The organism is Exiguobacterium sp. UBA7533, assembly GCF_002479335.1.
In the GTDB taxonomy this organism is placed as follows: domain Bacteria; phylum Bacillota; class Bacilli; order Exiguobacteriales; family Exiguobacteriaceae; genus Exiguobacterium_A.
The window spans coordinates 1-57,671 of the sequence record NZ_DLMP01000003.1; the positions used below are offsets into that span (position 1 = coordinate 1).

A 57,671-nucleotide genomic window follows, 5' to 3' on the forward strand; every position below is an offset into this window, starting at 1 on the left:
TTGACAGCAAGCGGTTATGACGTTACAAATACGATCACGTACAATGGTATGCGTATCGTAGCAGCTTCTTCGCAATATCCAATCGGTACACGTATGCACATCGAAGGCATTGGTGAAGCAATCGTACTCGACCGTGGTGGCGCAATCCAAGGTAACCGTCTTGATCTTCTCGTTGGTTCACAACAAGAAGCACTCAACTGGGGTCGCCAAAACGTCACAGTTACAGTCTACTAATCAAAATAAACAACCTGCCGGGCGAGGTCGCCTGGCAGGCTTTTTTTATAGCTATTTTTTTAAGAGACCGTGACATGACCAGATTGCAGTTGATACATCTTCTTATACAGTCCATCTTGCGCGATCAATTCTTGATGGTTACCTTGCTCGATCACTTCCCCTTGATGCAATACAAGAATCAAATCAGCATCTTGAATCGTTGATAATCGGTGGGCAATGGCAATCGTCGTCCGACCCTCGCGCATCCGTTCGAGCGCCACTTGGACTTTTTCTTCCGTTTCCGTATCAATCGAACTTGTCGCTTCATCGAGAATCAGGATTTTCGGATCCCGTGCCATTGTGCGTGCGAAGGAAATCAACTGACGTTCTCCAGCGGAGAATGTCGCACCCCGCTCGGCGACGGGACTGTCATATTGCTGATCGAGTTGATTGATGAATCCGTCGGCTTGAACGAACTGCGCGGCCGCTTCAACACGATCAAAGGAAATCGAACTGTCGAACAATCGAATGTTATCCGCGACCGTACCCGTAAACAAAAATGAATCCTGCAGGACGAGTCCGACATGCTTCCGAAGTTCTTCCTCCGATAACTGCTCGAGCGGTTGACCATCGATCAAAATCCGACCCGATTGGTAAGCGTAAAATCGCATCAGGATGTTGATGATCGAACTTTTTCCGCTTCCCGTATGACCAACGAGGGCAATCGTCTGTCCTTTTTTCGCCTCGAATGAAATTCCTTTCAAAACATTTTTCTCTCCATCATAACTAAAGCGAACATCTTCAAAGACGATATGTCCTTCCGACACACGTGCATCCCCTTCGAGCTGTTTCGTTGGTTCCGGTTCATCCGTATCGAGCACCTTGAATACACGGTCTGCCGAGACGACAGCTTGTTGGAACTCAGACAATTGTTGCATGATTTGCTGAACCGGTTGGAAAATTCGCTCCATGTAACTGATGAAAGCGTAAACGACACCGACTTGGACTGTTTGCGAGAATGATAAGACACCAAAGTACGTCACAAGTGTCGCAATCGAAATCGCCAGTAACAATTCGATGATGGGTCGTAGTAACCAGCTATCAAGCTTTAAGTTCTTGTAACGACCGTTTTGATGAGCGACGTTCGTCTCTTCGAATTCTGCCATTAGACGCTTTTCTTGGCGGAACTGCTGGATGATCGCCATCCCGTTGATCGATTCATTCAGTTGGGCATTGATTTTCGACAGTAAATCGCGGACTTCCGCGTAATACTTCGTCGAATACTTCCGGTAAATCCAAATGATGAAATAAAACAGTGGTAACAACAATAACGCAATCGTCGCGAGTCGCGGTTCTAACAGATAGAGGAAGATATATGTCCCAATCAACTGGACACCGCTTTGCACGAATGTCGATAAGACACCGATGTAAAGTTCTTTAATCGCTTCCGTATCGTTCGTGATCCGGGAGACGAGTACCCCAGCAGGCGTTCGATCAAAATAAGCGAGTCGTAAGTGCATGACGTGTCGGAAGACATCGATACGCAAGCGTTGAATGACTTGTAAGGCAATCTTTTGGAACTCAAATGCTTGCAAGTAATCGACGATGATCCCTGTTGTATGCAATAACAAGTACGCCGTAAACAAAAGTGCAACTTCCTTTACCGGATACGTACCCGGTGCGACATATTCATCGATAAAAATCTTGACGAGATACGGTCCCCCGAGTTTTGCCGCTGTCGTAATGAACAGCAGGATGAAAGCGATGCTGACTTGCTTTTTGAACGGTTTGACGAAATCAAGCAATCGTTTCAGGACGGCTTTTTCATTGATATCATGATTCATTCAGAACGCCCTCCTTGTTCAACAAGTGATTCTAGTTGCTGGCGATCGTACGTCTCTTTATACCAACCGTCATGAGCGAGTAATTGCTCATGTGTTCCTCGCTCGATGATCCGACCGTCTTCAAGGACGATGATCTCATCGGTATGCGACACAGCCGATAATCGGTGGGCAACGATGATTTGCGCTTGATCGTGATCCGCCGTACGGAAGTGGTGGATGATCGCTTCTTCGGTTTTCGCATCGACCGCAGACAAGGCATCATCGAGTACTAAAATCGGACAGTCTGCTAGTAACGCCCGGGCAATCGAGATCCGTTGTTTTTGACCACCAGATAACGTGACACCTCGTTCCCCAACCATCGTCGCGTATCCTTCCTTAAAGCCGAGAATGTCCTCATGGACTGCTGCGATACGCGCCGCTTCCATGATGTCTTCCATTGATGCATCTGGTTTTGCAAAGGCGATATTATCCGCAATCGAAGCAGAGAACAGGAAATGATCCTGCGGAACGATCGCTACTTGACGACGGACGGTGTCTCGTGTCAATTGTTTGATATCTCGTCCGCCGATCGTGATGGCGCCTTGTTTAACGTCATATTCACGCGATAACAAACGAACGAATGTCGATTTCCCAGCACCCGTCTTTCCGACGATCCCAAGCGATTTCCCAGGCTTCAACGTCACATCGATCTCTTGAAGGACCGGTTGCGTGTCATAGATGAATCGTTTAATCCCGACATGAAGTTCTGGTGACGAGACACTCGTTGCTGCTTCCTTCGCATCTTTAATTTCTGGTTCGATCGCAAGCATCCGTTCGATCCGGTCATAGGAAGCACGACCCCGTTCAACGATGTTGAACAACCAACCGAAGGCGAGCATTGGCCACGTCAATAAACCAAGATATGTAGTGAAGGAAACGATATCACCAATCCGGATTTCGCCTTGTCGTAACAAGTAGGCGCCATAGCCGACCGCGATGATATACGATAGACCGACTAATCCAAAAATCGTCGGATCAAACAGTGCATCAATTTTCGCCACACGACGATTCTTTTGAACAACGTCATCAGACAGATCGGTAAACGTCTGCACGTCGGATTCGACTTCCCCTGTTGCTTTTAAGACACGGACACCACTGATGCTCTCCGCGACCTTATCGTTCAAATCAGAGAACGCTTCTTGCGCGTCATGAAAACGGGAATGTAACATCTTACCGTAGCGTGACGTCAAATAGACCATCAGTGGCATTGGCAAAAGTGACACGAGCGTTAATTTCCAGCTGATCGTCGTGACCATTGTGATGATGACAAAGCTCCCCATTGTCACCGAGTCGACGAGCGTTAGAATGCCGGCCCCCGCTGTCATCGAAACAGCTTGTACGTCGTTTGTCGCATGTGCCATCAAATCTCCGCTGCGATATTTCTTATAGAACGATTGATCCAAATCTGAAAAATGACCATACAGTTGACTGCGTAACAATCGCCCGAGGCGAATCGATGCACCGAAAATGTGAAAACGCCAAAAATAACGAATGAAATACGTCGCGACCCCGATGAGTAACAATGTACCAGCTAGACGAATCAAATCATTCTTCGTCAAGCTTCCTTCACTCAGACCATTGACTGTCGTTCCGATGACCTTCGGTGGAATAAGTTCTAACCCTGCCACAAAAATCAAACAGATGACCCCAAGACTATACGCTTTCCATTCTCGTCGGAAAAACCAACCGAGTTTCCTGAAGACTCCCATTCAAGTCTCCCCCCTTTTTTTAATCCTATGATTATTTGAAATAGTCTCACATTTTAGATTAGTTCTCTTTCTAAAAAATAGCAAATAAAAAGGAGACCATTTGGTCCCCTTTCGTACAGCTTATTTTTTAGGTGATTTCATTGAACCACTCATTGAACGCATCACTTGGTTGACTTTCTTTTGTGATGGCTTTTGACCCATTTGCATCATCAATGTCTTAATCATATCTTCGTTGATTGGTGGGTTTTGCTCCAAGTAGTTCATCATGTATCGACGAGCGATATAGAAACCAAGGGCGACACCTGCTACCAAGCAAAGAAGGGCAATTAAAATCCAAATCCATGTAGCCAAGTTGCTTCCTCCTCTAACTTAAAACGTCGCTTTTTACTATACTATAATTCCAATTGTTTGCATAGATGATAATAGATGAAAAACGAGTCCGACGTAAGATCGGACCCGTTTTTCCGGAAATGATTATCCGAGTTGCTTGACAGTCGCTAAAACGTTCTCAACAGACATGCCGTATTCTTTCAAGAGGAAGTCTCCAGGAGCAGATGCGCCGAAACGATCGATTCCGATGACTTGTCCTTCTGTTCCTACATATTTGTACCAACCGAGTGAAGCCCCTGCTTCGATTGCTACACGTTTCGTGATGTGTTTTGGAAGAACCGATTCTTTATACTCTGCTGATTGTGCTTCGAATACTTCCCATGATGGAAGTGAAACGACAGCTGCTGATTCACCAAGTTCTTTTTGTGCTTCGACAAGAAGGTGAACTTCTGAACCAGTACCGAGCAAGAGTGTATCAGCTTTCGTAACGTCACCAGCGATGACATAACCACCTTTTTCAGCACCCTCTGTCGTCGTACCTTCAAGTTCAGGAAGACCTTGACGTGTCAAGACGAGGAGTGTCGGTTTATCTTTTGCTTGAACTGCTGTTTTCCATGCTGCGATCGTCTCTTTTCCGTCTGCTGGACGGTAGATCGTGACGTTCGGCATTGCACGGAAGCTCATCAAGTGTTCGACTGGCTCGTGTGTTGGACCATCTTCACCGACAGCGATCGAGTCGTGCGTCAAGACGAAGATTGATGGAAGTCCCATTAATGCAGCAAGACGAACCGCCGGACGGAGGTAATCCGAGAAGACAAAGAATGTCGCGCCGTAAGGAATGACGCCGCCGTGAAGTGCCATACCGTTGACAGCTGCTGCCATTGCGAATTCACGTACCCCGAACCAGATGTTGCGACCGCTTGGATCGATATCGAAGTCTGCTTCGCCTTTAAGCATCGTGTTGTTTGATCCTGCAAGGTCAGCTGAACCACCGAACAATGTCGGAACGTTCTTCGCGAGACCATTCAAGACTTCACCGCTTGTTTGACGCGTTGCTTTTTTCGACGACAAGTCGTATGTCGGAAGGTCTGCTTCCCAGTTGCTTGGCAATTCGTTTGCGATTGCGCGAACGAGTTCAGCATGCAATTCTGGGTGCGCTGCTTCGTATTGTTTCATTGTCTCGTTCCATGCGTCTTCTGCAGAAGCACCACGTTGGACGACCCGCTCGTCAAACAATGATTTGACTTCTTCAGGAACGTAGAACTCTTCGTGATCCCAAATGTAGCTTGCTTTCGTCAATTTGATTTCTGCTTCACCAAGTGGTGCACCGTGAGAAGCCGACTTCCCTGATTTGTTCGGTGAACCGAAACCGATGACTGTTTTGACTTCAATCAATGTCGGTTTTGTCGTCTCTGCTTGTGCCGCCGCGATTGCTTTCGAAATCGAATCGATATCCGTTCCGTCTTCTACGCGAATGACTTGCCAGTTGTACGCTTCGAAGCGTTTCTGGACGTTTTCAGAGAATGATTTATCGAGATCGCCATCAAGTGAGATATCGTTTGAATCGTACAATACGACCAATTTACCAAGACCAAGGTGACCTGCGAGTGAAGCCGCTTCAGCTGAGACACCTTCCATCAAGTCTCCATCTCCACAAATTCCGTATGTGAAGTGATCGACGACGTTGAGATCGTCACGGTTGTATTTTGCTTCAAGATGACGTTCTGCCATCGCCATACCAACTGCCATCGCGATCCCTTGACCAAGTGGACCCGTTGTTGCATCTACACCAGCCGTGTGACGGTATTCCGGATGACCCGGTGTTTTTGATCCCCATTGACGGAATGATTTAAGATCATCCATCGATAGATCGTATCCCGATAGGTGGAGGAGTGAGTAGAGAAGCATCGAACCGTGTCCGGCTGAAAGTACAAAACGGTCGCGGTTGAACCATTCTGGATTTTTAGGGTTGTGGTTCATATGATCCGCCCAAAGCGAGAATGCCATCGGCGCTGCTCCCATTGGCATACCTGGGTGACCCGAGTTCGCCTTTTGTACGGCATCAATCGATAAGGTACGAATCGTATTAATTGCTAATTGTTCTACTGTCGTCATGTTCGTCAAAACAATCATCCTCTCTCTTTTTCACAAATTCCTACTCATTTTAGCATACTCTTAAATGTGATACAACTTTTCTAAATAGTATGTCACATTAAAATGAATGCGCTATCTATAGCCGTTCTATCGACTCATACAGGATGCATGAATCCATGAAAGATCGCTATTAAGATGTATTGCTATCGTACAATGTTTCCTCATCTACTCACTCTAAACAAAAAAGATACTCGCTTTAAACAAAAAAGAGGTCCGCTTGACGCGAGACCTCTTTTTTCTATAAAAGAAACGAACGATTATTGTTTATTCCGTTCTTCTTCTTGTGCTTGTTTCAATTTCTCAGGTGTTACGTCCGTTCCCTCTTCATCGACGATTTTCATACCCATGAGTTGGTTTTTGAACGATCCACGGAATGCTGCGAGATACGCTGCACGTAATTCTTTTTGCTCTGCCGTTTCCGCTTCCGATAACGGCTCAACTTTTGATTTATTCGCTAATGCATTAATCCGATCTAATTGTTCTTGTGATAACATGGAATCCCTCTTTCTTTATGACTCAAACTTGAGTAGTTCAATTGTATTCTTACTGTAAAAGAGCTTATAAAAAAAAGCAAGTTAACCGCGTCAGTCGACGGGTTACTTGCTTCTCATTCCGGGCTAGGTGTCAGTTCGCGGTATTCAAGATATCGACGATTGACCGTTGCTTTTGAAATATCATGCCCCATCCCCCGCAAGGTGATGGCGATATCAGAAAACGTCAATCCGAGTTCTCGAAGACGTACAATTTCTTCGATCGGTACGTCTTTTCGACTACGTCCTGCGTTCTCTCCTTGGCGATTGAGATTTCGTTCCGGGCGAAAACCTTGTTCGACTGCTCGTCGCATGCCACGGGCGATTTTTGCATTATGCAGTTTCCGTTGGTATTCTTCCACGAGTGAGACGATCTCAAGGACCATCGCTTCTGCATCCGCAAGTTGATATTCTCCATCTGAATCAAGCGTCATCAAGCGGACCCCATGTTTTTTGAATGTATGCAAAATAGCGATTTTTGCATTCCCTCGACCAATCCGTGTATCATCCGTCACGAGGACCGCATCTACCGTATCGCGTGTCACATAATCAAGAACTGTTAGCATCCCTTCCCGATCAACATCATATCCACTCTCTTTTTCAGAGACGATATCTACGACATCAAACCCCTTTTGAGACGCAACCTTCGAAAGCTCCATCCGTTGGCGTTCAATCGAACTATCTTGTGCTTCTTTTTCGGTCGATACTCGACAATAAATCACGACCTTCATCGTACCTCACATCCCTGTTCGTTCTTTCACAACTTTTCCATTTTGTCATTGTTGTGCGATTGGTACAACGATTTTGCTTTTTGAGATGACATGTTTTGTCTCAACATCATTATTTTTGATCAACCAGTTGACGTATTCCTCATCTGACATCGAACCGTCATTGTAGACTTCAGCAATTTGTTCGACTGTAGCGTTCTCATCGACCGTAACGGAAGCCGTCATCAATTGTGCTACCTTTTCATCTGGGCGTGGTGTGAGTAAAAAGATCACGAAGGCAATACTTAATGCATAGAAGAGAATAGAAAAAGCATGAGTACGAATCGTATGAATCATCATGAATCCCTCCAAATATGAAATGAATGAGTTAGAATAAACGTTCGCGGAACAATTGTTCGCATAATTCATAATAAACACAGAACCCGTGTTCGGTCAACACAAAATGTCGAACAATTGTTTGTACGCTCATTTGTTCTATGTTATAGTGAATTTAGAAACATATATTCTTACATTTCAAACTTCAATCCAGAAAGAGGTGGCAATTCGTATGCGGAAAATGTCTAAGCGCCAACAAGAGATTCTCGACTACATCGTCTCTGAAGTGAAACTGAAGGGGTATCCACCATCAGTTCGTGAAATCGGAGAAGCAGTCGGACTCGCGTCTAGCTCGACGGTACACGGTCATTTGGATCGACTCGAGAAACGGGGAATGATTCGCCGTGACCCGACGAAACCACGTGCGATTGAGATATTGCTTGATAAGCCTGAAGAAATCACGGAAGCCATCGTTCATGTTCCCGTCATCGGGAAAGTCACAGCTGGTCTTCCGATTACAGCGATTGAAAACATCGAAGAACAGTTCCCGCTCCCTGCACATTATGTAGGAAACGAAACGGTCTTCATGTTGACGATCGATGGTGAATCAATGATTAACGCAGGTATTCTTGACGGCGATCGCGTCATCGTACGCCAACAAAACACAGCAGAAAACGGAGAAATCGTCGTAGCTATGACCGAAGATAGCGAAGCGACGGTGAAACGGTTCTTCTTAGAAGATCAACAGGTACGTCTACAACCAGAAAATGACTCGATGGATCCGATGTATTTCGATAATGTCTCCATTCTTGGTAAGGTAATCGGCGTGTATCGGACGATTCATTGACGGAGGGACCAGTTACGACTGGTCTTTTTTCATGCCTTCAGGAAATGTACATGATACCGTCAATACCGTCGCACTGACGGGTTACGTTGCGTATTCGGTCGCAACGCAACAAACGGATTGGTTACCAACTGCCATCGGTATCGCTGTCGGTACGCTTTGGTTGTCACCTGACCTCGATTTAAAGTCAGAACCGTATTATCGCTTTGGACCATTTCGAGTCCTGTGGATGCCTTATGTGAAGATCATGCCCCACCGCTCGATCTGGTCACACGGATTGATCATTGGGGATGTCATCCGACTCCTTTATAGTGCTGCACTTGTGATTCCCTTATTATTTCTCAGCTTGTATTTTCAAGTCATCGCGTCAGAGACCATCGATTCCTGGTTCGCTTCCCTACCCGCTTTTGTCATTGGTATCATGGTGGCGAGTACAATTCATATCCTACTAGATTATTCCAGTAGTTGGTTTCGACCTAAAAAAAGAAAAAAGCGTCGTCGTTAACACCTCTTTTGCTTGCTTGCAGGCAAGACGAGGTGTTTTCTTATCCAATTTTTCGTATCTTTAAACATTAAAATAAAAAATTTCCATTCCTATATTTCAATTATATGTATTGAAAACGTTATCAAATCGGAGTAATTTAAAGTAGAAAGACCATTATTTGCTTTAATCCAAAGGGAGGGTTTTTGCATGAATAACTTTGTATTGGAAATGATCGGTACGATGATCCTCATTCTGCTCGGGGATGGTGTCGTCGCCGGTGTCGTCTTGAGAAAGACGAAGTCCGAAAACAGCGGATGGATTGTCATCACGTTCGCTTGGGGTCTTGCCGTCATGACAGGAGCATTCGTCGCTGCTGAGAGTGGAGCGCACTTGAACCCTGCTTTAACAATTGCACTTGCTTTAAACTCTGATTTACCGTGGGCAGACGTTCCTGTCTATATTGCCGGACAACTTGTCGGAGCTTTCATCGGCGCCATTCTCGTTTGGCTTCATTACATGAAACATTTTGAAGCGACTGATGATCAAGCTGCAAAACTCGGTGTGTTCGCAACAGGTCCAGCGATTCGCCATACGCCGTCGAACTTGATTTCTGAAATCATCGGGACATTCGTTCTCGTCTTCGGTATCTTGGCGCTCGGTTTAACGACATTCGGTGACGGCTTAAAACCACTTATCGTCGGTTTACTCGTCGTCGTCATCGGTCTATCACTTGGTGGTACAACAGGATATGCCATCAACCCGGCCCGTGACCTTGGACCGCGTATCGCACATGCTATCTTACCGATTCCGAATAAAGGGTCATCTGACTGGGGCTACTCATGGATTCCAGTTGTTGGTCCAATCATCGGCGGAGCGCTTGCCGTGTTCATCTATCAATTGATCTACTAAGATCACGTTTCACAAACACATACCGCTCAAGGGGGATTTCGAAATGGAAAACAAGTATATCCTAGCACTCGACCAAGGTACGACAAGCTCACGTGCGATCATCTTCGATCACGACGGGAAAATCGTCAACTCGGCACAACGGGAATTCAAGCAATACTTCCCGCAACCAGGCTGGGTCGAGCACGATGCAAACGAAATCTGGGGTTCGATTCTTGCTGTTATGGCTGAAGCACTCGGAACAGCAGATATCAAACCTGAGCAAATCGCCGGAATCGGAATCACGAACCAACGTGAAACGACAGTGGTCTGGAACAAAGAAACAGGTAAACCGGTTTATCACGCGCTCGTTTGGCAATCACGTCAAACGTCTGGTATCTGTGACGACTTAAAAGAACAAGGTTTGAATCAGAAGTTCCGTGATAAAACAGGACTTTTGATTGATGCCTACTTCTCTGGTACGAAAGTCAAATGGATTCTCGACAATGTCGAAGGCGCACGTGAGCAAGCAGAGAACGGTGAATTACTCTTCGGTACGATTGATACGTGGCTCGTTTGGAAACTGTCTGGTGGAAAAACGCATATCACGGATTACACGAACGCTTCACGGACATTGATGTACAACATCTATGAGCAAAAATGGGATGAAGAGTTGCTCGATATCCTCGGTGTTCCTGCATCAATGTTACCAGAAGTTCGTCAATCGAGTGAAGTCTACGACAAGACGGTACCATATCACTTCTTCGGTTACGAAGTGCCAATCGCTGGGATCGCTGGTGACCAACAAGCTGCACTCTTTGGTCAAACGTGTTTTGAAGAAGGTGAAGGAAAGAACACATACGGAACAGGTTGTTTCATGCTCATGAACACAGGTGAGAAAGCTGTTTCTTCTGACCACGGACTCTTGACGACAATTGCTTGGGGCGTTGATGGAAAAGTCGAATATGCGCTCGAAGGCTCTATCTTCGTCGCCGGTTCTGCAATCCAGTGGCTCCGCGATGGACTCCGTATGTTGAAACACGCGAAAGATTCAGAAGGCTATGCAACGAAAGTCGATTCAACAGACGGTGTTTACGTCGTTCCTGCTTTTGTCGGTCTTGGTGCACCGTATTGGGATTCAGATGTTCGTGGGGCGATCTTCGGATTAACACGCGGAACAGATAAGGAGCACTTCGTTCGGGCAACGCTTGAATCACTCGCTTATCAAACACGCGACGTGTTGACAGCGATGGAACAAGATTCTGGAATCGAACTGAAAACACTTCGTGTCGACGGTGGTGCTGTAGCCAATAACTTCTTGATGCAGTTCCAATCGGACATCCTCGGCGTTCCTGTCGATCGTCCAGAAATCAACGAAACGACAGCACTCGGTGCAGCATATCTTGCTGGATTAGCCGTCGGTTACTGGAAAGATAAAGCGGAAATCAAACAACAATGGAAGCTCGATCATCAGTTTAAACCAGAGATGAAAGAAGACGATCGTGAACAACGCTATGCTGGATGGCAAAAAGCAGTGGAAGCGACAATGGTCTTTAAACCATCGAAATAAGTTAATTAATAACCCGATCCCTTTTACAGAGGGACCGGGTTTTTGATATCTTATAGAAAATATAGCGTGAGGTGCCTCATGAATACCATTTATTCTGATCAACAGCTAAAAGAATACATTCAGTTCGCGCTTGATGGCAACATCACGCATGAAAAACTGGCAGATTGGTGTTACCGGTATATGATCAATGTCTACCATAATGATTATTATCATCTTGCAACTGACGGACGTGGAACTTATCCATTAAGTGAACAAGCGACTGAAGTAGTAAACGATATCGATGCACAATGGGATCTCTATCTTTATAACACGTATTCTTTGGATGCATTACAAACACTTGATTTAGCTACAGTTTGCTTACCGAAAGAGTGGTTAGAAGAGTGGCTCCGGTCGTTTTGATTCATGAGACTCTCTACTAAGTTTTAATCTGAATAGAAGTAATTGAAATAAATCCCCCTCGCCTATTCGCGATGGGGGATTTATTACTCATTTGCCAAACTCATTTTTTAATCCGTCTTCAATCTCATCGACGGATTTCGACTGTCCACTTAAAACAGCTGCTAGAAAAGCACCTTCGACGAGTGGTGCGTCGATAAAACGTACCGTCCGTTCGCCACTGTATAATTCAAGTGCTAGTTCCGTGTTCATCGTCGCAGAACCAATATCCGTTAAGACGACTCCATCGTCGTCTAGTGTATTCAGTGTTTCTTCGATTCGTGTCGCGTCTGTTCCAATGCTACCATCTTCAAGACCGGCTGCTACTAAGACTGGCGTATCTGGTGCCATCTCTGCCAACAGTTCTTTCAGCCCAGCCGCGAGTTTTTCACTATGAGAAACAAGTACAAGATTAACCATGAAGCACCTCCGCGATTTCGCCGAGTAGCAAAGCACTCGATAAACTACCTGGGTCCTGTACGCCTTCCGTCGCTTCACCGAAGTAGGACGCGCGCCCTTTCGTTGCGATACGCGCTTTTGTATCAGCAAGTGCTTGATCGATTACCGCTTTCAAGTCCCCTTCTTGCGAGAGCGCTTCTTGGAACGGTGTCCAGATATCGACCATCGTCTTTTGACCGAATTCCGATTTCCCACGCGATTTGATCCCTTCCGTCGCTTCGCGGAAAGCGTCTGCAAGATCCGCACCTTCGACTTCTGTTTTCCCTTTGAATGCACCGGCGAACTTAACGAATGCTGTCCCGTATAAAGGACCGGATGCCCCACCAATCGTTTTGATCAGCGTCATCCCGACTTCTTTGGATAAAGCTCCTAAATCCTCATATTCGCCGTGTTCTTCTAGCGTCTTCTGGACTGCTTGGAAGCCACGCGACATGTTAATTCCATGATCTCCATCACCAATTTCCCGGTCAAGGTCCGTCAATTCATCCTTATGCTGTTCGATCTGTTCCGCTGCTTTGAGGAGCGCGCTTTGCAACTGTTCCGTCGTCAACTTCATGTTTTTACACCCCGTTTATTTGAATTAGAATCCAATCGCTTTCGTTTCTGCATCGAGATATCCGAGCAGTTCATCATCCACTGGTAAGAGCGTGATTGAGAACCCGTGCATCTCAAGCGATGTCATATAGTTTCCAACGAATGAGCGGGCAATCTCGTAACCATGCGCCTCAAGTTCTTCCGCGACATATTTATACGTGATGTACAGTTCGGATTCTGGTGTTCCGCCCATCCCATTCACCATGACGGCGACTTTTTTGTCTGGTACTTCTTTCGTCAAACGATCGAGCAACTCTTTGACGATCGCATCAACGGAAGCGACTGCTTTTCGTTCAAGTCCTTTTTCACCGTGGATCCCGATTCCGATCTCCATCTCGTCATCATGCAACTCAAAGCCTGGCTTGCCGCTCTCCGGCATGTAACATGGTGAGAGTGCCATTCCAATCGAACGAACGCCCTTGATGACTTTTTCCGCAACTGCTTTGACTTCACTTAGTGATTTTCCTTCTGCCGCTGCAGCACCGGCAATCTTATGGACGAAGACAGTTCCTGCGACCCCACGACGATCCTCTTCCTTTTTGATCGCGATGTCATCATTAATGACGACCGTATCAACTTCAATATCCTCGAGTTCAGCAAGTTCCTTCGCCATATCGAAGTTCATGACGTCACCTGAATAGTTCTTGACGACGAGTAGGACACCTTTTCCCCCATGAGCTGCCTTGATGCCTTCAAGCACCATGTCGGGTGTCGGTGAAGTGAACACTTCCCCACAAACAGCCGCAGCAAGCATACCGTCCCCGACGAATCCAGCGTGTGCCGGTTCGTGACCGCTTCCCCCACCAGAGACAAGACCGACTTTTCCGTCCAGTGGTACTTTCCGCGCAACGACGTTAACACCTTCGACTTTTTTATACAAATCAGGGTGAGCAAGTACGAGTCCGTCGACCATGTCTGAAACGAACCGGTTTGAATCTTTCATTAATTTGTGCATGAAAAACGCTCCTTTACCTAACTGATTTTGCCGTACCACTTACTCTTTACCACCAAATCAAGTCGAGTATGTCGAAAAAAATGATGAAAATATTGACCAGTTGGTGACGATATACCGCACGAATGCTATGCTCTTAAAAAAGAGGAGGAATTGAATGTCATCAGCCTTTCAAGCAGGTGTCCGCGCCTGTCTACCCACCGTCCTTGGCTATATCGGCATCGGCTTTTCCGCAGGGATCGTCGGTCGTGCCTCCGGCTTATCCCCTCTTGAAGTCGGATTCATGTCCGTCTTCATCTATGCCGGCGCCGCTCAATTCATCATCACGAGTCTCTTGCTGTTGAATAGTCCCGCCTCTGCCATCATTCTGACGACATTCATCGTCAATCTCAGGCACTTGTTAATGAGTCTGACGCTCGCTCCGCACGTCGAGACACGCCACCTTCGTGATCGACTCGGTACCGGGACGTTACTAACAGATGAATCGTTCGCTGTCGCAATGAATACTGCGCAAAAAGGGAAGATCTCACCGTCCTTCATGCATGGCTTAAATCTGACCGCGTATCTTAGCTGGATTATCGCAACCGTTCTCGGTGCACTTGTCGGTAGCTGGTTTCCTGATCCCGAGCGCTTCGGTCTCGACTTTGCTCTGACGGCGATGTTCATCGGTTTATTGTACTTACAATTTGAAGGAGAACGTACCCGCATTGCCGTGAATAGTTGCCTCTTATTGATCGTCTTACTTTTGCTTTACATCACCATGCGCTACTTTTCTGCGGAAGTCGCCGTTCTTTGCGCGACACTCGGTGGCGCTAGTATAGGAGTCGTGATCACACGATGGAAATCCGCCCAGAATTAATCGGTCTCTTTTTAGCTTGTGGACTCGTCACTTGGATTCCACGTATCTTACCGTTTCTCGTCCTTCATGGACTGACGTTACCGCGCCTTGTAACGGAATGGCTCTCGTTCATTCCCGTCTGCCTGCTTGGCGCCCTCTTCTTTCAAAATTTACTTATCGCGCAAGACAACGCGTTCCCGACGATTTCGACGCTTCATGTCTTCGCCGCCCTACCGACGATGGCAGTCGCGATTTTCAGTAAAAGTCTTTCTTGGACGGTCATCACCGGTGTCGTCACGATGGCGTTTCTAAGGATTTATCTGTAAGCAAGTTATTCATCTTTAACATATTCCGGTAAATATTTTGTGTTATCCTTAAAATAGAAATACATAGATAGTGAAGGAGGTGCTGATGTGCCGAACAAGTGGCTAATACCCTTTTTAATTTTATCGTGCGCTAGTTTTCTACTTGTGAATCAAATGGATCTACCTTACATGCTAAAACAAGGACTGGTCGTGTTGTACGTCATCGCCTATTTCGGTGCGATGGTTGTTTCTCGCAAAATGAAAGTCAGAGATCACAAACAATGACTCGAAAAAATCTCCTCTAGTCTTGAGAGACCGGAGGAGATTTTTGTGATCACGTATTTGCTTGTACGTCCTGATAATCCGATTGATGTTCGAACTCTTTTTTCGCAAACGGACATAACGGCAGTAGCTTGACGTTTGCTTCCCGTGCCCAGTTGACGATCTCGGCAACGAGTTGTTCCCCAATCTGTTGGTTCCTGTGCGCGGGATCAACATACGTGTGATCGATGATCCACATGCCGTTGTTCGTATCGCTGTAAGTGATTTCTCCAATCACTTCACCTTCCTGATGGGCTTCGATTTTACGTTCCGCTCGTTTCAGCTCCATTTGCTTCCCTCCGTTCGTAAGATAAGGCGCCGCTTGGACAACCATCGACGACGCGCATGACGTCTTCCACCGGCGCCCCGTCCGCTTCAATCCACGGACGCCGTTTGACATCAAAGACGGTCGGTAGACTTCGTACACAATGACCGGAATGAATGCAGACTTCCGAATCAAAATAGACCGTGATCTCTTTGCCTTCATATCCTTTTTTCATGATGTATCGTCTCCCTTTCTTCGTACTCTTGTATCTTTCCATATCCTTGACTCAATTCCTGTCGACGACATGAAAAAAAGCACTTCCAGACAAAAGTCCAGAAGTGCTTGAGTTGGATTAGAACAAGACCATGTACTGATCGCGTTCCCATTCCGTGACTTGCGTCCGGAACATATCCCATTCGATTTCTTTCAATTCAACGAAGTGCTCTGCGATGTGATCGCCGAGAGCGTGCATGACGACGTCATCCGCTTTCAAGACTTCGAGTGCGTGGCTGAGTGTTGATGGAAGATCATCGATTCCGTTCGCAACGCGTTCCGGTTTGTCCATGACGTAGATGTTACGGTCGATTGGAGCCGGTGCTTTCAAGTTGTTCTTGATTCCGTCGAGACCTGAAGCGAGCAATGTCGCAAGCGCGAGGTACGGATTCGCTGCTGGATCGACTGAACGAACTTCGATACGAGTCGAGAGTCCACGTGCTGCAGGAACACGGACGAGTGGTGAACGGTTACGGGCTGACCATGCGACGTAGCAAGGCGCTTCGTAGCCAGGAACAAGACGTTTGTATGAGTTGACTGTCGGGTTACAAACCGCTGTGAAGGCACGTGCGTGTTTGAGGATACCTGCTGTGAAGGCACGTGCATCATCCGACAATTGCATGTCTTCGTTGCCTTCATCGAAGAAGACGTTCTCGTTGCCTTTGAAAAGCGACATGTTCGCGTGCATTCCTGATCCGTTGACTCCGAAGAGTGGTTTTGGCATGAATGTCGCGTGCAAGTTGTGCTTCGCCGCGATCGTCTTGACAACAAGTTTGAACGTTTGGATGTTATCCGCTGTCGTGATCGCATCGGCATATTTGAAGTCGATTTCGTGCTGACCTGGTGCGACTTCGTGGTGTGATGCTTCGATTTCAAAGCCCATGTTCTCGAGCTCGATGACGATCTCTTTACGGCAGTTTTCGCCGAGGTCGACTGGTGCGAGGTCGAAGTATCCACCTTGGTCGTTCAATTCAAGTGTCGGACGACCTTTTTCATCTTTCTTGAAGAGGAAGAATTCTGGCTCTGGTCCCACGTTGAATGATGTGAAACCGAGTTCTTCCATCTCTTTAAGTACCCGTTTGAGCTGACCACGTGGGTCTCCTGCGAACGGCGAGCCATCCGGATTGTGGATGTCACAGATTAAACGTGCAACTTTCCCTGTTCCATCTTCTGTCCATGGGAACACGACCCATGTGTTTAAGTCTGGGAAGAGATACATATCTGATTCTTCGATCCGGACGAATCCTTCGATCGATGAACCATCGAACATCATTTTGTTATCAAGTGCTTTTTCCAATTGGCTTACTGGAATTTCAACGTTCTTGATCGTTCCGAGGATATCTGTGAACTGTAAGCGAATGAAGCGTACATCCTCAGCTTTAGCGATTTTCAAAATGTCTTCTCGTGTAATGTTGCGACGTGTCATGTGACAAATCCCCTCTCCGATTCGTTTTTATATGGTTACAGGTCCTTACTTGAAGAAACGCCCAAGCTCACCTTGGATGAGCGACGTCTTTCCATGTCGTCCTGCTTCCTTCAATTCATTTTTCAGGAGTTTATACAATTCGCCGTCAGATAGTTCCGGGCGCGTCTCGACGACGCTCTCCGCAACGCGTTCGCGTTTGACGAGATCGTTTTCAAAAATCAATTTGATCCCTGCGATATTCAGTCCCTGATCCAGGTATTCCTTAATCGACAACAGGCGATCGACATCGTTGAACGAATAGAGGCGACGCTTCGTCTCTGTCCGCTCCGGCTTAATCAGTCCCTGTTCTTCGTAATATCGGATCTGGCGGGCAGATAACGCGGTCAACTCTTGAACGACTCCGATGGGAAATAGTGGCTTGGACTGGCGTGATGAGTCTGCCATGTGGTTCCTCCTTTTTCCTTACTCCATGAGAATAAACCTCTGTCAGGCAACTTGTCAAGCGATGTAAGAAAAGTTAACACAACTTTTTTAATCACTTTACATGAAGTCGTTCAGAGGTCGTTTTCACGAGATATGCTAGTATTAAACGTTTTTTTCTGGAATTAATTGTTTTTCCATCAAGTGATTGACGGCTGAGATAATCGCGATCTTGACGTGGCTATACGTTAAACCGCCTTGGACGTATGCAGTATAGGGTGCACGGATCGGACCATCCGCTGACAACTCGATCGATGAGCCTTGTACGAACGTCCCTGCTGCCATGATGACGTCGTCCGCATATCCCGGCATATAATCCGGAATCGGTAGCGCGTGCGCATTGACAGGTGAAGCGGCTTGGATCGCCTGACAGAAAGAAATCATCGGCTCCGGTGCATGGAACGAGACCGATTGAATCAAATCCGTCCGTTCTGCCGTATGGTGCGGTGCCGTGTCGAAACCGAACTGACTGAGCATGCTTGACGTGAACATCGCGCCCATCAACGCTTGGCTGACTGTATGTGGTGCCATATAGAAGCCTTGGTACATATCCGGAAGTGCGGATAACGATGGACCGGCTTCCGCTCCGATCCCGGGCGTCGTCATCCGAAACGATGCCCGTTCGATCAAGTCGGTCCGACCGACGAGATAGCCGCCGGTCTTCGCAAGACCACCACCCGGATTCTTGATCAACGATCCTGCCATCAAGTCTGCTCCAACATGCGTCGGTTCGATCGTCTCGACGAATTCACCATAGCAGTTATCGACGAAAATCAAGACATGGGGATGAGCGTCTTTGATGGCGACGATCGCTTCACCGATTTCATTGACCGGTAGACTGCGTCGCGTCGCATACCCTTTTGAACGCTGAATCCCGACTACCTTCGTCTGCGGTGTGATCCGTTCGAGAACGGCCGGTACGTCGATCGTCTCGGCGTTTTTCATCTCGACGACATCATAGTGGACGCCCAGTTCCTTTAATGAACCGCGTCCGTCACCACGAATTCCGACGATCTCTTCGAGCGTATCGTACGGTTTTCCTGTGATATAGAGCAATTCATCGCCCGGCAACAATAGACCGAACAATGCGATACCGATTGCGTGGGTGCCGCTGATGATTTGCGGACGACAAAGACCGGCTTCCGCACCGAAGACGTCGGCATAGATGCGTTCGAGCGTATCGCGTCCTTCATCATTGTAGCCATAGCCTGTTGACGGCATGAAATGAAAATCACTGACCTTGTGACGCCGAAACGCATCGAGGACACGGAATTGATTATATTCCGCGACCTCTTGCGCCTTCTTGACGTACGGAGCGATCTGTTCCTCCGCCCGGTCAATGAGCGGACGAAGCGTTTCGTAATGGGTTAATTCTGAAAACATGTTTACACCTCGTATTGTTTCAATGTCGCATATAGACGCGTATCTTTACGCAAGTAACCTTTAAGAATGACAGAACCATCTTCTTCGAACGATTCCTTCAAGTTCATCATGACTTCCTTTGCCGGATTGTAATGAGCAAAACCATCAACCGGGATGCGGATCTCGAGATACTCGAGGATCTCACTGATTGAACGTTCGATCTCTTCAATCAAACGCTCGATGTCCTGCGGATCAAGTGCAGAGATCAACAGTTTCCCGCCTGTAAACAAACGGTTCAGCTGGTCCTTCTTGTTGTAGACTTCTAGCTGCGGGATGTCACCGGCACCGAGTTCATCGAGAACATCGTTCGTCGTCTGCATCTGGTTCAAGTAATGCTCACTCGACGCATCGACGACGTGGAGGATCAAGTCCGCTTCTAGCACTTCCTCGAGTGTCGAACGGAACGCTGCGATCAACTTTGTCGGCAGATCTTGAATGAAACCGACCGTATCCGTCAGGAGGATTTGCCCACCTTCTGGCAAATCGACTTGACGTGTCAACGGATCGAGCGTCGCGAACAACTCATCCTTTTCGTATGTGTCGGCTTGAGTCAATCGGTTAAAGATCGTTGATTTGCCGGCATTCGTATAACCAACGAGTGCGATTTGGAACGTCTGGTTCTCTTTGCGACGTTCCCGGTAACGGGCACGATGCGCGACGGATGTCTCGAGTTGTTTCGAAATCTCATCGACGCGGCGCCGGATATGACGACGATCCGTCTCGAGTTTCGACTCACCTGGTCCACGTGTTCCAATTCCGCCACCAAGACGTGACAGTTGTGTTCCCTGCCCAGCAAGACGTGGCAACAGATAACTCATCTGTGCCAGTTCGACCTGCAATTTCCCTTCGCGTGATTGGGCACGTCCAGCGAAGATATCGAGAATCAACTGCGTCCGGTCGATCAACTTGATCGCTTCCGGGTCTGATAAGGCAATCCGGATATTTTTCATTTGACCGGGCGTGACTTCAGCATTGAATATGATTAAATCAGGTTCAAGTTCGTCTGCTAACGCAACGAGTTCCTCAACCTTTCCTTTTCCGATGAACGTACGGCGGTCAATCGCTTGTCGTTTTTGATCCAAACGACCAACGACGACACCATGCGCAGTCGTTACGAGTGCTTCGAGCTCCGCGACCGATTCTTCATAGACATGGTCCGGGACACCGGGGAGCTGGCAACCAACGACGATGACGCGTTCTGACATAATATCATTCCTTTCACGAGTAAAGACGTACTGCGCCCCTTATCATACCACAGCCACCGGTTCGTCTGAACTTTTTTGGACAGGAAACATCCGTTCGGTTTATGATGGAAGAAACACCATTACGAAAGGGAGGAAAACGATGGCACGCGAACAGTCGTATACGCTTCCAGAGTTCATTGAACGCTACCTATTTTATTTAACGACAAGCGGACGACAACTTTCGACCGTCCGGCGCTATCGGTACGATTTAATCGAAGTCCACCGCTACATGACGGATGTCGATCAACCACTTGAGACGATCGATGATTTCAAGGCGATTTCGATCGAGACGTGGAAGACGTTCATCAATGAGTACTTGATCGAAGAGAAACTCTACCAACAAGCGACGGTCGCCCGAATCGTCACCGTCATCAATCAAGTCAATTACCAAATTCGACAAACGAAGGCGAAGCTGATCGAATACGCACAACCGACACATGAATTGACGGCAAAACACGTCGCTTCCTTTAAGGAATACGAGCAACTCGTCCGAACGAATCAATCCGATCGCGGCTTGACGGAACATCAATTGAAAGCCCGTCCGTATTTGATCGACCGAAACGAACTCATTCTCCGCCTGTTTTATCGCTACGGTTTACGCGTCCATCACATCATCGGCTTAAAGATGCACGATCTCAACTTCGCCCAGCAAGAGATGACCGTCCACGATCGACTCGGCAACCGCTACCTGCTCCATCTCGAGCGGGAAGATCAAGATATCATGTTGCGTTACTTGAAGACGATTCCGGAGCCCGTCCGTCCTCGTTATCACAGTACCGACCCTTTTTTCGTCGCGTTCGACTTCGCCCGGATGACATTCCGCTGGGTTTACAGTAAGAATGCACCGAAGCAATTGTCGATCGTCATGATCACGAAGATGATGCGTCAGCTGAATGAACGGTCGGACAACAAGCGGGTCTTGACGCCGTCGATGTTACGCAACAGCTTCATCCTAAAAACGTATCAGGACGAGATGACGAAGGAAGAACGCCTGCAGAAGACGTGTCTTTATAAGGATGTCTCGCTTCGACGTTATGAAGAGGCGGTCGAGGAACTGACACCATTACTGTAATGACACATTTACGCTGAGAGTAAAGTAGCTATCATTTTTCGCTTCACTTGCAAAGCGTCACCCTTTCGTTATTCGTCTCGAATTTTCAATACGACCCACACCTGAATGAAACCTAAAAAAAGACGACCCCCCGGTCGTCTTTTTCATTAGCGAGAAACTTCTTGTGTCTCTTCTTGTTCATATAACGTCACGTTGCGCGCTGGTGCGAACGTCGAGATTGCGTGTTTGTAGATCAATTGCTGTTTGCCTTCCGACTCCAAAATGACCGTGAAGTTATCAAATGACTTGATCAGCCCCCGTAATTGATACCCGCTGATTAAGAAAACCGTCGTTGGGACTGCATCTTTCCGTAATTGATTTAAAAAGACGTCCTGAATGTTGTATGTCGCTTTCATGATTCCCCGTGCCCCCTCTTTTTATCTGTTTCTGTCTTCGGGCAACTCTTATTTAACCGCTTTCAGAAACTCTACAGTTCTATCATAGATAATTTTGAACGTTTCTTCAAATGAAAACTTTCCCATATCTACCCAAACGCCATCAAATTGATGACGGAACCATGTCAATTGACGTTTGGCGAAGCGTCGTGTGTTCCGTTTTAGCATGTCAACAGCAGGAGCGAGTGGTGCTCCGTCAAGAACAGGTAACATCTCTTTATAACCAATCGCTTGCAACGCCTTCGTCTGTCGATACCCGGCAGCGTCCAGACGCGCCACTTCCTCTAGAAGGCCACTGTCGACCATCATGTCTACCCGCTGATCAATCCGGTCATACAAACGATCCCGGTCTTTCATGTGTAAAACGAACAACAAACTCTCGTAAAGTGCCGGTTGACTGCCAGTCGTTTGTGTCTGACCAGTCCGCGCGACCTCGATCGCCCGAACGACCCGCTGGATGTTATTCGGATGAATCGCTTCTGCGCGCACCGGATCGAGTTCCTTTAACTGATCATGTAGTGCAGTTGCTCCATGTGTCGCCGCATACGCTTCGAGTTCAGCCCGTAAGGCTGGATCTTCTGCCTGCTCAGTAAACTGGTAGTCATATAAAATTGAACGGATGTAAAGCCCTGTTCCGCCGACGATGATCGGCAACTTACCACGGCTCGCGATCTCATCGATCGTTGCTCGGGCAACCGTTTGGAAACGGGCTACACTCATCTCGTCGTCCGGTGTAACGAGATCAAGCAGATGATGCGGCACTCCTTCCATCTCTTCGGTCGTCACTTTTGCCGATCCGATGTCCATCCCTTGATAGACTTGAACCGAATCTCCGGATAAGACCTCTCCGTTTAGTCGTTTTGCGAGTTCAATGCCTGTCTTCGTTTTTCCGACTGCCGTCGGTCCGACGATGACGATAACTGGTTGTTTCTTCATTCTGCTTCACCCATTCTTTATCTTTTTCATTTTTGATTCGAGTGTACCACAGCCATTTACTCGGATTAAAAAAATCCACAAAAAAACCGCCCTCCTTGGACGGTTCCACACTTACTTGTCTTATACGCGACGGATGAAATCGTCATAGATGGCACTAAAGATGCACCATCCACAAATGACGACGCCTGTCAGCATGATGCCCCAATCTGCCATGGTCGTTCCTCCTCTAGTCATCGTTATTCTCTCTTTTGACGGTTTGAATGGTTTGTAAACCCTTTCGAGCAGGTTTGACACCAATTCTTGGAATCAGTATGATAAAAGTACGATTGGTACGTAGCGCGGAGGCTGACCTGCATCGGCTTCCTATTAGAGGCACTGCCTCTCGATTCCATGTCTTGTGCTGGCACGAGGCGACATAGGAAGATTTCCTTCTTCCACAGAACAGGTCCGGCATCATGCCCGGGCCTGTTCTGTGTGCTAGTAGATTATTTCGAAAGGAGCTGGTTCTCGTGCGCATTCAAATCATTGGTGGGTCTGGTACTGGAAAAAGTACACTAGGTGCATTCATCGGACAATCGGAACGGATTGCGTGGATCGATACCGACCATTATCTCTGGAAAGATACGAAGTTCACTGAAAAACGTGACGTCTCCGAGCGATTTTCCATGTATGAAGCAGATATACTGTCTTACCGTGATTACGTCGTCTCCGGTTCCGTCTTCGCCTGGCACCCGGATGGTTTCACCAATCGGGACTTGCTCGTCTTCCTGTCGCTCGACGAATCGCTCCGGATGGAACGGCTCATCGCACGCGAAGCAGCACGTTATCCTGACTTTTCAGGATCAAATGAGTTCCTCGACTGGTGCCGGACGTATCATACGGCGACGGACCCGAAGATGATCGGCACGTTCGCGGAACACCAACTGCAAATGGAACGGTCGGTTTCTCCCGTTCTAAGTTTAGACGCTTCAATACCAACACAGCTTCAGTATCAAAAAATAATGGAAACATACGACAAATTGCCTTACAAATAATGACAAACGGGTCCCCCTCTTCAGGTGGACCCGTTTTTCTTAATACATATCTTTTTGCGTGAAGTTCCAGAAGGCAACGATTAGTGCCGCGACCGTCCAACAACCGAGGACAGCAAGCGAGAACGGAAGTGTCATCCCTTCGATCGGTGGCGCTTGACCATCGAGGTAGTTAATCAGTCCAAAGTTGACGTTGACGAGATACTTCGAACTCGTCCAGCTTGAACCGAGCGTCGTCAGTAACGTACCGGAAATCAAAACTGCCATCATGATCCCGATGCCTGTCGCCGTATTCTTGACGAGAACGGAAACCATCAAGGCAATCGTCCCGACGACCGCCGTGACGATCCAGGCTAGACCGACCGCCATCAACAGATACTCCCACATCGGTAACGTATGCACGAATTCAGTCGAGAACGTTCCGCTCGGTGAAGCTTGGAATCCGGTCAAGATCGGTGCGGTCCAGCCGTCATAACCGAGGACGATTCCGGATATCGCATAACAGACGACGACGGTCAATGCCATCAGCATCGATGTATAAAGTAACACCGTCAACCATTTCGCCATGAGGATCTTCCAACGCCGGACCGGTCGCGACAGCAATGTCTTGATCGTTCCGTCATTTTGTTCCCCGCTGACGATGTCCGCCATGATGACGATGATGAACAGCGGTAAAATCAGCGTCAATCCTTGCGAAAAGAATATCCGGATGAACGTCGGGGCTCCCGGATAATTCGGATTGATGTCGTTATCGAGATAGTATTGGTTTTGTTTTAGGTCGAATTCAAGGAACTGACGGAACTCATCTTGAATACTGCTAGAAGCAAGACGGTTCTGTGTATCGACGATATCTTGTTGAAGTTCAACCCGCCAATCGAGTGTTCCTTGCTTTTTGATCTGTTCTTGAATGTCTCGATACTGTGCGTACGTAAACATTGAGACGAGGACGATGAGGATGATCGCAACGACAGCAAACCGACGTTTCGAAGCGATTTTCGTAACTTCATTTTGGACGAGACCGATCATGTTCGGATTACGCAATGTGATCGCCTCCCGTTAACGTGATGAACAGATCTTCAAGCGTCTGGACTTTCCGTTCGATCGTCCAAACTTCAACACCTGCTTCAAGCAACTGCTTGTTGAGTGCCGGCGTCTTACTAGCATCCATCAAGGTATGGACCGTATTCGCATCGACGACTTCGGATACTTGGACTAAATCAGAAGCCGATAAAATCTCGTTCGCCTTGAAGGCATCGTCGACACGCCAATCAACACCAGGAGCAAGCGACTCGACCAGCTCCTTGACCGTTCCGACTTGGACGATTTTACCGTAACTCATGATCGCGACACGATCGGCGAGCATCTCGATTTCAGCGAGAATATGACTCGAGACGAGGACCGACAGTCCCGTTTCCTCGACGAGCCGGCGGATGAATTGACGCAAATCCCGAATCCCCATCGGATCGAGACCATTCGTCGGTTCGTCGAGAATCAAGACGCTTGGTCGTCCGAGTAGTGCTTGGGCGATACCGAGACGCTGACGCATCCCGAGCGAGTATGTCCGGACTTGATCGTCGACCCGCGCCGTCAAATCGACGAGATCGATGACTTCCTGAATCCTTGCCTCGTCGACATTCGGTAACATCCGGGCAAAGACTTGTAAATTTTCACGACCTGTCAAATATTTATACAACTCCGGGTTCTCAACGATCGAACCAATCCGCTCCATCGCTTGGACGAACTGTTTGCGGACATCGAAGTCACAGACTGTGATTTTACCGGACGTCGGTTTGATCAGTCCGACGAGCATCCGGATCGTCGTCGTTTTCCCTGCCCCGTTCGGTCCAAGGAATCCGAAGACCTCACCCGGTTGAATTTCAAACGAGATATTATCGATGATCGTTTTTTTTCCGATCACCTTTGTTACACCTTCTAATTTAACTGTTGGTTTCACGTCTCTCACCTCTTATTGTCTATTCTAGCGGAATAATGAATCATTTGACTTGTCAGAACACTTCATTTCCGCACATTCTTTCTACATTTGCTACAATCAGGATAGAACCTAGAAGGAGGAACGTTCATGAAGCGATTACGCTGGCCCCTGTTTTTAACCGTTTCACTCTTACTGACCGCACTGTTTGGTTACGGTTTCGTCAACGCCTATAGTGACGTCGTCAATCCACCGAAGCGTGCCGTCCTCACACCAACAAAGGAAGAACCTGTCAAAAAAGGCGGAACGTACGTCGCGCTTGGTGATTCTTTGACGCGTGGCGTCGGAGCATCGAACGGTAATAGTTATGCTGCTCTTGTCGGACGCGACCTTGTCAAAGCGAACACGGTCGAGCGTTTTCAGAATCTTGCCGTCAGTGGTGCCCGGACGGAAAATTTATTAAAACAACTCAAACAAAAAGAAGTCCTACGCTCAGTCAGTCAAGCGAAAGTCATCTCGGTGACGATCGGCGGAAATGACTTGTTCAATCGTGGCGAAGGTGTCACGAATTTCGATGCAAAGAAAACGGCCGCGACGATTACGACGGCCCAAGACAACTTAAAAAAGACGTTCCGGATTCTGCGCGAACAAAATCCGGATGCTGTCATCTTCTACGTCGGACTTTATAATCCTTTCCGTGCAACGGAAAACGGTGAGGCGTTCGATGCGATCGTGCAAGACTGGAATGCTAAATCCCGGACGCTCGGGATTGAATATGACGTCGAAATCATCGACACATTCAATCTCGTTCGCGACGTCAAACGTGATTTATCAAGCGATCAGTTCCATCCGAACGACTCTACCTATGAAGAGATCGCAAAAGCCGCATTACTTGCTGTCAATAAACGTTTCTAAAACAAAAAGCCGCCTAAATGGCGGCTTTTTGTTCCGATTCATTTCAGGCGTTTGGCCAAGGCGATGAGTCCCCATTGAAGCGGCAAACGTGTCCAGAGCAACCATGATGGAAGGCGCTTCCCATTGACCGGTTTCGGATTGACGGCCATATTGACGTTTGCCGGTAAGACCGCGTACAAAAAGGCCGGAAGCGTCTTACGAACGAGATGTACTCCTTTTCCTGTCAATAGCATGAGACCATAAGCGATCTCGATCACACCCGTTACTTGGACGAAAAAGCGCTTGAACGGAATGAACGACGGCATGATGCTGACAAACCCTTTCTCGTTGCGGAAATGACCAACTCCCGCAAACAATAATCCTGCTCCATAGACTAAACGTAATAGCATGATCTTTCACTCTCTCTTTCCACTTTACGGATTCATTCGAAACAGCTTCAGTGTATCGAACTGATCCGATTATCTCAACTTTTAGAAATTGTCGTCGAATTATGGGGAATGATGAGTCATTTCGGAATGTCTCCCGTAATCAGGTGACAAGTCGCTTCATTTGCTATGATGAAGTCAGAAATCATACAGGAAGGGATGACGACTTATGGCTGGAAAAACAAAAGGACTTTTACCTGGATTGACTGGAGGAATCATCGGTGCCGTTCTGACGGCAACGATCGCGTTTCCGATTTTACTCGATCAAGAACAACAGGTCGCGGACACACCACTCTCAAACGGAATGCCAAAACAAGTCTCGACGACGTCGAATGATCCAGTGACGAATGCAGTCGCCACTGCTCAAAAATCCGTTGTAACGGTGACGAATTATCAAACCGGTAATGCGATGTCGCAAAAAGAAGCAGCTGCCGGCTCGGGATCTGGTGTCATTTATAAAAAAGAGAATGGAAAAGCATACATCATTACGAACCACCACGTCGTCGATGGCGCATCAAAACTTGATGTCACACTTAACAACGGTAAAACACTGCAAGCCAAATTACTCGGTAGTGACGAAACGTATGACTTAGCCGTGTTAGAAGTCGACGCAAACGACGTTCCAGGCGTCATCACACTCGGGAAATCGGCTGACTTAAAAGCCGGACAGACTGTCCTTGCGATTGGTAATCCACTTGGTGAATTCCAAAATTCCGTTACCCGCGGAATCGTCAGTTCGAAAGACCGGACTGTACCGGTCGATACGAATAACGATGGACAAGACGACTTTAATACAACGGTCATCCAGACGGATGCCGCGATCAATCCTGGTAACTCAGGCGGTGCCTTGATCAATGAACAAGGACAACTCGTCGGTATCAACTCGATGAAAATTGCCGAATCGGGTGTTGAAGGTGTCGGTTTCAGTATTCCAATCGATGATGCATTACCAATCCTCAAACAACTTGAGACGAACGGTAAAGTCGAACATCCGACACTCGGTGTTTCCTTACAAGATGTGGCGGCGTTCCCTGCTGGTTATTTAAAAGATCAAGTTAACTTACCAGACAGTCAAAAAACAGGTGTCGTCGTCATGTCAGTCGAACCGAACAGTCCAGCCGCTGCGGCTAAACTGAAAACAGGTGACGTGATCACGAAAATCAACGACTCCGAGATTAAAGGATTCGTCGATATCAAAACGGCACTCATCAAATCAGACGGTCCACTCTCACTGACAATCATCCGTGACGGAAAAACGATGACGGTCGAGACAAAAACAACGACGACCGACCAGCTGTAAACTTCAGCCTGACGTTTCGTCCGCCTTCCTTTTCGGGTATTGTTTTAGAACAATATCGAATTGGGAGGCTTTTCTATGTATGACTTAATCGGCATCGGCATTGGTCCGATGAATTTAGGGTTGAGCGCACTGGCTCATCCGACAGATTTAAAAACGTTATTTTTTGACGAAAGCGAACAATTCTCATGGCATCCCGGCATGATGATTCAGGACTCGATGATGCAGACAAGCTTCATCTCCGATCTCGTCACACTTGCTGATCCGACGAGCGCATTTTCTTACCTTAATTACTTACGATCGATCCAACGTCTCCACACGTTTTACTTCTATGAAAAACTTCTGATTTCAAGACAAGGTTACAATGATTACTTACGCTGGGTGGCGACACAGCTTAATGATTTACGATTTTCAACCCGCGTCGTCGATGTGCAAGATACCGGTGATAGTTTCGAGGTCCTCGTCGAAGATGTCACAACTGGTAAACGGGAAACGTTCGAAGCACGGAACGTCGTCATCGGTACTGGCTCAAAGCCCGCGATTCCAGACACGTTTGACGAGCGTGTCATTCACAATACACAGTATGTCATGAACAAGGCAGAACTATTGCAGCGCAAAAAAATCAGTATCGTCGGCTCCGGTCAAAGTGCTGCCGAGATCTTCCTTGATCTTTTGACGACACCTGCTCCAGAGCGTCCTGAACTCGAATGGATTGCGCGTTCGACACTGTTTGAGACACTCGAGACCGGTAAACTCGGAGAAGAAATTTTTTCACCGAGCTATGTGACGTATTTCAACCAGCTCCCACTCGAAGTAAGACAAGAGTCGGTCAAGAAATTCGCCCGGTCTCAGAACGGCATCAGTCCAGAGACCCTGCAATCGATCTATGCCCACCTCTATGATTTGACGGAAGAAGAACAGCAACAAGTCGCGATTCGCGCGAATCTTGAAGTGAAAAAGATTACCTATGACGAACGGTTCACGATTGCGATGCAACATCAAGAGCTCGAAGATGAACGCTCGTCCAAAACAGATGCTGTCATCGCGGCAACCGGCTTTTCGCCATCCCTTCCAAGCTTCATTGATCGACTCGATATCGTGTTCGAAGCACCCAACGCTTGGAAAGTCGACGCGGACTATCAAATCGTGCGTTCCGTCGAGACGGCGCATCATCTTTACGCAACCGCTAATTTAGAGTTATCACATGGTCCAGCAGCTGATAATCTCGGCATGTCTGTTTCGCGGAATCAGTTGATCTTGAACGCTGTCGCCGGTACGGAACTTTATCCGGTCGAACAACATGCGACGTTTACGACGTTTGATTAAGTCAGATGAGCATACAGTAAAACGGACGAGGTATGGTGCGCGCCATACCTCGTCCGTTTTGTCTATTTCAATGCTTCACGTCACGGTTTTTTCGTTAGTTCTAGTGCAGCCAGTAACAATAACGTAGCTTGCACCCGTGTCACTCCTGATTTAGCCAGTAACAGATGAAAGGCAATCAACCAGTTGACTTCGTCTGAAAAACGATTCCGTGCTCGCTCCCGATCGACGATCCGGGTCACGTAAATCCAATCAACACGTTCCATCGATGGTAATAACGCAAGAAGCGGCATTAAACGATCCCAAATAATGATTTCTCGCCGTTCAAGTAGTTCCCGCCAAGCAACGATTCGTTCTTGTTGCGCTGACGCATCCGGATGCGCTGCTAAGATCTGCGCCGTAATGACACGTTCACTCGTCCGTTCCATATATTGCGCAAGCCACTCTTCAAACGTATCAACGCGTTCTAAAAACGTATCTGGTAGTGGGTGCTGTTCAAGCAAAGTCGATGTCACGACATACTGCTTCGCAGCATTCAGATGTGGTCGTGTCGCATGCAAGCGTTCCATGTAGGGAAACGCATCAATCCCTTGTCGACGGTTCAGTACTTCATTGAGTGCAAAAAATGGTCGGACTCCTTTATCACGAATCAATCGATGTTTAATCTTCTTTTCAGCGACGATGATTTCTTCGATGAGGACATCAGGATCCGTGCTATTCAGTTGAACATGGGCAACGAGCAATGGTGTATAGCGGCTCCGTAACGCTGAAAAGCGAGATGTCTTGCGTTTGATCGTTCGCATCAGACGTTCGTAGACATTCTGCTCAAAGACAGTATCGTGAATCGTGTAGGACAGCGCAAAAAAACGATGGAAATCATGTGACGATTCCTCCCGCAAGACGGGATAGCTCTCATCATAATTCTCACAGAATTGACCGTACATCCTTCCACCTCTCCTTCTTTTCTATGCATCGTTTTCCCTAAAAATGGCTTGCACAATCATATTTTTAAACGCACAAAAAAAGCAACGGAACATGTCCATTGCTTTTACATTCTTTCAAATCGATTCAAACTCGTTGTCTCTCTAACAAACGGGAGAAATAACCACCTTGATCCATCAACTCGTCATGCGAGCCCTCTTCGACGATCCCGTCTTTCGTGACGACGAAAATCTTATCCGCATTCCGGATCGTCGCTAAACGATGCGCAATGACGAGCGTCGTCCGGTTCTCAGACAGCTCGGCAAGAGATTCCTGAATCAGTGCTTCCGTTTCCGTATCAAGGGCAGACGTTGCTTCGTCCAGAATCAGAATCGGTGGATTCTTTAGGAACATCCGTGCGATAGCAAGTCGTTGCTTTTGTCCACCCGATAACTTGAGTCCGCGTTCGCCGATTTGTGTCGCATACCCATCTGGAAGATCCGCGATCATCGGTCCGAGGTGGGCACGTTCCGCCGCTTGCACGATGTCTTCGTGCGTCGCATTCAGATCACCGTAGGCGATGTTTTCAGCGATCGTCCCTGTGAACAAGAAGACATCCTGCTGGACGATACCGATTTGTTGACGTAGTGACTCCTTCGTCATTTGCCGGATATCAATTCCGTCAATTGTGATTGCGCCATCTAGAACATCATAAAAACGTGGAATTAATGAACAGATCGTCGTCTTCCCTGCCCCGGATGTTCCGACGAATGCGACCGTCTGACCAGGTTCGACCGTCAGATTGATGTGTTCTAAGATTAGACGATCCGCTTCATATCCGAATGCGACATCCTTGAAGGTGATGCCACCGTTCAAGCGATCAACGACGAGCGCATCTGGCGCATCAGGTAAGGACGCATCTTCATCAATCATCGAAAGGAATCGCTTAAAGCCCGCCATCCCTTTCGGATACATCTCAAGCAATGCCGTGATCTTATCGATTGGCTTCAATAAGATATTCATGTAGAGAATGAAGCCGACGAGTTCTCCTGCCGTTAAGGCTTCGCGATATGTCAGGTACGCACCGACGACTAAGACGGCAAGTGTCATCAAACGAGTCGTCAAGTAGATGCCGGACAGGCTCTTACTCATGACCTTGTAGGCATTGATCTTCGACTGACGGAACGTTGCGTTGTCTTTTTCAAAACGCTCGATTTCGTAAGCTTCGTTCGTGAACGACTGGACGACACGGACACCGGAAACACTGTCCTCGACGCGTGAATTGACTTCCGCGATGTTACCGTACATCCGGTCCCATGATTTATTCATCCGAACGTTCGCATAACTGATCAACCAGATCAGGAATGGCACAGCAATGATCGTCACGAGGGCAAGCGGCACATTGATCGTCAGCATGATCGAGAATGCACCAAGCAAGGTCATGACGGCAATGAACGCATCTTCCGGACCATGATGGGCTAGTTCCCCGATATCGAACAAGTCATTTGTGATCCGGCTCATGATATGACCCGTCTTTGTATTGTCAAAGAAACGGAACGACTGTTTCTGGACATGACTAAACAACTGACGACGCATATCGGTCTCGATATTAATCCCGAGCTTATGTCCGAAATAGTTGACGACGAATTGCATCAGCGTACTGATAACGTATAACGCTAATAATCCGACGCTGACAAGGATGATCCAGTTCATCTCTCCGTTTGGTAACAAGGAGTCGATGAACCATTTAACTGCGAGTGGAAACGCAAGTTCTAAAACCCCGACGAATAAGGCAGACGTGAAATCGAGCCAGAATAAACGTTTATGTGGGATATAATACTGATAAAAACGGTGTAACATGTGTAGCCTCCTTCCGAGTACTTCTAGTGTACTTGAACTTTTTTGAAAATACTCCTTCTACCTATTCGTTTTTTTGAAAAACGGTATTACAGTTTTCCAGACAAAAATTATATTTTTAATTCAGGGGAATCAGCACTTTTTATGACAAAATGGTAACAACGATTTTTACCTATCTCTTGGAAGGAGCTATGTCACGTGAAAAAGACCGTTCTCGCCCTCACGACGCTCGCTTTGGTCGGTACCACAATTCCGGTTTCAGCCGCGTCAACGACACTGACTTTGACGGATAACGTCAACATTCGCACGGCTGCCTCGACTTCCGCGAAGGTCATCACGACTCTAAAAAAAGGTACGAAGCTGACAGCTGTCAAGAAAGTCAACAGCTGGTATGAAATCCGCTATCAGTCGAAACCAGCTTTCATTACTTCAGCATACGTCAAAGCAACGACGGAAAAGGCTCCGACAACTACGACCTACATAACGAACACCGATGCCGTCAACGTCCGGCAAAAAGCAACGACGAGTTCGAAATCACTCGGAAAACTGGCAAAGAATACTGTCTTGACTGTTCAGAAACAATCAGGTGATTGGTACCAAATCACATATAAGAAACAAACGGCCTATGTCCATGCGACGTTAGTCAGTAAAAAGACATCAAACGTCATGACGGATTCCAAACCACCAGTGACGACTCCCGTCAAACAAGTCGTTAAAGCGGTCGATCGATCGAAAGTCTACACGGTTAATGCGAAGGAAGGCTTGAATGCTCGGACTGCTGCAGCGACGAATGCAAAAATCTACAAGACATTACCGCATCAGACGGTTCTTGATGTCACAGGTGCCGTTGATTCATGGTACCAAGTCAAGCTCGACGGAAAAGAAGCATATGTCGCTTCGACCTATGTCAAAGCTTCAACAAAAGCATCACCACCAACAACGCCGACGACGCCTGGAGTCTCTTTGACGCCGGTTGATGCTTCGAAGACGTATCGCGTCAACGCACCAACTGGATTGAATGTCCGTACGTTACCTTCGACGTCGTCTAAAGTCTTCACACAAGTTGGACACGGTTCGACAGTCAATGTCACGGGTGAAACGACAGGAAAAGATAGCGGCTGGTACCAGATCAAGATTGGAACTGGTCTTTACTATGTCGCGAAGAGTTACATCACGACGGGATCCGTCACGACGACGCCTCCGGTCACTCCAACGACACCACCTGTAACGACCGTTCCTGGTTCAACATTGATGGAACGTGCGATTTCGATTGGGCAACAATATCTTGGAACGCCATATCGCTGGGGCTCAAGCAATCCAGTCAACGGTGGCTTCGACTGCTCTGGTTTCATTAATTACACGTTGAATGCTGCTGGCTATTCTGTCGGACGGACGAACGTCAACGGTTACTGGAACGATGACCGTTATCTTGGGGTAAAGCTTTCGAAACTTCGTCAGCCAACACGCGGCGATATCATCTTCTTCGAAAACACGTATGCCGCTGGTCCAACACATATCGGCATCATGCTGAACAACGACCAGTTCATCCATGCAAATGAACCAGCTCTTGGCATCAGCCGTCTTTCAGAACGTTACTGGACACAAAAACTGTTAGGCTTTAAATCACTTTAAGACATTTTTCATCCATCCTTCGGGGTGGATGTTTTTTTGTCTTAACACCTCTTTTTGGGATATACTGGATATGGAAAGGATGTGTCCGCATGTCTTACAAAACACTTTATGTCCGACTTCTCTTTCTTGCCTTATTGATTTTTGGTGGCTCGATGCTCTTGCATTATATCCAGACGGGAGACGTCTATATCGGACACCTCGTCGTTTCCATCCTTGCATGCGTCTTTTTGCTTTTTAGACTAACTAGATCCTCACACGAACAGGCATGAAGCGCACTTGCTTCATGCCTGTTTTTTCGTCATTGAACATTAACCAATGCTTGTATCTCTCGCTCAAGATCGACTTTGAGCCGTTCACTTTGAAGGTCATCCTTCAATCGTAAAACATCCTCCAGTCGTTCCTGACCAATCCCTCGTTGCATCGCCAGTACGAGCGTCTGAAGCATCATCGCTTGATCAAACCCACTTGCTGCTAGCCACGCATCTTGCATCTCCCATATCTTATCGACGCTCTGCTGCAGCGTCTGATTCGGTAATTCGATGCCATTGACAAGGAGATGGACTTCGAGTTGTCCGATGTAATGTTTCGCGTCATCGATCGCCACAGTGACGAGTTTTTCCCACGCCATTTGCATGCCGTTCGTATCATTTTCGAAAATCGCGATGAGTCCTTTCGTCAAATCAACTTCGATCCGTCCAACGGCAGTCGTTTCACTAAATGCAAAAAACTGTTCCAATCGATCAAACTCTTGCTGTGATTGTTCGATTTCTCCTTCTAGATATAAAAACAGTCCGAGGAAACGTTGAAACGAAACGACATGATAATAGACATCTTGCTCTCGCATGTACTGAACCCCTTCACGCAATAAGGCGATCGCTTCTGCGTAGTGATCATCGAACAGACTCGCACGGAGCGCACGAAGGATTTGAAGCTTTAAATAGGTTTTCGGCGCAAGTGGAATCTCGCGTGGGACGTCCATAATTTCAATCAGCTCATAGGCTTCCTTCGTCCGTTTGAGATTGAATAAGAAGTAAACTTTCGAGATTTGAACGAGCAGCTGCTCATCTTGACGACCGAGCTGTTGAAAAACTCGCTCCGCCTTCTCGAAATATGTTAAACCGAGCTCTGGATCCGTCGTTCGGAAGGCATCACCATATTCCTGAAAGACCTGTCCTTGCCAGTAAGAGTTTGTCTCTGGAACTAAATATGGGCGCAGAATTTCCTGAACTTTTTCGTCCGAATGATACGGGGTATCCCGTGAACGGATTGTTTCGATAAGTTCCCGCATTTGAACATCGCGTGGATCGAGCATTAATTCTTCGACCGTCACCTGTAAACGTCTAGCAATCGCCTGTAAGGCGGGAACAGACGGTGTCGCTTTCCCATTTTCGACCATACTGAGCATTGACTTCGTGATGATGCCGGTCGCAACATCCGTTTGCGTCATTTTTTTCTGTTTTCGGATCTGTTTGATACGTTCCCCTAACACACTGGTCACTCCTTTTATCATAAAAGTTAAATTATATTGAACTTTATCTTTACATTTTTCTTCCACTCCTTTATTCTACACTAAAGTTCAATAAAATTTAACTCTGAAGGTGTGAACATGATGTCATTTAATTTAAAACGTGTCTTATTCGGAAAGTTTTGTTCGTTATTTGCGGCTAGTCTATTCACGTTCGTCGCCGGACTGACCGTCTTACGGGAAACATCGTCTGGTTTTCAGTTTGCGCTCGTCCTGCTTGCAGGATCAGTGCCACGGATTTTGCTCTCACCGATTGCTGGTGTCCTTGCTGATCGCTGGAATCGGAAACGCATCATCGTCACGACCGAGAGTCTAAGTGCACTCGTCTTATTTGGACTCTTGCTCTATTCGCTACAAGCTCCGTTACATACTATTCATTACATCGTCGCTAGTGTGCTCTTGACGAGCCTGTCGACGTTCCTGTCCGTCACCTTATCAAGTTCGTTACCGCGACTCGTACAAGAAGAGGAGTTACAACGCGGGAACGCCCTCTTCTCGACGATTCAATCGACCTCAACGATCACCGCTCCACTCGTTGCGGGATTGCTCATCGCTGCTGTCTCGATCACGCAATTCTTGATCTTACCGTTTCTCCTGTTTGCTTCTGCAGCTTGGTGGAATAGCCGCCTCCGCTTTCTTGCAGTCGATACCTCTTCTTCAGCTATTACCGATACTCCATCCTTTGTCTCGGAGTTTAAAGAAGGCTATCGCTATCTGTTCCGTCAACCGGTATTGACGACACTCGTCCTGATGGCGATCGTCCTGAACTTCTTTTTTGTCGCTTTCGAAATCTTGTTACCGATCGTTTTGCTAGATCGACTGCAATTCACGCCATTTCGGTTTGGATTAGTCGAGTCCGCACTGGGTGCTGGTCTTCTTGTCGCTTCGTTGCTTCTTGCCTTACCTCGCTTTACCGTGAAACGTCCGTTACGGACGATATTCGAGTCGCTCTTTTTGATCGCCTCTTGTTATGCGCTTCCTGCACTTGCTTTACTCGGCTACGTTCCCTCTGCTCTACTACTACCCTTTTTCATGATTCTATTGTTCATCGACGGCATGCTCGTCTTACGGATGAACATTCCGCTACAACTCATCGTGCAAAAACAGACTGATCCAGCTTACCTCGGGCGTGTCATCGGTGTCCTTGAATCGGTCGCCATGGCGATGATGCCGATTGGTACCCTATTATTTGGTTTACTCAGTGATCATGTGTCTATCATCGTGCTACTTGCAGTCGGTACAGTCGGCTTGTTCGGTGCAGCGTTATTCGGATTCTTCCGATTGCGTAAAGACATCGTATCCGAACGCATTCCAGTAGTAGACGCAAAAAACACGTCCTCCCTCACTTCGTGAGAAAGGACGTGCGTATAAATCAGACTGTCGCTTTGACAGCGTCCATGATTAATTTTAATGATTGTTGTTTTGCTTCCTTGTCAGCAATCATCGAAGCGATCATTACTTCGTCTGTGCCATAAGAATCGGCAAGCTCTTGTAATTGTTTTGCAACGGATTCCGGGTTACCGACGATCATCCGTTTCCGATTTTCAGCAATCCGGAACTGATCTTGGAACGTATACGGATACGCTGCTGCTTCTTCCGGTGTCGGCGTTCCTGTTGACGAGACCCCTTTTTCCAGTAAGAGCAGAGATAAATCAAGGCTTGACGCCAAACGTTCTGCTTCTTCCGTCGTTTCGGCACATGTCACGAAGATCGAAACGAGTGTTTGTGGTGTCTCATTAAACGACGTCGCCATGAAATTATGACGATAGTAATCCATTACTTCCTGACCACCCTGTCCATTGATGAAGTGGGCAAATGCAAATCCGAATCCGCGTTGTGCGGCGTTCAAGGCACTACCACCACTTGATCCGAGCAACCAGCCTTCTGGTGTCGTATCGACTTCTGGTGTGGCGACGAGTCCCGCGAACCGGTGTCCGGCAGGTGCCCCGTCTTTCAGGTAGTCGACGAGATCATCAAGTTGCTCACCATAATCAGCTCCACCAAACCGTGGCGACGAACCTTCTTGTAACGCACGCGTCGCAAGCGGCATACCGCCCGGTGCCCGACCGAGACCGAGATCAATCCGGTTCGGAGCAAGTCCTTCGAGGACACGGAAGTTCTCCGCAACTTTGTAGGCACTGTAATGTGGCAACATAACACCGCCTGAACCAAGGCGAATCTGTTTTGTCACGGCTGCCATATACGCGATCAAGACTTCCGGACTCGAACCGGCTAGTGTTTTTGCGAAGTGGTGCTCGGATACCCACAGGCGATGATAACCGAGTTCGTCCGCGATTTTCGCGAGCTCGACCGTTTCGTGTAAGGCATCAGATGGGGATTGTCCTTTAGAGACCGGGGATTGGTCTAAAATACTAAGTTTCATATATGTCTCTCCTTTTTCTTTCGAATGCGTACTTACACTGTACGCCTCCTCGTTGTACCGTGCAACGAAACTGCTTCTTTCTGTCATGGGGACGTTTTTATTTTAAAATTCAGGGAACAATCCTTACGTGAGCATAAAAATCTAACGAATGAGGTGGAGCTACATGTCAACGCATACTACGAATCAAGAAGCAGTCGAAACGGTCAAGAAACTGATCGATAAAATCGAGACAGCGATGCTGACGACGATTTCAGCAGAAGGACTCGTATCGCGTCCGATGCAGACACAGGATATCGAATTTGATGGCGACCTCTGGTTCCTCACTTCAAAAGAAACGGACAAGTATCAAGAATTACTTAAGAATCCGAGTGTTAACGTCGCGTACGTCGACAAATCATACGTCTCGATTCGTGGGACAGCAGAACTCGTCGAAGACATCGAACGAAAAAAAGAGCTCTGGAGCCCACGTTACGAAGCATATCTTGGAACGACATACGAAGATCCGAAAGTCGTCTTGATCAAGGTCAACACGGAAGCTGCTGAGTACTGGGAAACAGGAAACACGACAAAGTCCGTCAAACAAGTCTTGAAGAAAGTCGTCGGCAAAGACGATGAGAACGAAATCAATAAAACAGTCGACTTATCTTGACGAGTTAAACCCGCGCAGCTTGCGTGGGTTTTTTCATGTGAAGATAGTCGTTTGAAGATAGTCGTTTTTCTCAAAATGATGTAACATAATAAAATGAACTAATACGTAACTTAACTAAAAGGAGTACAATCATGGGAGAATTTTTTACGTTATTACGCCGGGGTAACCGGTCTGCGTTGACGGCAGGCATCGTCAACTCTATCATCGCCATCATCAAGGCAATTGCCTACGTCCTGACGGGAAATGTCGCGATGTTCGCCGAAATGATGCATACGCTCGGGGATGCTGCCAATCAATTTTTCGTCTTCATCGGTTCTGCCCTCAGTAAAAAAGCACCAACGAAACGGTTCCCGAATGGCTTTGGTCGTCTCGTCAATCTCGTCTTGTTAGGCGCAATCCTCTTTGTCGGCATCATGGCCTACGAAACGATTCATGAAGGGATTGCCCACATCATCGAACCGACAGAATCGACAGGCTTCTGGATCACGTTATCCGTTTTATTCGCAGGGGTCGTCTTAGAAAGTGGTGTGTTCTTTAAAGCAATGCAGGAAATCGCGCATGATGCGAAATTGGACTCAAAAGGACCACGCCTCATCCTCGACAGCTTCCGGTCACTGAAGCAAGCAAAACCAGCGACACGCCTTGTGTTCCTTGAAGACTTAGTCGCAACGGCTGGCGGAATCGTCGCGATGATCGCCGTCATCATCTCACATGTGACACCGTTTCATCAGGCAGAAGGAATTGCTTCTATCCTGATCGGGCTGATGATGTTTTACGTCGTCGGAAACGTCTTCCTGCAAAACGCAGCTGGTGCACTTGGTGAAGCCGATGAGACGATGGCAGCACGTCTCGGCGGACTGATCATGAAAGACCCAGACGTCAAAGACATTAGTAAACTGGAAGTTATTAAAGAAGGCGATCATTTCCACGTCGAAGTTGAAATCGAAGTTGATCCGACGTTGACGATCGCTCAAGCAGACGACATCAAGGACCGCCTTGAACTGCAGATCCGTTTGCAACAAGGCATCATCGATGTGACGATCGGCTTTGACGAAGACGATAAGATTCAACAGTATGTCGTCGCTTCTGACGAGTCATGACACCGTTCACGCAAGATGTCCTGACCATCATCCGTTCAATCCCTGCTGGTCGGGTCATGACGTACGGGCAAGTCGCTCGACTCGCCGGTCATCCGCGTAGCGCACGACAAGTGGCGCGGATTCTTCACAGCATGAGTACGACGGAACGTCTACCGTGGCACCGCGTCCTTGCTGCTGGCGGAAAACTATCGCTCGAAGGCGATGAACAACGGCTGGCACTTGAAGCAGAAGGTGTCGAGTTCCTTACAATCCGTCAACTCGATTTATCGCGTTATCAAGTAAGAAGTGAATAGATGAAAAATAAAGGGATGACCGGTGTATGTACCAGTCATCCCTCTTTTTGTTATTTTGAATCAAGCTTTTGACGTACTCGAAGCCGCAGCAATTTGTCGACGTACTTCTGCTTCAAGCTGTGGTTCCGGTGGTTGCCAGCCTTCTGGTTTCATGACCTTTTGGTCAGATTCTCGGAAGATTGGTTTTCCGTCCGGTCCAAGCTTCGCCATATTGGCACGTTGAACGATCTCGAACAATGGAGCCGGATCAAGCCCGATCTCAACAAAGCTTCCCATGATGAAGTAGAGCGCGTCCGTCAAGGCATCCCCTTGTCCAACGAGTCGTTCGACATCTGTTTCGGGTTGTTTCATCTGGAGCGATTTTTCGACCGCTGTATCAAGCCCTGACTTGAAATGTTCGATCGCCTCGAGGAACTCTGCTTCACTTGTCGCCGTTTGATGCAAGAACTCAACGACCGCTTCTTCCGCCGTCCAGGTCGAGCGTTTAATCCCACGATCGACCGTCATAGGTGTTGGCGTCGTTGCGCCAGGGTGTGAAAACACACGGTGGAATTCCTTTACGTCTTGATAATAATTTGTCATAACCGATCATCCCCTTTTACCGAATGTCTCCATTCTAACAGGTTCAGAACCGGAGTTCGACTCATTGATGAACGACGTCGAGTAAAGCCATCCCACGCGTGATCAATTCATCTCGCTGTGCGGACGTCGCTTTTAAGCGCTCGAGATCTGCAATCAGACGTGGTTGATCGACTTCATCCGCTAACTCAAGTAATTCGAGGCGGAGTAACCAAGCGTCCGGTAACTGGACGAGTGTCTGGTCGATCAGTTGCGGCAACCGTTCCCGACCAGCACGTCCTTCGCGAATCTCACGAACGACTTCGAAGATCGGATCAGCCGCTGTCAACGGACGTTCGATTCGTTCGAACTCGACCGTTTCCGGAATCGGCTTCAGTGCTTCAACTTCCGTTCCCGGGAATGCTGACGTGATGTCACCGACGATCAATTCCATCCGGTCCATCGTCATCGTTTTCCCGTCGTTCGAGAGCGTTGCTTCTTCTAAGACGACGAGTGCCCGGTGACCATTGACGTTTTGAATTGCTGTGATGTCGCCTGTGACGTGAACATTTCCTTCCGCCCAGTCGAGACGTTCACCGACTTTGACTTGCATCAATACTTCGTTCAATTCCTTGCCGTGAAGGAGTGTAAAGCCTTCCGGATGATCTGCAAGTCCTTGACCTGTCAACACTTCATCGTTTGCAGCCAACGCTGTCGGTCCAGTCAGTTTGACGATATGCAGCGAATCGTGAATTTCTTGCGTTTCAGGAACACCGACGAGTGAGAGACCGCTGTCGAAAACGAGCGTCGACAGGTTGCCTGATTCAACGGCTTTCGTCAGTCCGTGGATGCCACCGCGAATGTAGGACATCGATTGAGCGAATTCTTCAAGTGCGTCGCGGAGTTGTTCAAACGATTCACAGACGAAGAGTTCTTTTTGCATGCTCGTCACGTCATGTTTCGTCGCAAGTGCTTTTTCAAGCGAGAATGGATGTTTAACGACCGCGTCCGTCAAACAATGGCGACTTTCACCGACTGATGATAGAAGACCTGCCCCGTAGATTTGTGGGTTGTCGATATCACCGATCAAACCGAATTCAACCGTCCACCAGAACAGACGTGAGATTTCGTTCGCTTCCGAAATCCCTTTGACGTGTGTCCGTGTCTCTGCAAGCTCAATTTCAGCTTGTTCGATATCGGCTGACGTCGAGAATGGACTCTCTTTGACGATCGTCAATTTCTTTAGTGCCTTGAATACGTCATGCTCGGCTTTATGATTAAAGGCATGTGCCCCGATCTCACCGAAGCGACGAACGAATTCCGCGTAGACCGGATTCATCAAGATCGGTGCATGCCCCGCTGCTTCGTGCAGAATATCCGGTGCTGGTGTATAGAGAATGTTATCGACCTTCCGGATGTCGGTCGCAATCGGTAATAAACCATGTCCTTGGAAATCGAAGAAAGCGACGCCAGGAATGAGACCATCGACCGCGACTGTTCTCCAGCCTCCACGGCTTAGGTTCGCTGTCATCTCACGTACATCTGGAATCCGTTCCGGGCTGATGCCCGATGCAGCAAGCCCTTCGAGGTATGCTGGATGTGCTGTATCTTGTAACGTATTTAAATTCAGTCGCATGACGTATCTCCAAACGGCATGATCTGTTGGCGTGTAGTCTTCGTAGTGCTGTGGTGCGACATGTGGACGTAAGTGACTTGGAATGATTGGTGTAGACATATGAGTTCCCCCTTGAATGAATGTAAGATAACAAAAAAGCCCCTGCCGAACGTATCGTTCGACAGGGGCGACGAAAGCCGCGGTACCACCCTGATTACCCAGTCATCAACTGAGTCACTCATGATTGGGATAACGGTTTGCTCCGCTCGCTTATGCAAGAAGCTCAGAAACTGTAATTCAACACCATCTGTGTACACGTTCGCAGCGCCACGTGCTCTCTGAAACAGGGAGATGGTCTTTACTTCGGTTTCATCATCGCTTAATCTTTCGTTCTGTTATGCTGTTATACTGTTATGCTTTTAGCAAGTAAAGTATCGTTAAGGAGGACTATACGCTTACTTTTTACTTTCGTCAATGGCTTTTTTACGTTTAAATCGATTAAATGTTTTATCACGGACTGATTTTTGTTCGATCGTCAATGATGTGATATGGCGACGAAGCCCACCATTGAGCCGTTTTTCAAAGGATTCGAGTTCTTGTATCCACTCGTTCATCGAGACGACGATCGGTAAAATTTCCATGATGACTTCTTCCTCGAGTTCATCACGGTCGAGAAAAGAGTGCTTGACGAAGGCAATGTTTTCTTTGACGAGATCCTCCATCGCGAGCGGTTCTTCCGTCAACAGGAGATCGTATGTCAGCAAGACTTTCTCTTGTCGCTGGGCGATGTGCATCAAGTGATAGAACAGTTCACTTCGAAGATCGTCTGCAATCGAATCAAGTGCCTTCTCTCGTTCTCTAAAGCGCTCTGCCGTCGCGACACCACGTTCGAGGCACGATTGCATATGTTTGAGGATCAGCAGGTTTCGTAGAAGCGAGGCATGCTTCTGACGCGTTCCTCGAATTTCTTCCTTGTGTAGGTTGAACAGGTTTTGTGTCTCAAGGAGCGAACGTCCCATCTTATCGATTGCTGCCCGATATGGGGTGACCTTGCCTTCAAAGGCAATTGCTCGCGTGACGACGAGTAGTTTCTCAAAGAGTTTCGTCGCTTTCTGGTAATAGACATTGCCGTAACGTGGCGGGAAAATCAACGCATTGATGCCGAGTGCACAACCGATCCCGAGCATGACGAGCAAGTAGCGGATCAAAACGACTTGCCAAAGTGGTTCGGTCGCAGTCGCGACACTTTCGAGAATGACGATGATCATCAATACGACGTGTGGAATCGTCCGCCCGAAACCAAAAGCTAGCAAAATCGAAATTGCTGCCATGATGACAATCCCGATCGCAAGCGGATTCGCCGGATTATCGCCTAAAATCCAAAGTGCGAGTAACGTCAAAAAGGCACCAATCAAGTTGGCCTCTGCTTCTTCGAGAAATTGTTTCCATGTCTGATAGACCGAAGGCAGGAGTGTCGTCGCTGCCGAGATCGCAGGCAGGATTGGGCTGAGGTTGAACAGGTTACTGATCAACAGCGCCAAGATGACCGCAAGACCTGTCTTAATGGTCCGTGGTCCGATTTGTAAGGATTGTCCACCCATGTCCATCCCTCCTTCTTATTCAGTATGCCCTCTATTCTTCACCGTTAGCCGTCAAAATTCAACAAAAAATCCCCTCCGCTTAAAAACGGAGAGGAGATTTAGGTGAATTATGATGCTTTCGTACCTGTTCCTTCTGTCATTTCCGCTTTCGCGACCGATTGGTCAACAAGCGGTTTTTTGAGGAAGGATAGGATTGCCGCACCGACGAGTGAACCGATGAGGATCGCACCCGCGTAACCGACGATTGCCATGACCGTACCTGATGGACCATCAAGTAACGGGAAGACGAAGATACCGCCGTGTGGTGCAGGGAGCAAGACGCCGAAGACGATCGTCAACGCACCAGCGATCGCTGAACCGATGACGCTTGACGGAATGACGCGCAGTGGATCGGCTGCAGCGAATGGAATCGCACCTTCAGTGACGAACGATGCGCCCATTGCGTAAGCAGCGATACCTGCTTCACGTTCTTGCGGCGTGAATTTCTTACGTGCGAACAATGTGGATGAGAAGGCAACGATGAGTGGTGGAACCATACCACCTGCCATGACAGCTGCCATGACTTCCGTGTTACCTGCTGTAAGAGCAGCTGTACCGAAAACGTATGCTGTTTTGTTGATTGGACCACCCATGTCGATTGCCATCATCGCTGCGACGAGCATACCGAGGAGGATTGCGTTTCCACCACTGAGTCCGTTCAATGAATCTGTGAGCCATGTCATGAACTTCGCAATCGGCTCATTGATGACGAGCAACATGATCATTCCTGTGATGAATGAACCAAACAGAGGATAGAGCAAGACTGGTTTGATTCCTTCAAGTGCTGCTGGAAGACCTTTGAATACTTTAACAAGCAAGAGTACGACGTACCCGGCAAGGAAACCGGCAATCAATCCGCCGAGGAAACCAGCGTTACCGTTGCTTGCAAGGAAACCAGCGATTAGACCAGGAGCAAGACCTGGTTTATCAGCGATCGACATCGCGATAAATCCAGCGAGGATCGGAATCAAGAGACCGAACGCGGCTTTCCCGATCGTCATCAATTGCGCAGCGAATTCATTGTACGATGGATCTTTTGGGTTCGCAGAGTTGATACCCCAGAAGAAGCTGATTGCGATCAAGAGACCACCTGCAACGACGAGTGGTAACATCGCGGATACCCCACTCATCAAATGTTTGTAGAATCCGCCACGAGCTGGTTTTGAGCTTTCGCTTGAACCGCTTGCTTTGTAGACAGGTGCATCCTGTTTGACGGCACGGTTGATCAATTCTTGTGGTTTCCGAATTCCTTGTGCAACTGGTACTTCAACGACGTGTTTACCGTTAAAACGATCCATCTCAACTGCTTTATCCGCTGCGACGATGATGGCTGTCGCATCGTTGATATCTTGTTGTGTCAAACCGTTCTTGACGCCTGTCGATCCGTTCGTCTCGACTTTGATACGGACACCCATCTCTTCCGCTTTTTGACGAAGGGCATCAGCTGCCATATACGTGTGTGCGATTCCTGTCGGACAAGCTGTGACGGCAAGGATATATGGTGCGTCTTGATCGACGTTGTCGCTTGAGACGTCAACTGGACCTTCTTCTTCGCGTTCCTTCGCTTCGATTGCTGCGATGACTTCGTCTTTCGTTTTAGCCGCAAGGATCGTATCGCGGAAGTTCATATCCATTAAATAAACGGATAGTTTCGAGAGTGTTTCAAGGTGTGCATTATCTGCGTTCTCACCCGCTGCAATCATGAAGAACAACCGACTTGGTTGACCGTCGAGTGCTTCGTAGTCAACGCCTGCCGAACGCCCGAAAGCGATTGCTGGTGTTTTGACCGCTGCTGTTTTTGCGTGTGGGATGGCAATACCTTCTCCTAAACCTGTCGTACTTTGCGCTTCCCGTGCGAGAATTGCTTCTTTATATGCCGAGCGATCGTTTAGTTTTCCTGCCCGATCGAGGACGTTGACGAGTTCATCGATGACAGCGGCTTTAGATGACGCTTGTAAATCAAGTTGAATCGTATCACGTGTCAAGAGATCAGTAATTTTCATGAGTAGTCACACTCCTTTTAGGATTGAATGAGTTCAACGACGTTGACGTCTACGAGGAGACGATCGATATCTTCTTTCGTACAAAGACCGAAGGAATAAGCAGACGCGCTGCCAGTCGTTACCGCATAGCGGAACGCTTCTTCTGGTGATTTGCCGAGCGCGTGGCTGGCGACGAATCCAGCGACGAGTGAATCTCCGGCACCGACGGAATTGACGAGCTTTCCTGCCGGTGTGTTTGCCGTGTAGGCACCTTGACGATTGACGAGCAGTGCTCCGTCTCCTGCAAATGAGATGACGACATTCTCGGCACCACGCTCGACGAGCTGTTGCGCGTATGGAACGGCCATCTCCTTCGACGTAATCTCGACGTCGAAAATTTCACCGAGTTCATGGTGATTCGGCTTGATTAAAAATGGACCGAGCGGTAAGACTTCAAGCATCGCTTCCTTCGTCGTATCGACGGCGAAGCGGACGTTCCGTTCATTCAAGATCGTCGCGATATGACGATAGAGATCATGCGGTAGACTGCTTGGGATACTGCCTGCGAAGACGACGATGTCACCGGCTTGCATCGTCTTGAATCGGGATAATAAATGCTCCAGCTCTTCCGGTTGAATCTTCGGTCCCGCTGCATTCAGCTCAGATTCTTGATCGGCACGAATCTTTACGTTGATCCGCGTCTCATCTTGAATCGGTGTGAAGTCCGTTAACACGCCTCGTTTCTCGAGTTCCGTCCGGATGAATTGTCCAGTACTTCCTCCAAGGAATCCGAGTGCTTGTGTTTCTACCTCATAGTTTTTTAGGACGAGAGAGACGTTGATTCCTTTCCCTCCGGCCACTTTTTCCGCCTGTTCGACACGATTGACTTGTCCTGCCTCAAATACCGGTAACGTGACATAATAGTCGATTGATGGGTTGAGTGTCAGTGTATAAATCATTTCGCGTTCACCACCTCTGTGTATTGACTGTATTTCGCTGCTTGCTCACTGGATGTCGTCGTGATGATCGTCGCCGCTTGCAAGGACGCCACCCGACTGAAGCTGATCGCATCCAGCTTCGTCTCATCGACGAGTACATACGATTGTTTTGCTAATTCGATCGCTGTCTTCTTTACGAGTGCCTCTTCCGGATCTGGTGTCGTGAAGCCTTGTGCCGGATGAACACCGTTCATCCCAAGGAACGCGACATCAAAATGGTAAATCAACATTCCTTCACGTGCGTTGTAACCGACGAGTGCCTGCGTTGAATGCTTGAGTTGCCCTCCGACGACGAACGTCGGGATACGGTGATAGAGTAACGTGTTCGCTAGAGGAAGACTGTTCGTTACGACCGTAATCGCCTTCTCTTCGAGATACGGAACGATGGCAAGCGTCGTCGTTCCGGCATCGAGATAGACATACATACCGTCTTCAATCAGGTCGGCAGCCGCTCGCGCGATCCGTTCCTTCTCTTCGACATGCTGATCACTCTTCTCGAAGTAACTCAGTTCTTCAATTTGCAAATGGTTTGCTGTTGCTCCCCCGTGCACTCGACGCAGGTGACCTGCTGTCTCGAGTTGTGATAAATCCCGACGAATCGTGGATTCACTCGCACCGGTTTGTTCGACGATCTTTTGCATCTTGACGACTTCTTCTCGGGCTAAAAGCTCAAGGATGAGTTGATGGCGTTTTTTGGTTAACATAAGGTTTCCCTCCGCATCTTTAATATAAAGCGTTTACATATAAAAATCAATCAAAAACGTTCAAAATTTATATAAATTCTTTATAAAACGTTCAAAATACGACTTTTTTCGACATGAAACCGTTCTTATAGTTTCATTATACATCAAAAACGGTCATTTTATGACTGTTTTATTTTTTGAAATCAATCATTTTTTAAATTTTTGACGATTTTCACAAAATAAAAAACCACTTTCCAAAGTAATTTGGAAAGCGGTGAATGCAATTCAATCAATTCGGTCATCTTCGTTCACTGGACTTCATTTTGTAAACGACCGATTCCTTCAATCGATACTTCGACGACATCCCCTGTCTGAAGGTAGACCGGTGGTTTCATACCATGTCCGACACCAGCTGGAGTTCCTGTCGCGATGACATCTCCGGCTTCAAGTGTCATCCCACGTGACACTTCCACTAAAATCGTTACGACGTCACGCAACATTAAGGCGGTTGATCCTGACTGTCGGAGTTGCCCGTTCACACGTGTCTCGACGAGGACGTCACTTGGATCAAAGCTATCCGCTGAGACGATGACCGGTCCAAACGGACAGAACCCATCGAGTGATTTACCACGGAAGAACTGGACGTGTTCTTTTTGTAAATCCCGTGCCGTCACGTCATTGACAATACTGTAGCCAAACACATGATCAAGCGCATTTTCTGGTGTCAGATCACGCCCCGTCTTGCCGATGATGATGGCGAGTTCTCCTTCATAATCCAGTTGCTTCGTCAAATCCGCATGCCGTTCGATTGGTTCGAACGGACCGACGATCGACGTCGGTGCTTTCGTGAACAAGACGAATTTCCCTGCTCCCGCCGTATCCATCTCTTTGATATGATCAGCATAGTTCTTGCCGACGCAAATGACATTTCGTGCTGGTACATACGGTGCGAGTTGTCGCACATCCCCTTTAAGTAGTGGTGCGATATCTAAATCAAGATCAACATCAAACTCACGTGAAATCACTTCAAGCAATGAATCGGTGTAGACTTGCCCTGTTACATCATATGTAGTGCCCTGTTGTTCAACCCCGATGCCAACTTTTCCATCTTGCTCAAATCGAAACCATTTCATCTTAAATGCCCCCTTTATTTTTAGTATAGCGAAACGGATAACCCGTCGCACCTAACCTCTTCAGCCTATATTCAGTCCTAAAATCATTTTACTATTATTTTCAAAGATAGAGCACCATCTATACATGTTACTCAATCGTTCCTCGATCTTGTTGTTCGTTTTATCTGGTGAAAAATTATGAAATCATCCGTTATAAATAGTTATCTCATGAATCATATTGAACAAATAGTACATTTAAATATTGAAACATCCTAAAATTGTTTATTCTTGCGATAAGAAGTTAAACTTTTCTATAGGAATATGATCAACGTTTATTGAACAATTGTATTTTTCTAATATGTTTTGAAGTAATGGAAAAATGTCGTTCAAATTATTTTTTTGTTTAAAATCATCAATAACTTCAACATCAAAGTTCCATCGACATTCTTCTTTATCCTCTAAAAAACCACCCGCCACTATACATAACTCATCATACGTTTCTTGAGTAACTTCCTCAGATGAAATAAGGAGTGCCTTAATATAATTATCATCTCCGAATTCGTCTTCCGAGATTCCATCAATATTTTTTAAATAAGGAAAATCGTCAATTGTGCTAGGACGTTGATAATCAATCAGTATCATGCAATAAATAGGTGGTGTTAAATAACCAGTTCTCAAAAAATATGCTTCGACCGACCTTAAATTGATTATTCTATTCAGGTGGTAATTTTTCATTTAGTGAACCTCGTTTATTTATTAGAGTGAGTTTAATTAATATTTTTAACGTTAGTTCAGATAACTTTCTTTAATAGTTTACACCTTATCACATCATACAACTATCGGATATATAGTACTTATATGACTCGTCAAGATAATAGAAAGGGGTAGCATTCCCATGTACCTAGGAATGCTACCCCTTTGATAAAATTCATTATGCAATCCGTTGCGCTAATCGATCAACAAGAGCCTGAGACTCTTCATTTAATCCTACCAATTCAACTTTTTTGCCGAGTCGTTCATATTTCAAGACGACGTTCTCGATCGCTTCGATGGCTGAATCATCAAATAAGTGACACGCTGAGAAATCGAGCGTGATGATCGATGATAGATCAGCATCGAGCTGGAACTGTTCCGCAAATGCAGTCGTCGACGCAAAGAATAACGGTCCACGGATCGTATAACGGACTCGTTCTGTTTGCTCCTCACGCTCGACTTGGATGCGAGAAATTTTTGACGCGAATAATAACGCTGCAAGCAAAATCCCGACAAGGACACCCATCGATAAGTCATGCGTCAATACCGTCACGAACACGGTCGCGAGCATGACCGCGGAATCACTTTTCGGTGACGTCTTGAGCATCTTGAATGAGCCCCAATCAAACGTCGCATACGAGACGAAGAACATGACACCGACAAGTGCTCCCATTGGAATCGTCATCAATAGATCGTTCATCGTAAACATCAATAGCATCAAAAACACACCTGCTGTCAACGTCGACAAGCGACCGCGTCCACCGGATGTGACATTGATGACTGATTGCCCGATCATCGCACAACCTGGCATTCCACCGAACATACCGGCGATAATGTTCGCAATTCCTTGTCCGCGCGATTCCATCGCTTTGTTCGACGTCGTATCCGTCATTTCATCAACGATTCGTGCTGTCAGTAACGATTCGATCAAACCAACGAATGCGAGTGACAAGGCATATGGGAAGATGATTTGAAGCGTCTCGAGTGAGAACGGGACATCTGGCAAGAAGAAGCTTGGTAACGCCGCTTCGATTTGTCCCATATCCCCGATGACACGGGTATCAAGCGAAAAGACGACTGTTAATACCGTCATGATCGTGATCGCAACAAGTGGCGCCGGAATCGCTTTCGTGACCCGTGGAAATAACAAGATGATGGCGAGTGACGCGGCGACCATCGCATACATAATCCAGTTTTGCCCTTCGAACTGTGGCAATTGCGCCGAGAAAATCAGAATGGCGAGCGCATTGACGAATCCGACCATGACAGCTCGAGGAATGAATCGTAATAACTTGGCAATTCCTAAAAAGCCGAACGCGATTTGTAGAATTCCGGCAAGTATACCGGCAGCTAGTAAATAATCAACACCGTGATCTTTGACGAGCTGAACGACGACGAGTGCCATCGCGCCAGTCGCAGCCGAAATCATTCCAGGGCGACCACCAGCAATCGAGATGACAATTGCAATGATAACGGAAGCGTATAGCCCAACCATCGGGTTGACACCAGCGATCAGCGAAAACGCGATTGCTTCTGGGACGAGTGCTAAGGCAACGACGATTCCGGACAACAAATCCGCTTTTGGTTGCAAGAACCACTCTTTTTTCCATTGAGTAAACATATGATGATTGAGACCCCTTTTCTAACATGAATGATCTCAGTGTAATGGGATTAGTTCCAAAAAGCAACCTTTTTAGGAAGTTTTGGTCCGAATGCGGGCAATCTCATCGACCATCGTTTTATAAGTCGCCATGATTTCCTGGCCCGCAAAGACCGGATCTTCATCCATCGTCTCGAGTGCCCGGCGCAGGAGATGGATTTTCGGTTTCTTACGTTCGAGCAATTCCTCATAGATGAAATCGAGAACTTCTTCATGTGCTTCCTTCGATTCTTCGGAAATCGAAGACAAGGTGATCAAACGCTTCATATGTGCGCTCGTCTTTTCGAATAAATCCTTCCGGATGACGACTTCATCTTGTGGACGATCGAGCCAGACCGATAGGAATCGTGGCGGAATCAATTGTTCCTCCGTCCGACTGACGTCTTCGACGAGATGCGTCAACCGATTGAACACATAGCGGACGACCCGTTCCGGTTGAGTGTTCGGCTCAGATTGACGGAAGAAGTACATTGCATATTGCAACATCCCCGTGTAAATGACTGCTAAATCTAGAAGGTACGGTTCCTTCGTCTGACCGAATAAATCACGTAATCGTTCGAACGTCCACTCGATCTCAAGAAGACGATTGTTTTCCATGAACGTCTTGAGTTCTTTTTCGTTCGAAGCAATGGCCTCTTCGAACAATGTATATAGTTTATATTTTTGCATCAATTCCAAATAACAGTTTCCTTGTTGAATGAACGTCTCGTAATCCGAGACATCCCGTCCGACGAGAATTTCCTTACGCGCGATCCGCATTTTTTCAAAGACGGTATTAAAGACATCAATGAATAATTCGTTTTTAGAGGAGAAGTAATTATAGAACGTCCCTTTAGAAACGTTACTGTGTTCGAGAATATCCTGAATGGATGTCGATTGATAACCCTTTTCGACGAATAGTTGATAGGCAGCATCTAATAATTGTTTCTTTTTTGGATTCATGGTCTTGTCCTTTTCTGTTCATAATTGGTTCGACAACCACTTATTTTAGTGTATGAAGCAAATAATTTGAACTCATTCGACTTCTGCTGGTAAGATAGCCAAGTCAGTCATAGAATTCAAGTCTAACATTTTAGACTCGTAGTACAAAAGGAGCATAACGAAATGCAATCAAGCAAGCAATCATCACGACTTTATTTAATTTTAGCTGTCCTCATGGCAGGTGCGTTCGTTGCGGTCCTAAACTCGACGTTACTCAACATCGCCTTACCGTCGATCATGAAATCGTTCGGTATTCAGGCAAGCACCGCCCAGTGGTTGACGACGGGATATATGCTCGTCAATGGAATCATGATTCCGACGTCAGCATTCCTCGTCCAAAAGTTCTCAACGCGCCAACTGTTCTTGACGGCGATGACATTGTTCTCACTCGGAACGATTATCGCCGGACAAGCACACATCTTCCCGCTTCTACTCGGTGCGCGCATGATGCAGGCGTCGGGTTCCGCGATCATGATGCCACTGTTAATGAACGTTCTCTTGACCGGTTTCCCAATCGAAAAGCGTGGGCAAGCGATGGGAATCTTCGGACTCGTCATCACCTTTGCTCCAGCAATCGGACCGACATTGTCCGGGTGGATTCTTGAACATTATGAGTGGCGGATGTTGTTCCATCTCGTCACACCGATCGCATTGCTCGTACTCTTCACGGGTGCCTTCTTATTGAAGAAAGAGACGGTTCAAAGTTCACTTAAGCTCGATTTGTTCTCACTCGTCCTTTCAAGCTTCGGCTTCGGTGGTTTGTTGTATGGATTTAGTTCCGCCGGTTCTGCCGGATGGGGATCTTGGACGGTCATCGGATCATTGATCATCGGTGTAATCAGTTTGACTTCCTTCATTATACGTCAATTCATGCTCGAAGAACCGATGCTTGAGTTCGGTATTTTCCGGTATCCGATGTTCGCTTTATCGCAAGGGATTTCAATGGTCTTGAACATGTCAATGTTCTCCGCGATGATCTTGATGCCGATCTACATCCAGACAATTCGTGGCATCTCACCATTTCACTCTGGTCTCTTGATGTTACCGGGTGCGATCGTCATGGCGATCATGTCACCAATAACAGGTCGTCTCTTCGACCGATTTGGTGCTCGCATCCTTGCCATCATCGGCTTATCACTGACGGTCTTGACGACGTTCTCATTCAGTCAGCTAGCTGCGGATACGTCATACGCGTTCCTCGTCATCATGTATACGTTACGTTTCCTTGGAATCTCGATGGTCATGATGCCGGTCATGACGAACGGATTGAATCATATTCCACAACATTTGACACCTCACGGTACGGCATTAAACAACACGTTGTCACAAGTATCGGGTGCGATTGGTTCAGGTCTGCTCGTGACGATCATGACATCGCGGACGAAACACCACGTTCCGGAACTCGCTTCACAACCTGAAGCTGCAAATCCGGAATGGTTGCAGATGCAGGCGATGATTGAAGGAATCAATGATACGTTCTTTATCGCGACATTACTCGCACTTGCTGCTTTGATCTTATCGTTTTTCATCAAAAAACGACGGACAACGACACTCGCAGTCGTCGAATCCGTCGATCAAGAACAAAAATATGCATGATTTGATTCTCCCCTGTCTAAAAAGATGGGGGAGTTTTTGTCTAATCCAAACGTTTGTTTAAATGCTGTCGATCATACATTCGTTGATTCGTACTCCCCCGAAAGCTTGTCGTTCGGTCAAGTTTCGATAGGATGAACGGACCATCAATCAATCCATCTAGTCGGCGTAACAAGGGGTGCCATTCTCGATGCTTGATGATCTCTTCCAACACATAGCCCGTATACAAGATCACTTCATAGTCTGGTCCGAGTCGTTCTAGTAGCCGATAGAGCGCTATTGCTTGTAACAACGGTTCCCCACCGGATAGCGTCAGGCGCCGGTGACCGGTTGCTTGAATCCGCGCGACCGTCTCGTCAATTGTCCAAGCTACGCCACCTGCAGGATCCCAGGAGGACGGATTATGACAGCCGGCACAGTGATGCGGACAACCGGCAAGAAATAACACCGTTCGTAAACCGGGACCATCGACGACGGAGTCAGGAAGAAGCGAGAGGACCCGTAACATCGTGTTTCACCCGATTCTGCTCTTCTGCCCGTTTCGCTTCATTCCAGCGGTCCAGCGTACCGACGAGATATCCGGTGATGCGCCGAATGCGTTCGATCGATCCACTCCCGCAAACTGGACATTGATCCTCGATCGTCTGCTCCGTTCGGCAATCAAGACAGCGATCGACGGGATGATTGATTGATCCATAACCGATTCCAGCCTCCGCCATTAAACGAACGATGTCTTCGATTGCTTCCGGATTTCCAGCAAGCGCACCATCCGTCTCGACATAGGTGATATGACCGCCATTACATAATGCATGGAACGGGGCTTCGAGTTGAATCTTCTCACGGATCGTCACGGGCGCATCGACAGGAATGTGAAAGGAATTTGTATAATACGGTCGATCTGTCACTCCTTCGATCTCACCAAAGTCACTGACATCGCGACGTGTGAACTTACCGGATAATCCTTCGGCCGGAGTTGCGAGTAAACTAAAGTTCAACCCTGTCTGTTCGCCAAAATTGTCGACTACCGTCCGCATCGCTTGAATCAATGCAAGACCAATCCGGTGTGCTAGTTCGGAATAACCATGATGACTCCCCGTCAGAACGGACAAACATTCAGCAAGTCCGATGAAGCCGACCGCTAACGTCCCGTGTTTGAGGACCGGACCTACCTGATCCGTATTTCTTAGCGTCTCACCGTCTTTCCAGACGTGTTGATATAAAAATGGAAACTCGTCAGCCGTTCGACTTGCCTGGAACTCATACCGTGCGATGAGTTGCCGGCATGCAAGTCTTGTCGTATCTTGGACGACTTCGAACATTTGATCGACGGTTTGACTCTGGAGTGCCAAACGGACGAGATTGATGCTCGTGAAGGATAAATTACCACGACCTGTGACGGACGGTATGTCTCCACGATCCTCGAATACACGGGTCCGGCATCCCATATACGCGACTTCCGCTTTTCCCGGTTGCTCCTGGTGATTAAATGGTGCATCGAGAAATGCAAAGTTGGGAAACAATCGCTTTCCTGTTACACGTGTAGCGAGTTGAAACAAATCATAGTTTGGGTCCATTGGTGACAGATTGATTCCTTGTTTAACTTTATAGATCTGAATCGGAAAAATCGGTGTCTCACCCTTGCCCAGCCCACGCTCCGTCGCTGTTAGCAAGGCACGTTGGAAGAGCCGCCCTGCATACGTCGTATTCGTTCCATAATTGACGGATAAAAACGGAACCTGTCCACCACCGCGCGAATGCATCGAATTCGTATTATGAATGAATGCTTCACATGCTTGAAACGTTTTTTCATACGTCTCCTGCCATGCATGTCGCTCCCGCTTACGCCGCTTCCAATGCGGAACGAGGTCATTTAGTTTCGTCCATTCCCGTTGATAGGTCTTTTCGACGAACGGCGCTAAATCATCATCAAAGGTTGCGAAGGCTTGTCCGCCATGCTGCATGTTTTGATTCGCCTGGACGATGATTGCCGCAAGGGCGAGGGCAGAACGAATGTCTTGCGCCGGACGGATCGAACCGTGCGTTGTCTGAAATCCGTTTGAGAGTAACTGACCGAGCGGAATTTGGGCACAAGTCGTCGTCCCAGTCACATAATAATCGGCGTCATGAATATACAAAATGTTGTCGTCAAGCGCCTGCAAGACATCCGCTTCGAGATGTCGTCGCATCATCTGCCGTGCTGCTTCCCCAGCAATCCGTTGTAACTTCGCAAGTGGTGTTTTGCCATCAATGTTTGCATTCTCTTGTTCGATCTCTTGCGGTGGTGTGAGTAAGGCTTCTAAGCTCTCCATGATTCTTCTTCCTCTCACGCTTTTTTGTAATCACTATAGCGAGAGTACAGAAACGTTAGCAATCCCTGCACAATTTACGATTTTTTCAACTGTTTCAGCCGTTCTGTCATCAATCTGTTCGATTTATCGTTCAAATGTCTGCATCTTACTCGTTTTAGCCAAGCGCATGAATTTGGACGAATCTCACACGTGAAACGACAAAAAAGAAGAGGCGCATGATATCGCCTCTTCTTCGTCTCTTCATTCTGCTTCGAGTAACGCGTCCGTCGCACTTGGTAACTTGACCCGAAAAACCGTCCCTTCTCCCAAGATCGATTCGACTTCGATGTTGCCATCATGCGCTCGAACGATTTCCTTACAAATCGATAATCCAAGACCTGTTCCGCCGATTTTTCGGCTGTCTGAGTTATCGACACGATAGAACTTGCTGAATAGATGCGGCATCGAATGACTCGGAATCCCGATTCCGAAATCACGGACGCTTAGTTCAATCTGATTGTGCTGATGGGTCAGCGTCACAACGACATCCCCACCGTCCGGTGAGTATTTGACTGCATTATTCAATAGATTTCCAAGTAGCTGTTTCATACTGTTCGCATCTGCTTCGACCATAAAGTCCTGTTCGTCATTCAAATCAAGCTGCAGACTATGTTGTTCCGTCGCTGCTTGATAAAACTGAATTTGTTCCTTGACGATTTCTTTCAGATCAAAGATTTGTTTATCATACTCTTGCTTTCCTGACTCCATCCGCTGGACGTTCAAGAAGTCGCTGACAAGATTGGTCAATCGTTTCGATTCATCATGAATCGTTTGCAAGTATCGCTTGTTCCGCTCGGGATCCAGATCCCGTTTCAACATCAGCTCCGTAAAGCCATAAATCGAAGAGAGCGGTGTTCGAAGTTCATGCGAAACCGTCGAGACGAGTTCTGATTTGACCCGATCAACCTCTGTCTCAGCCGTGACGTCACGAAAGACGAGGATCGTTCCCTTCGACTGTTCTCCATGCGCGATGGCTTCGGCATAAACTTGAATGAAATATTCACCCTGGTCGATCGACAAAGAGAACATGCCCTCAGGGATCTCTCCCGATAAAACTTCTTCAAAGTACGCTTCAAAAGCTTCTTTCTGGTCCATCTGCTCGAACATCGTCTCTGGTTGGACCTCAAGAAACGTCATTGAGTCATTATCTTCCTCGACCTGTAACGACTGGAAGATATCAAATAATGCCTGATTCCCTAAGATCGTCTTTTCCTCATGTTTGATATAAAGAATCGCTTCCCGAACGGAATTCAACAGTTGCGCCGTCTCTTTTCGTTCGTATTCCATCTGTTCATAGAGTGACATCCGCATCAATGAGATCGCGATTTGTTTCGAGAACGATTCCAGTTCCGCTAGATCCTGTTGG

At 47.4% G+C, this 57,671-nt stretch carries 58 protein-coding genes and 1 other annotated feature (1 of these 59 running past the window's edge); of the genes, 20 read left to right on the forward strand and 38 right to left on the reverse strand.

What is annotated here, in order from left to right; translation table 11 throughout:
* The coding region (locus B2U10_RS05535) for a 3D domain-containing protein (RefSeq protein WP_290786242.1) at positions 1-234 on the forward strand (234 nt) is incomplete at its 5' end.
* Between the two features lie 59 nt (positions 235-293).
* Here B2U10_RS05535 and B2U10_RS05540 read toward each other — a convergent pair.
* The 7 genes from B2U10_RS05540 to yneA form a co-directional block, all read right to left on the reverse strand.
* Positions 294-2,057 (reverse strand): ABC transporter ATP-binding protein, encoded by a 1,764-nt coding sequence (locus tag B2U10_RS05540; RefSeq protein ID WP_290786245.1) that lies wholly within the window; start codon positions 2,055-2,057, stop codon positions 294-296.
* On the reverse strand, positions 2,054-3,805 hold the full coding sequence (locus tag B2U10_RS05545; RefSeq protein ID WP_290772415.1) for an ABC transporter transmembrane domain-containing protein: 1,752 nt from the start codon (positions 3,803-3,805) through the stop codon (positions 2,054-2,056). Before B2U10_RS05545 ends, B2U10_RS05540 begins: the two co-directional genes overlap by 4 nt.
* A 120-nt stretch (positions 3,806-3,925) precedes the next feature.
* Positions 3,926-4,156 carry a YneF family protein gene (locus tag B2U10_RS05550; protein ID WP_012370001.1) on the reverse strand — a complete coding sequence of 77 codons (231 nt, stop codon included), beginning with the start codon at positions 4,154-4,156 and terminating at the stop codon, positions 3,926-3,928.
* A gap of 123 nt (positions 4,157-4,279) precedes the next feature.
* A complete protein-coding gene (gene tkt / locus B2U10_RS05555) occupies positions 4,280-6,268 on the reverse strand; it encodes a transketolase (protein WP_214855376.1) in 1,989 nt (662 codons plus the stop codon).
* 278 nt (positions 6,269-6,546) lie between these two features.
* Positions 6,547-6,783, reverse strand: a complete 237-nt coding sequence (locus tag B2U10_RS05560; protein WP_035398122.1) for a DUF896 domain-containing protein — start codon at positions 6,781-6,783, stop codon at positions 6,547-6,549.
* Positions 6,784-6,896: 113 nt separating this feature from the next.
* Positions 6,897-7,550, reverse strand: a complete 654-nt coding sequence (locus B2U10_RS05565; RefSeq protein WP_035408704.1) for a YneB family resolvase-like protein — start codon at positions 7,548-7,550, stop codon at positions 6,897-6,899.
* Between the two features lie 45 nt (positions 7,551-7,595).
* Positions 7,596-7,883, reverse strand: a complete 288-nt coding sequence (gene yneA / locus B2U10_RS05570) for a cell division suppressor protein YneA (protein ID WP_023467771.1) — start codon at positions 7,881-7,883, stop codon at positions 7,596-7,598.
* Positions 7,884-8,094: 211 nt separating this feature from the next.
* On the opposite strand from yneA, the gene lexA reads away from it, so the two are divergent.
* From lexA to B2U10_RS05595, 5 genes are all read left to right on the forward strand, one after another.
* Positions 8,095-8,709 (forward strand): transcriptional repressor LexA, encoded by a 615-nt coding sequence (lexA, locus tag B2U10_RS05575; RefSeq protein ID WP_023467770.1) that lies wholly within the window; start codon positions 8,095-8,097, stop codon positions 8,707-8,709.
* Positions 8,710-8,740: 31 nt separating this feature from the next.
* The gene (locus B2U10_RS05580; RefSeq protein ID WP_035408706.1) at positions 8,741-9,211 is read left to right on the forward strand and encodes a metal-binding protein; all 471 of its coding nucleotides are present in this window, start codon (positions 8,741-8,743) and stop codon (positions 9,209-9,211) included.
* A gap of 186 nt (positions 9,212-9,397) precedes the next feature.
* A complete protein-coding gene (locus tag B2U10_RS05585) occupies positions 9,398-10,099 on the forward strand; it encodes an MIP/aquaporin family protein (RefSeq protein ID WP_035408708.1) in 702 nt (233 codons plus the stop codon).
* Positions 10,100-10,142: 43 nt separating this feature from the next.
* Positions 10,143-11,645, forward strand: a complete 1,503-nt coding sequence (gene glpK, locus B2U10_RS05590; RefSeq protein WP_035408709.1) for a glycerol kinase GlpK — start codon at positions 10,143-10,145, stop codon at positions 11,643-11,645.
* Between the two features lie 78 nt (positions 11,646-11,723).
* The gene (locus tag B2U10_RS05595; RefSeq protein ID WP_035408712.1) at positions 11,724-12,044 is read left to right on the forward strand and encodes a hypothetical protein; all 321 of its coding nucleotides are present in this window, start codon (positions 11,724-11,726) and stop codon (positions 12,042-12,044) included.
* 87 nt (positions 12,045-12,131) lie between these two features.
* Here B2U10_RS05595 and dhaM read toward each other — a convergent pair whose 3' ends face one another.
* From dhaM to dhaK, 3 genes are read right to left on the reverse strand one after another with little or no spacing between them, the layout of a single operon-like run.
* Positions 12,132-12,500, reverse strand: coding sequence for a dihydroxyacetone kinase phosphoryl donor subunit DhaM (dhaM, locus tag B2U10_RS05600; protein WP_035408716.1), 369 nt, complete (start codon positions 12,498-12,500; stop codon positions 12,132-12,134).
* Entirely contained in the window at positions 12,493-13,095 is a 603-nt protein-coding gene (dhaL, locus tag B2U10_RS05605; RefSeq protein WP_290786250.1) for a dihydroxyacetone kinase subunit DhaL, read from the reverse strand. The genes dhaM and dhaL overlap by 8 nt, the downstream gene beginning before the upstream one ends.
* Before the next feature lie 24 nt (positions 13,096-13,119).
* Positions 13,120-14,088 carry a dihydroxyacetone kinase subunit DhaK gene (gene dhaK, locus B2U10_RS05610; RefSeq protein ID WP_290786253.1) on the reverse strand — a complete coding sequence of 323 codons (969 nt, stop codon included), beginning with the start codon at positions 14,086-14,088 and terminating at the stop codon, positions 13,120-13,122.
* Between the two features lie 154 nt (positions 14,089-14,242).
* Here dhaK and B2U10_RS05615 point away from each other — a divergent pair, with 154 nt between their 5' ends.
* Positions 14,243-14,944, forward strand: coding sequence for an AzlC family ABC transporter permease (locus B2U10_RS05615; RefSeq protein ID WP_035408725.1), 702 nt, complete (start codon positions 14,243-14,245; stop codon positions 14,942-14,944).
* The gene (locus B2U10_RS05620; protein ID WP_035408727.1) at positions 14,923-15,249 is read left to right on the forward strand and encodes an AzlD domain-containing protein; all 327 of its coding nucleotides are present in this window, start codon (positions 14,923-14,925) and stop codon (positions 15,247-15,249) included. The genes B2U10_RS05615 and B2U10_RS05620 overlap by 22 nt, the downstream gene beginning before the upstream one ends.
* Before the next feature lie 313 nt (positions 15,250-15,562).
* Here B2U10_RS05620 and B2U10_RS05625 read toward each other — a convergent pair whose 3' ends face one another.
* The 6 genes from B2U10_RS05625 to hflX all read right to left on the reverse strand — a co-directional run bounded on the left by B2U10_RS05625 (position 15,563) and on the right by hflX (position 20,620).
* Positions 15,563-15,838, reverse strand: coding sequence for a GNAT family N-acetyltransferase (locus B2U10_RS05625; protein ID WP_035398130.1), 276 nt, complete (start codon positions 15,836-15,838; stop codon positions 15,563-15,565).
* Positions 15,813-16,049: a (4Fe-4S)-binding protein gene (locus B2U10_RS05630; RefSeq protein WP_050678346.1), complete on the reverse strand. Its 237-nt coding sequence runs from the start codon at positions 16,047-16,049 to the stop codon at positions 15,813-15,815. Before B2U10_RS05630 ends, B2U10_RS05625 begins: the two co-directional genes overlap by 26 nt.
* A gap of 117 nt (positions 16,050-16,166) precedes the next feature.
* A complete protein-coding gene (gene glnA, locus B2U10_RS05635) occupies positions 16,167-17,513 on the reverse strand; it encodes a type I glutamate--ammonia ligase (protein WP_290786256.1) in 1,347 nt (448 codons plus the stop codon).
* A gap of 45 nt (positions 17,514-17,558) precedes the next feature.
* The gene (locus tag B2U10_RS05640; protein WP_023467758.1) at positions 17,559-17,957 is read right to left on the reverse strand and encodes a MerR family transcriptional regulator; all 399 of its coding nucleotides are present in this window, start codon (positions 17,955-17,957) and stop codon (positions 17,559-17,561) included.
* A gap of 141 nt (positions 17,958-18,098) precedes the next feature.
* A complete protein-coding gene (locus B2U10_RS05645; RefSeq protein ID WP_290786258.1) occupies positions 18,099-19,376 on the reverse strand; it encodes an aminotransferase class I/II-fold pyridoxal phosphate-dependent enzyme in 1,278 nt (425 codons plus the stop codon).
* A 2-nt stretch (positions 19,377-19,378) separates the two neighbouring features.
* Complete coding sequence (gene hflX / locus B2U10_RS05650; RefSeq protein WP_034785946.1) at positions 19,379-20,620, reverse strand: GTPase HflX; 1,242 nt, start codon at positions 20,618-20,620, stop codon at positions 19,379-19,381.
* 139 nt (positions 20,621-20,759) lie between these two features.
* Between hflX and B2U10_RS05655 the strand changes: the two genes are divergently transcribed.
* Positions 20,760-21,731, forward strand: coding sequence for a tyrosine-type recombinase/integrase (locus B2U10_RS05655; RefSeq protein WP_056060521.1), 972 nt, complete (start codon positions 20,760-20,762; stop codon positions 21,729-21,731).
* 146 nt (positions 21,732-21,877) lie between these two features.
* Here B2U10_RS05655 and hfq read toward each other — a convergent pair whose 3' ends face one another.
* A complete protein-coding gene (gene hfq, locus B2U10_RS05660) occupies positions 21,878-22,126 on the reverse strand; it encodes an RNA chaperone Hfq (RefSeq protein WP_023467753.1) in 249 nt (82 codons plus the stop codon).
* Positions 22,127-22,174: 48 nt separating this feature from the next.
* Entirely contained in the window at positions 22,175-23,101 is a 927-nt protein-coding gene (gene miaA, locus B2U10_RS05665; protein WP_056060520.1) for a tRNA (adenosine(37)-N6)-dimethylallyltransferase MiaA, read from the reverse strand.
* 509 nt (positions 23,102-23,610) lie between these two features.
* Between miaA and B2U10_RS05670 the strand changes: the two genes are divergently transcribed.
* Complete coding sequence (locus B2U10_RS05670; RefSeq protein WP_290786262.1) at positions 23,611-24,135, forward strand: hypothetical protein; 525 nt, start codon at positions 23,611-23,613, stop codon at positions 24,133-24,135.
* Between the two features lie 39 nt (positions 24,136-24,174).
* Here the strand turns inward: B2U10_RS05670 and B2U10_RS05675 are convergent, their stop codons facing one another.
* On the reverse strand, positions 24,175-25,173 hold the full coding sequence (locus B2U10_RS05675) for an ABC transporter permease (protein WP_290786265.1): 999 nt from the start codon (positions 25,171-25,173) through the stop codon (positions 24,175-24,177).
* Positions 25,166-26,086 carry an ABC transporter ATP-binding protein gene (locus tag B2U10_RS05680; protein WP_023467748.1) on the reverse strand — a complete coding sequence of 307 codons (921 nt, stop codon included), beginning with the start codon at positions 26,084-26,086 and terminating at the stop codon, positions 25,166-25,168. Before B2U10_RS05680 ends, B2U10_RS05675 begins: the two co-directional genes overlap by 8 nt.
* Before the next feature lie 126 nt (positions 26,087-26,212).
* Between B2U10_RS05680 and B2U10_RS05685 the strand changes: the two genes are divergently transcribed.
* Positions 26,213-26,977: an SGNH/GDSL hydrolase family protein gene (locus tag B2U10_RS05685; protein WP_056060514.1), complete on the forward strand. Its 765-nt coding sequence runs from the start codon at positions 26,213-26,215 to the stop codon at positions 26,975-26,977.
* A gap of 38 nt (positions 26,978-27,015) precedes the next feature.
* Here B2U10_RS05685 and B2U10_RS05690 read toward each other — a convergent pair whose 3' ends face one another.
* Positions 27,016-27,366: a DoxX family protein gene (locus B2U10_RS05690; RefSeq protein WP_035408747.1), complete on the reverse strand. Its 351-nt coding sequence runs from the start codon at positions 27,364-27,366 to the stop codon at positions 27,016-27,018.
* 205 nt (positions 27,367-27,571) lie between these two features.
* Here B2U10_RS05690 and B2U10_RS05695 point away from each other — a divergent pair, with 205 nt between their 5' ends.
* Positions 27,572-28,702 (forward strand): S1C family serine protease, encoded by a 1,131-nt coding sequence (locus tag B2U10_RS05695; protein ID WP_035408750.1) that lies wholly within the window; start codon positions 27,572-27,574, stop codon positions 28,700-28,702.
* A gap of 75 nt (positions 28,703-28,777) precedes the next feature.
* Complete coding sequence (locus tag B2U10_RS05700; RefSeq protein ID WP_056060509.1) at positions 28,778-30,025, forward strand: lysine N(6)-hydroxylase/L-ornithine N(5)-oxygenase family protein; 1,248 nt, start codon at positions 28,778-28,780, stop codon at positions 30,023-30,025.
* 80 nt (positions 30,026-30,105) lie between these two features.
* Here the strand turns inward: B2U10_RS05700 and B2U10_RS05705 are convergent, their stop codons facing one another.
* Positions 30,106-30,966, reverse strand: coding sequence for a DUF4003 family protein (locus B2U10_RS05705; RefSeq protein ID WP_290786270.1), 861 nt, complete (start codon positions 30,964-30,966; stop codon positions 30,106-30,108).
* A gap of 124 nt (positions 30,967-31,090) precedes the next feature.
* Positions 31,091-32,803 (reverse strand): ABC transporter ATP-binding protein, encoded by a 1,713-nt coding sequence (locus B2U10_RS05710; RefSeq protein ID WP_290786273.1) that lies wholly within the window; start codon positions 32,801-32,803, stop codon positions 31,091-31,093.
* A 195-nt stretch (positions 32,804-32,998) separates the two neighbouring features.
* Between B2U10_RS05710 and B2U10_RS05715 the strand changes: the two genes are divergently transcribed.
* A complete protein-coding gene (locus B2U10_RS05715; RefSeq protein WP_035408760.1) occupies positions 32,999-34,432 on the forward strand; it encodes a C40 family peptidase in 1,434 nt (477 codons plus the stop codon).
* A gap of 89 nt (positions 34,433-34,521) precedes the next feature.
* Positions 34,522-34,701 carry a hypothetical protein gene (locus B2U10_RS05720; RefSeq protein ID WP_290786278.1) on the forward strand — a complete coding sequence of 60 codons (180 nt, stop codon included), beginning with the start codon at positions 34,522-34,524 and terminating at the stop codon, positions 34,699-34,701.
* Between the two features lie 29 nt (positions 34,702-34,730).
* Here B2U10_RS05720 and B2U10_RS05725 read toward each other — a convergent pair whose 3' ends face one another.
* Entirely contained in the window at positions 34,731-35,921 is a 1,191-nt protein-coding gene (locus B2U10_RS05725; RefSeq protein ID WP_290786281.1) for a helix-turn-helix domain-containing protein, read from the reverse strand.
* A 117-nt stretch (positions 35,922-36,038) separates the two neighbouring features.
* On the opposite strand from B2U10_RS05725, the gene B2U10_RS05730 reads away from it, so the two are divergent.
* Positions 36,039-37,310 (forward strand): MFS transporter, encoded by a 1,272-nt coding sequence (locus B2U10_RS05730; protein WP_290786284.1) that lies wholly within the window; start codon positions 36,039-36,041, stop codon positions 37,308-37,310.
* A 19-nt stretch (positions 37,311-37,329) separates the two neighbouring features.
* Here B2U10_RS05730 and B2U10_RS05735 read toward each other — a convergent pair whose 3' ends face one another.
* Entirely contained in the window at positions 37,330-38,340 is a 1,011-nt protein-coding gene (locus B2U10_RS05735) for an LLM class flavin-dependent oxidoreductase (protein ID WP_023467737.1), read from the reverse strand.
* A gap of 163 nt (positions 38,341-38,503) precedes the next feature.
* Here B2U10_RS05735 and B2U10_RS05740 point away from each other — a divergent pair, with 163 nt between their 5' ends.
* The 3 genes from B2U10_RS05740 (at position 38,504) to B2U10_RS05750 (ending at position 40,382) form a co-directional block, all read left to right on the forward strand.
* Positions 38,504-38,989: a pyridoxamine 5'-phosphate oxidase family protein gene (locus tag B2U10_RS05740; RefSeq protein WP_023467736.1), complete on the forward strand. Its 486-nt coding sequence runs from the start codon at positions 38,504-38,506 to the stop codon at positions 38,987-38,989.
* A gap of 131 nt (positions 38,990-39,120) precedes the next feature.
* Entirely contained in the window at positions 39,121-40,089 is a 969-nt protein-coding gene (locus B2U10_RS05745) for a cation diffusion facilitator family transporter (protein WP_035408776.1), read from the forward strand.
* On the forward strand, positions 40,086-40,382 hold the full coding sequence (locus tag B2U10_RS05750; RefSeq protein ID WP_035408778.1) for an MGMT family protein: 297 nt from the start codon (positions 40,086-40,088) through the stop codon (positions 40,380-40,382). The genes B2U10_RS05745 and B2U10_RS05750 overlap by 4 nt, the downstream gene beginning before the upstream one ends.
* 60 nt (positions 40,383-40,442) lie before the next feature.
* Here the strand turns inward: B2U10_RS05750 and B2U10_RS05755 are convergent, their stop codons facing one another.
* The 10 genes from B2U10_RS05755 to B2U10_RS05800 form a co-directional block, all read right to left on the reverse strand.
* The gene (locus B2U10_RS05755) at positions 40,443-40,964 is read right to left on the reverse strand and encodes a hypothetical protein (protein ID WP_290749224.1); all 522 of its coding nucleotides are present in this window, start codon (positions 40,962-40,964) and stop codon (positions 40,443-40,445) included.
* A gap of 61 nt (positions 40,965-41,025) precedes the next feature.
* Positions 41,026-42,675, reverse strand: coding sequence for an aromatic amino acid hydroxylase (locus B2U10_RS05760; protein WP_290786288.1), 1,650 nt, complete (start codon positions 42,673-42,675; stop codon positions 41,026-41,028).
* A 60-nt stretch (positions 42,676-42,735) separates the two neighbouring features.
* Positions 42,736-42,940 (reverse strand) — a binding site (T-box leader).
* A 70-nt stretch (positions 42,941-43,010) separates the two neighbouring features.
* On the reverse strand, positions 43,011-44,156 hold the full coding sequence (locus B2U10_RS05765) for an FUSC family protein (protein ID WP_035408788.1): 1,146 nt from the start codon (positions 44,154-44,156) through the stop codon (positions 43,011-43,013).
* A 107-nt stretch (positions 44,157-44,263) separates the two neighbouring features.
* Complete coding sequence (locus tag B2U10_RS05770) at positions 44,264-46,198, reverse strand: PTS fructose transporter subunit IIABC (protein ID WP_035408791.1); 1,935 nt, start codon at positions 46,196-46,198, stop codon at positions 44,264-44,266.
* A gap of 17 nt (positions 46,199-46,215) precedes the next feature.
* Positions 46,216-47,136, reverse strand: coding sequence for a 1-phosphofructokinase (gene pfkB, locus B2U10_RS05775; RefSeq protein ID WP_035408794.1), 921 nt, complete (start codon positions 47,134-47,136; stop codon positions 46,216-46,218).
* Positions 47,133-47,879 carry a DeoR/GlpR family DNA-binding transcription regulator gene (locus B2U10_RS05780; protein ID WP_035408796.1) on the reverse strand — a complete coding sequence of 249 codons (747 nt, stop codon included), beginning with the start codon at positions 47,877-47,879 and terminating at the stop codon, positions 47,133-47,135. Before B2U10_RS05780 ends, pfkB begins: the two co-directional genes overlap by 4 nt.
* Positions 47,880-48,166: 287 nt before the next feature.
* On the reverse strand, positions 48,167-48,991 hold the full coding sequence (locus tag B2U10_RS05785) for a fumarylacetoacetate hydrolase family protein (protein WP_035408799.1): 825 nt from the start codon (positions 48,989-48,991) through the stop codon (positions 48,167-48,169).
* 261 nt (positions 48,992-49,252) lie between these two features.
* Positions 49,253-49,705 (reverse strand): hypothetical protein, encoded by a 453-nt coding sequence (locus B2U10_RS05790; RefSeq protein ID WP_056060482.1) that lies wholly within the window; start codon positions 49,703-49,705, stop codon positions 49,253-49,255.
* Positions 49,706-49,901: 196 nt separating this feature from the next.
* Complete coding sequence (locus B2U10_RS05795; protein ID WP_035408806.1) at positions 49,902-51,344, reverse strand: SulP family inorganic anion transporter; 1,443 nt, start codon at positions 51,342-51,344, stop codon at positions 49,902-49,904.
* A 72-nt stretch (positions 51,345-51,416) separates the two neighbouring features.
* Positions 51,417-52,325, reverse strand: a complete 909-nt coding sequence (locus B2U10_RS05800) for a TetR/AcrR family transcriptional regulator (protein WP_035408809.1) — start codon at positions 52,323-52,325, stop codon at positions 51,417-51,419.
* A gap of 162 nt (positions 52,326-52,487) precedes the next feature.
* Here B2U10_RS05800 and B2U10_RS05805 point away from each other — a divergent pair, with 162 nt between their 5' ends.
* Entirely contained in the window at positions 52,488-53,960 is a 1,473-nt protein-coding gene (locus B2U10_RS05805; protein ID WP_035408812.1) for a DHA2 family efflux MFS transporter permease subunit, read from the forward strand.
* Positions 53,961-54,000: 40 nt separating this feature from the next.
* Here the strand turns inward: B2U10_RS05805 and B2U10_RS05810 are convergent, their stop codons facing one another.
* From B2U10_RS05810 to B2U10_RS05820, 3 genes are all read right to left on the reverse strand, one after another.
* Positions 54,001-54,465, reverse strand: coding sequence for a 4Fe-4S single cluster domain-containing protein (locus B2U10_RS05810; protein ID WP_035408815.1), 465 nt, complete (start codon positions 54,463-54,465; stop codon positions 54,001-54,003).
* Positions 54,437-56,266, reverse strand: coding sequence for an anaerobic ribonucleoside triphosphate reductase (locus B2U10_RS05815; protein WP_035408818.1), 1,830 nt, complete (start codon positions 56,264-56,266; stop codon positions 54,437-54,439). Before B2U10_RS05815 ends, B2U10_RS05810 begins: the two co-directional genes overlap by 29 nt.
* Before the next feature lie 240 nt (positions 56,267-56,506).
* On the reverse strand, positions 56,507-57,671 hold the 3' portion of the coding sequence (locus B2U10_RS05820; protein WP_035408821.1) for an ATP-binding protein. It continues 875 nt past the right edge of the window; only the last 1,165 of its 2,040 coding nucleotides appear in the window; the start codon falls outside the window, past its right edge — the gene reads right to left on this strand; the stop codon is at positions 56,507-56,509.

Excerpts from the sequence above, each read along its gene's own strand:
- B2U10_RS05540 (WP_290786245.1), bottom strand. The coding sequence starts at position 2,057 with ATGAATCATGATATCAATGAAAAAGCCGTCCTGAAACGATTGCTTGAT.
- B2U10_RS05545 (WP_290772415.1), bottom strand. The coding sequence starts at position 3,805 with ATGGGAGTCTTCAGGAAACTCGGTTGGTTTTTCCGACGAGAATGGAAA.
- tkt (WP_214855376.1), bottom strand. The coding sequence starts at position 6,268 with ATGATTGTTTTGACGAACATGACGACAGTAGAACAATTAGCAATTAAT.
- B2U10_RS05560 (WP_035398122.1), bottom strand. The coding sequence starts at position 6,783 with ATGTTATCACAAGAACAATTAGATCGGATTAATGCATTAGCGAATAAA.
- B2U10_RS05565 (WP_035408704.1), bottom strand. The coding sequence starts at position 7,550 with ATGAAGGTCGTGATTTATTGTCGAGTATCGACCGAAAAAGAAGCACAA.
- yneA (WP_023467771.1), bottom strand. The coding sequence starts at position 7,883 with ATGATTCATACGATTCGTACTCATGCTTTTTCTATTCTCTTCTATGCA.
- lexA (WP_023467770.1), top strand. The coding sequence starts at position 8,095 with ATGCGGAAAATGTCTAAGCGCCAACAAGAGATTCTCGACTACATCGTC.
- B2U10_RS05580 (WP_035408706.1), top strand. The coding sequence starts at position 8,741 with ATGCCTTCAGGAAATGTACATGATACCGTCAATACCGTCGCACTGACG.
- B2U10_RS05585 (WP_035408708.1), top strand. The coding sequence starts at position 9,398 with ATGAATAACTTTGTATTGGAAATGATCGGTACGATGATCCTCATTCTG.
- glpK (WP_035408709.1), top strand. The coding sequence starts at position 10,143 with ATGGAAAACAAGTATATCCTAGCACTCGACCAAGGTACGACAAGCTCA.
- B2U10_RS05595 (WP_035408712.1), top strand. The coding sequence starts at position 11,724 with ATGAATACCATTTATTCTGATCAACAGCTAAAAGAATACATTCAGTTC.
- dhaM (WP_035408716.1), bottom strand. The coding sequence starts at position 12,500 with ATGGTTAATCTTGTACTTGTTTCTCATAGTGAAAAACTCGCGGCTGGG.
- dhaL (WP_290786250.1), bottom strand. The coding sequence starts at position 13,095 with ATGAAGTTGACGACGGAACAGTTGCAAAGCGCGCTCCTCAAAGCAGCG.
- dhaK (WP_290786253.1), bottom strand. The coding sequence starts at position 14,088 with ATGCACAAATTAATGAAAGATTCAAACCGGTTCGTTTCAGACATGGTC.
- B2U10_RS05615 (WP_035408725.1), top strand. The coding sequence starts at position 14,243 with ATGTCATCAGCCTTTCAAGCAGGTGTCCGCGCCTGTCTACCCACCGTC.
- B2U10_RS05620 (WP_035408727.1), top strand. The coding sequence starts at position 14,923 with ATGGAAATCCGCCCAGAATTAATCGGTCTCTTTTTAGCTTGTGGACTC.
- B2U10_RS05625 (WP_035398130.1), bottom strand. The coding sequence starts at position 15,838 with ATGGAGCTGAAACGAGCGGAACGTAAAATCGAAGCCCATCAGGAAGGT.
- B2U10_RS05630 (WP_050678346.1), bottom strand. The coding sequence starts at position 16,049 with ATGAAAAAAGGATATGAAGGCAAAGAGATCACGGTCTATTTTGATTCG.
- glnA (WP_290786256.1), bottom strand. The coding sequence starts at position 17,513 with ATGACACGTCGCAACATTACACGAGAAGACATTTTGAAAATCGCTAAA.
- B2U10_RS05640 (WP_023467758.1), bottom strand. The coding sequence starts at position 17,957 with ATGGCAGACTCATCACGCCAGTCCAAGCCACTATTTCCCATCGGAGTC.
- B2U10_RS05645 (WP_290786258.1), bottom strand. The coding sequence starts at position 19,376 with ATGTTTTCAGAATTAACCCATTACGAAACGCTTCGTCCGCTCATTGAC.
- hflX (WP_034785946.1), bottom strand. The coding sequence starts at position 20,620 with ATGTCAGAACGCGTCATCGTCGTTGGTTGCCAGCTCCCCGGTGTCCCG.
- B2U10_RS05655 (WP_056060521.1), top strand. The coding sequence starts at position 20,760 with ATGGCACGCGAACAGTCGTATACGCTTCCAGAGTTCATTGAACGCTAC.
- hfq (WP_023467753.1), bottom strand. The coding sequence starts at position 22,126 with ATGAAAGCGACATACAACATTCAGGACGTCTTTTTAAATCAATTACGG.
- miaA (WP_056060520.1), bottom strand. The coding sequence starts at position 23,101 with ATGAAGAAACAACCAGTTATCGTCATCGTCGGACCGACGGCAGTCGGA.
- B2U10_RS05685 (WP_056060514.1), top strand. The coding sequence starts at position 26,213 with ATGAAGCGATTACGCTGGCCCCTGTTTTTAACCGTTTCACTCTTACTG.
- B2U10_RS05690 (WP_035408747.1), bottom strand. The coding sequence starts at position 27,366 with ATGCTATTACGTTTAGTCTATGGAGCAGGATTATTGTTTGCGGGAGTT.
- B2U10_RS05695 (WP_035408750.1), top strand. The coding sequence starts at position 27,572 with ATGGCTGGAAAAACAAAAGGACTTTTACCTGGATTGACTGGAGGAATC.
- B2U10_RS05700 (WP_056060509.1), top strand. The coding sequence starts at position 28,778 with ATGTATGACTTAATCGGCATCGGCATTGGTCCGATGAATTTAGGGTTG.
- B2U10_RS05705 (WP_290786270.1), bottom strand. The coding sequence starts at position 30,966 with ATGTACGGTCAATTCTGTGAGAATTATGATGAGAGCTATCCCGTCTTG.
- B2U10_RS05710 (WP_290786273.1), bottom strand. The coding sequence starts at position 32,803 with ATGTTACACCGTTTTTATCAGTATTATATCCCACATAAACGTTTATTC.
- B2U10_RS05720 (WP_290786278.1), top strand. The coding sequence starts at position 34,522 with ATGTCTTACAAAACACTTTATGTCCGACTTCTCTTTCTTGCCTTATTG.
- B2U10_RS05730 (WP_290786284.1), top strand. The coding sequence starts at position 36,039 with ATGATGTCATTTAATTTAAAACGTGTCTTATTCGGAAAGTTTTGTTCG.
- B2U10_RS05735 (WP_023467737.1), bottom strand. The coding sequence starts at position 38,340 with ATGAAACTTAGTATTTTAGACCAATCCCCGGTCTCTAAAGGACAATCC.
- B2U10_RS05740 (WP_023467736.1), top strand. The coding sequence starts at position 38,504 with ATGTCAACGCATACTACGAATCAAGAAGCAGTCGAAACGGTCAAGAAA.
- B2U10_RS05745 (WP_035408776.1), top strand. The coding sequence starts at position 39,121 with ATGGGAGAATTTTTTACGTTATTACGCCGGGGTAACCGGTCTGCGTTG.
- B2U10_RS05750 (WP_035408778.1), top strand. The coding sequence starts at position 40,086 with ATGACACCGTTCACGCAAGATGTCCTGACCATCATCCGTTCAATCCCT.
- B2U10_RS05755 (WP_290749224.1), bottom strand. The coding sequence starts at position 40,964 with ATGACAAATTATTATCAAGACGTAAAGGAATTCCACCGTGTGTTTTCA.
- B2U10_RS05760 (WP_290786288.1), bottom strand. The coding sequence starts at position 42,675 with ATGTCTACACCAATCATTCCAAGTCACTTACGTCCACATGTCGCACCA.
- B2U10_RS05765 (WP_035408788.1), bottom strand. The coding sequence starts at position 44,156 with ATGGGTGGACAATCCTTACAAATCGGACCACGGACCATTAAGACAGGT.
- B2U10_RS05770 (WP_035408791.1), bottom strand. The coding sequence starts at position 46,198 with ATGAAAATTACTGATCTCTTGACACGTGATACGATTCAACTTGATTTA.
- pfkB (WP_035408794.1), bottom strand. The coding sequence starts at position 47,136 with ATGATTTATACACTGACACTCAACCCATCAATCGACTATTATGTCACG.
- B2U10_RS05780 (WP_035408796.1), bottom strand. The coding sequence starts at position 47,879 with ATGTTAACCAAAAAACGCCATCAACTCATCCTTGAGCTTTTAGCCCGA.
- B2U10_RS05785 (WP_035408799.1), bottom strand. The coding sequence starts at position 48,991 with ATGAAATGGTTTCGATTTGAGCAAGATGGAAAAGTTGGCATCGGGGTT.
- B2U10_RS05790 (WP_056060482.1), bottom strand. The coding sequence starts at position 49,705 with ATGAAAAATTACCACCTGAATAGAATAATCAATTTAAGGTCGGTCGAA.
- B2U10_RS05795 (WP_035408806.1), bottom strand. The coding sequence starts at position 51,344 with ATGTTTACTCAATGGAAAAAAGAGTGGTTCTTGCAACCAAAAGCGGAT.
- B2U10_RS05800 (WP_035408809.1), bottom strand. The coding sequence starts at position 52,325 with ATGAATCCAAAAAAGAAACAATTATTAGATGCTGCCTATCAACTATTC.
- B2U10_RS05805 (WP_035408812.1), top strand. The coding sequence starts at position 52,488 with ATGCAATCAAGCAAGCAATCATCACGACTTTATTTAATTTTAGCTGTC.
- B2U10_RS05810 (WP_035408815.1), bottom strand. The coding sequence starts at position 54,465 with ATGTTACGGGTCCTCTCGCTTCTTCCTGACTCCGTCGTCGATGGTCCC.
- B2U10_RS05815 (WP_035408818.1), bottom strand. The coding sequence starts at position 56,266 with ATGGAGAGCTTAGAAGCCTTACTCACACCACCGCAAGAGATCGAACAA.